The 56,420-nt window shown below is 57.2% G+C and carries 52 protein-coding genes (1 of these 52 running past the window's edge); 26 read left to right on the top strand and 26 right to left on the bottom strand.

Features of this window, described 5'->3' with window-relative positions; genetic code table 11:
• Positions 1-698, bottom strand: partial view of an OprD family porin gene (locus AC1Q8Q_RS01925; protein ID WP_034137067.1) — the 5' portion only. 646 nt of this gene lie to the left of the window's left edge; only the first 698 of its 1,344 coding nucleotides appear in the window; its start codon is at positions 696-698; the stop codon falls past the left edge of the window.
• Positions 699-1,103: 405 nt separating this feature from the next.
• Here AC1Q8Q_RS01925 and AC1Q8Q_RS01920 point away from each other — a divergent pair, with 405 nt between their 5' ends.
• From AC1Q8Q_RS01920 to AC1Q8Q_RS01900, 5 genes are all read left to right on the top strand, one after another.
• On the top strand, positions 1,104-2,375 hold the full coding sequence (locus tag AC1Q8Q_RS01920) for a TolC family protein (protein WP_139273552.1): 1,272 nt from the start codon (positions 1,104-1,106) through the stop codon (positions 2,373-2,375).
• Positions 2,376-2,441: 66 nt separating this feature from the next.
• On the top strand, positions 2,442-3,692 hold the full coding sequence (locus AC1Q8Q_RS01915) for an efflux RND transporter periplasmic adaptor subunit (protein ID WP_400631104.1): 1,251 nt from the start codon (positions 2,442-2,444) through the stop codon (positions 3,690-3,692).
• 24 nt (positions 3,693-3,716) lie between these two features.
• Positions 3,717-6,878: a CusA/CzcA family heavy metal efflux RND transporter gene (locus AC1Q8Q_RS01910; protein ID WP_034137070.1), complete on the top strand. Its 3,162-nt coding sequence runs from the start codon at positions 3,717-3,719 to the stop codon at positions 6,876-6,878.
• Between the two features lie 159 nt (positions 6,879-7,037).
• Positions 7,038-7,361 (top strand): DUF2790 domain-containing protein, encoded by a 324-nt coding sequence (locus AC1Q8Q_RS01905; protein WP_034137071.1) that lies wholly within the window; start codon positions 7,038-7,040, stop codon positions 7,359-7,361.
• Positions 7,362-7,532: 171 nt separating this feature from the next.
• A complete protein-coding gene (locus tag AC1Q8Q_RS01900; protein WP_034137072.1) occupies positions 7,533-9,530 on the top strand; it encodes a heavy metal translocating P-type ATPase in 1,998 nt (665 codons plus the stop codon).
• Positions 9,531-9,606: 76 nt separating this feature from the next.
• Here the strand turns inward: AC1Q8Q_RS01900 and AC1Q8Q_RS01895 are convergent, their stop codons facing one another.
• Positions 9,607-10,914: an OprO/OprP family phosphate-selective porin gene (locus tag AC1Q8Q_RS01895; RefSeq protein ID WP_034137073.1), complete on the bottom strand. Its 1,308-nt coding sequence runs from the start codon at positions 10,912-10,914 to the stop codon at positions 9,607-9,609.
• Positions 10,915-11,123: 209 nt separating this feature from the next.
• Complete coding sequence (locus tag AC1Q8Q_RS01890; protein WP_103438541.1) at positions 11,124-12,092, bottom strand: LysR family transcriptional regulator; 969 nt, start codon at positions 12,090-12,092, stop codon at positions 11,124-11,126.
• 259 nt (positions 12,093-12,351) lie between these two features.
• On the opposite strand from AC1Q8Q_RS01890, the gene AC1Q8Q_RS01885 reads away from it, so the two are divergent.
• From AC1Q8Q_RS01885 to AC1Q8Q_RS01875, 3 genes are read left to right on the top strand one after another with little or no spacing between them, the layout of a single operon-like run.
• Complete coding sequence (locus tag AC1Q8Q_RS01885; RefSeq protein WP_080889212.1) at positions 12,352-12,771, top strand: GtrA family protein; 420 nt, start codon at positions 12,352-12,354, stop codon at positions 12,769-12,771.
• A complete protein-coding gene (locus AC1Q8Q_RS01880; protein ID WP_059395180.1) occupies positions 12,737-13,720 on the top strand; it encodes a glycosyltransferase family 2 protein in 984 nt (327 codons plus the stop codon). The genes AC1Q8Q_RS01885 and AC1Q8Q_RS01880 overlap by 35 nt, the downstream gene beginning before the upstream one ends.
• Entirely contained in the window at positions 13,714-15,168 is a 1,455-nt protein-coding gene (locus AC1Q8Q_RS01875) for an ArnT family glycosyltransferase (RefSeq protein WP_059395179.1), read from the top strand. The genes AC1Q8Q_RS01880 and AC1Q8Q_RS01875 overlap by 7 nt, the downstream gene beginning before the upstream one ends.
• Positions 15,169-15,250: 82 nt before the next feature.
• Here the strand turns inward: AC1Q8Q_RS01875 and AC1Q8Q_RS01870 are convergent, their stop codons facing one another.
• Complete coding sequence (locus AC1Q8Q_RS01870) at positions 15,251-15,472, bottom strand: hypothetical protein (RefSeq protein WP_059395178.1); 222 nt, start codon at positions 15,470-15,472, stop codon at positions 15,251-15,253.
• Between the two features lie 263 nt (positions 15,473-15,735).
• Between AC1Q8Q_RS01870 and AC1Q8Q_RS01865 the strand changes: the two genes are divergently transcribed.
• Positions 15,736-16,323 carry a hypothetical protein gene (locus AC1Q8Q_RS01865; RefSeq protein ID WP_059395177.1) on the top strand — a complete coding sequence of 196 codons (588 nt, stop codon included), beginning with the start codon at positions 15,736-15,738 and terminating at the stop codon, positions 16,321-16,323.
• Positions 16,324-16,377: 54 nt separating this feature from the next.
• Here AC1Q8Q_RS01865 and AC1Q8Q_RS01860 read toward each other — a convergent pair whose 3' ends face one another.
• Both AC1Q8Q_RS01860 and AC1Q8Q_RS01855 read right to left on the bottom strand, forming a co-directional pair.
• Positions 16,378-17,796 (bottom strand): heavy metal sensor histidine kinase, encoded by a 1,419-nt coding sequence (locus AC1Q8Q_RS01860; protein WP_034138162.1) that lies wholly within the window; start codon positions 17,794-17,796, stop codon positions 16,378-16,380.
• A complete protein-coding gene (locus tag AC1Q8Q_RS01855; RefSeq protein ID WP_034138161.1) occupies positions 17,793-18,467 on the bottom strand; it encodes a heavy metal response regulator transcription factor in 675 nt (224 codons plus the stop codon). Before AC1Q8Q_RS01855 ends, AC1Q8Q_RS01860 begins: the two co-directional genes overlap by 4 nt.
• Before the next feature lie 689 nt (positions 18,468-19,156).
• On the opposite strand from AC1Q8Q_RS01855, the gene AC1Q8Q_RS01850 reads away from it, so the two are divergent.
• On the top strand, positions 19,157-19,483 hold the full coding sequence (locus tag AC1Q8Q_RS01850; RefSeq protein ID WP_034138160.1) for a DUF2790 domain-containing protein: 327 nt from the start codon (positions 19,157-19,159) through the stop codon (positions 19,481-19,483).
• A 33-nt stretch (positions 19,484-19,516) separates the two neighbouring features.
• Here AC1Q8Q_RS01850 and AC1Q8Q_RS01845 read toward each other — a convergent pair whose 3' ends face one another.
• The 3 genes from AC1Q8Q_RS01845 to AC1Q8Q_RS01835 form a co-directional block, all read right to left on the bottom strand.
• Entirely contained in the window at positions 19,517-19,867 is a 351-nt protein-coding gene (locus AC1Q8Q_RS01845; RefSeq protein ID WP_034138159.1) for a DUF3147 family protein, read from the bottom strand.
• A gap of 162 nt (positions 19,868-20,029) precedes the next feature.
• On the bottom strand, positions 20,030-20,935 hold the full coding sequence (locus tag AC1Q8Q_RS01840; RefSeq protein ID WP_034138158.1) for a cation diffusion facilitator family transporter: 906 nt from the start codon (positions 20,933-20,935) through the stop codon (positions 20,030-20,032).
• Positions 20,936-20,990: 55 nt separating this feature from the next.
• On the bottom strand, positions 20,991-21,329 hold the full coding sequence (locus tag AC1Q8Q_RS01835) for a zinc ribbon domain-containing protein (protein ID WP_400631106.1): 339 nt from the start codon (positions 21,327-21,329) through the stop codon (positions 20,991-20,993).
• A gap of 490 nt (positions 21,330-21,819) precedes the next feature.
• Here AC1Q8Q_RS01835 and AC1Q8Q_RS01830 point away from each other — a divergent pair, with 490 nt between their 5' ends.
• Complete coding sequence (locus AC1Q8Q_RS01830; protein WP_034138157.1) at positions 21,820-23,517, top strand: phosphoethanolamine transferase; 1,698 nt, start codon at positions 21,820-21,822, stop codon at positions 23,515-23,517.
• Between the two features lie 343 nt (positions 23,518-23,860).
• On the opposite strand, the gene AC1Q8Q_RS01825 is transcribed toward AC1Q8Q_RS01830, so the two are convergent.
• The 3 genes from AC1Q8Q_RS01825 to AC1Q8Q_RS01815 form a co-directional block, all read right to left on the bottom strand.
• A complete protein-coding gene (locus AC1Q8Q_RS01825; RefSeq protein ID WP_034138156.1) occupies positions 23,861-24,049 on the bottom strand; it encodes an AbrB/MazE/SpoVT family DNA-binding domain-containing protein in 189 nt (62 codons plus the stop codon).
• Between the two features lie 442 nt (positions 24,050-24,491).
• Positions 24,492-24,758, bottom strand: coding sequence for an antitoxin Xre/MbcA/ParS toxin-binding domain-containing protein (locus tag AC1Q8Q_RS01820; RefSeq protein ID WP_080761430.1), 267 nt, complete (start codon positions 24,756-24,758; stop codon positions 24,492-24,494).
• Positions 24,759-25,080: 322 nt separating this feature from the next.
• Positions 25,081-25,368 (bottom strand): helix-turn-helix domain-containing protein, encoded by a 288-nt coding sequence (locus tag AC1Q8Q_RS01815; RefSeq protein ID WP_059395176.1) that lies wholly within the window; start codon positions 25,366-25,368, stop codon positions 25,081-25,083.
• 85 nt (positions 25,369-25,453) lie between these two features.
• Here AC1Q8Q_RS01815 and AC1Q8Q_RS01810 point away from each other — a divergent pair, with 85 nt between their 5' ends.
• Positions 25,454-25,906, top strand: a complete 453-nt coding sequence (locus AC1Q8Q_RS01810; RefSeq protein WP_059395175.1) for a hypothetical protein — start codon at positions 25,454-25,456, stop codon at positions 25,904-25,906.
• A 334-nt stretch (positions 25,907-26,240) separates the two neighbouring features.
• Here the strand turns inward: AC1Q8Q_RS01810 and AC1Q8Q_RS01805 are convergent, their stop codons facing one another.
• On the bottom strand, positions 26,241-27,017 hold the full coding sequence (locus AC1Q8Q_RS01805; RefSeq protein WP_092233637.1) for a hypothetical protein: 777 nt from the start codon (positions 27,015-27,017) through the stop codon (positions 26,241-26,243).
• Positions 27,018-27,065: 48 nt separating this feature from the next.
• Between AC1Q8Q_RS01805 and AC1Q8Q_RS01800 the strand changes: the two genes are divergently transcribed.
• Complete coding sequence (locus AC1Q8Q_RS01800; protein WP_034137099.1) at positions 27,066-27,983, top strand: pPIWI-associating nuclease domain-containing protein; 918 nt, start codon at positions 27,066-27,068, stop codon at positions 27,981-27,983.
• Between the two features lie 133 nt (positions 27,984-28,116).
• On the opposite strand, the gene AC1Q8Q_RS01795 is transcribed toward AC1Q8Q_RS01800, so the two are convergent.
• Positions 28,117-28,383 (bottom strand): YebG family protein, encoded by a 267-nt coding sequence (locus AC1Q8Q_RS01795; protein ID WP_034137100.1) that lies wholly within the window; start codon positions 28,381-28,383, stop codon positions 28,117-28,119.
• Between the two features lie 595 nt (positions 28,384-28,978).
• Here AC1Q8Q_RS01795 and AC1Q8Q_RS01790 point away from each other — a divergent pair.
• Positions 28,979-29,479 carry a phosphate-starvation-inducible protein PsiE gene (locus tag AC1Q8Q_RS01790; protein WP_008054441.1) on the top strand — a complete coding sequence of 167 codons (501 nt, stop codon included), beginning with the start codon at positions 28,979-28,981 and terminating at the stop codon, positions 29,477-29,479.
• On the opposite strand, the gene AC1Q8Q_RS01785 is transcribed toward AC1Q8Q_RS01790, so the two are convergent.
• Both AC1Q8Q_RS01785 and AC1Q8Q_RS01780 read right to left on the bottom strand, forming a co-directional pair.
• Positions 29,476-29,793 carry a DUF3509 domain-containing protein gene (locus AC1Q8Q_RS01785; protein ID WP_020796696.1) on the bottom strand — a complete coding sequence of 106 codons (318 nt, stop codon included), beginning with the start codon at positions 29,791-29,793 and terminating at the stop codon, positions 29,476-29,478. The genes AC1Q8Q_RS01790 and AC1Q8Q_RS01785 overlap by 4 nt on opposite strands.
• A gap of 301 nt (positions 29,794-30,094) precedes the next feature.
• Complete coding sequence (locus tag AC1Q8Q_RS01780) at positions 30,095-31,471, bottom strand: L-serine ammonia-lyase (protein WP_083348239.1); 1,377 nt, start codon at positions 31,469-31,471, stop codon at positions 30,095-30,097.
• 135 nt (positions 31,472-31,606) lie between these two features.
• Between AC1Q8Q_RS01780 and AC1Q8Q_RS01775 the strand changes: the two genes are divergently transcribed.
• The 5 genes from AC1Q8Q_RS01775 to AC1Q8Q_RS01755 all read left to right on the top strand — a co-directional run bounded on the left by AC1Q8Q_RS01775 (position 31,607) and on the right by AC1Q8Q_RS01755 (position 37,613).
• Complete coding sequence (locus AC1Q8Q_RS01775) at positions 31,607-32,554, top strand: LysR substrate-binding domain-containing protein (RefSeq protein ID WP_033039325.1); 948 nt, start codon at positions 31,607-31,609, stop codon at positions 32,552-32,554.
• 214 nt (positions 32,555-32,768) lie between these two features.
• Positions 32,769-33,179 carry an HPF/RaiA family ribosome-associated protein gene (locus tag AC1Q8Q_RS01770; RefSeq protein ID WP_008054445.1) on the top strand — a complete coding sequence of 137 codons (411 nt, stop codon included), beginning with the start codon at positions 32,769-32,771 and terminating at the stop codon, positions 33,177-33,179.
• A gap of 241 nt (positions 33,180-33,420) precedes the next feature.
• A complete protein-coding gene (locus tag AC1Q8Q_RS01765; protein ID WP_033045642.1) occupies positions 33,421-33,987 on the top strand; it encodes an RNA polymerase sigma factor in 567 nt (188 codons plus the stop codon).
• Entirely contained in the window at positions 33,984-34,973 is a 990-nt protein-coding gene (locus tag AC1Q8Q_RS01760; protein ID WP_168757251.1) for a FecR family protein, read from the top strand. The genes AC1Q8Q_RS01765 and AC1Q8Q_RS01760 overlap by 4 nt, the downstream gene beginning before the upstream one ends.
• Positions 34,974-35,186: 213 nt before the next feature.
• A complete protein-coding gene (locus AC1Q8Q_RS01755; protein ID WP_492614765.1) occupies positions 35,187-37,613 on the top strand; it encodes a TonB-dependent siderophore receptor in 2,427 nt (808 codons plus the stop codon).
• A 130-nt stretch (positions 37,614-37,743) separates the two neighbouring features.
• Here AC1Q8Q_RS01755 and AC1Q8Q_RS01750 read toward each other — a convergent pair whose 3' ends face one another.
• Positions 37,744-38,619 carry a helix-turn-helix domain-containing protein gene (locus AC1Q8Q_RS01750; protein WP_492614764.1) on the bottom strand — a complete coding sequence of 292 codons (876 nt, stop codon included), beginning with the start codon at positions 38,617-38,619 and terminating at the stop codon, positions 37,744-37,746.
• 138 nt (positions 38,620-38,757) lie between these two features.
• Between AC1Q8Q_RS01750 and AC1Q8Q_RS01745 the strand changes: the two genes are divergently transcribed.
• Entirely contained in the window at positions 38,758-39,660 is a 903-nt protein-coding gene (locus tag AC1Q8Q_RS01745; protein WP_492614763.1) for a DMT family transporter, read from the top strand.
• A gap of 12 nt (positions 39,661-39,672) precedes the next feature.
• Here AC1Q8Q_RS01745 and AC1Q8Q_RS01740 read toward each other — a convergent pair whose 3' ends face one another.
• Positions 39,673-40,182 carry a DUF2165 family protein gene (locus tag AC1Q8Q_RS01740; protein ID WP_083348242.1) on the bottom strand — a complete coding sequence of 170 codons (510 nt, stop codon included), beginning with the start codon at positions 40,180-40,182 and terminating at the stop codon, positions 39,673-39,675.
• 174 nt (positions 40,183-40,356) lie between these two features.
• The gene (locus tag AC1Q8Q_RS01735; protein WP_020796705.1) at positions 40,357-41,331 is read right to left on the bottom strand and encodes a 2-hydroxyacid dehydrogenase; all 975 of its coding nucleotides are present in this window, start codon (positions 41,329-41,331) and stop codon (positions 40,357-40,359) included.
• Positions 41,332-41,529: 198 nt separating this feature from the next.
• On the opposite strand from AC1Q8Q_RS01735, the gene AC1Q8Q_RS01730 reads away from it, so the two are divergent.
• Complete coding sequence (locus tag AC1Q8Q_RS01730; protein WP_020796706.1) at positions 41,530-41,787, top strand: hypothetical protein; 258 nt, start codon at positions 41,530-41,532, stop codon at positions 41,785-41,787.
• A gap of 59 nt (positions 41,788-41,846) precedes the next feature.
• On the opposite strand, the gene AC1Q8Q_RS01725 is transcribed toward AC1Q8Q_RS01730, so the two are convergent.
• Positions 41,847-42,596, bottom strand: coding sequence for a YkgJ family cysteine cluster protein (locus AC1Q8Q_RS01725; protein WP_492614762.1), 750 nt, complete (start codon positions 42,594-42,596; stop codon positions 41,847-41,849).
• A 105-nt stretch (positions 42,597-42,701) separates the two neighbouring features.
• Positions 42,702-44,252, bottom strand: a complete 1,551-nt coding sequence (norR, locus tag AC1Q8Q_RS01720; protein ID WP_020796708.1) for a nitric oxide reductase transcriptional regulator NorR — start codon at positions 44,250-44,252, stop codon at positions 42,702-42,704.
• A 155-nt stretch (positions 44,253-44,407) separates the two neighbouring features.
• Between norR and hmpA the strand changes: the two genes are divergently transcribed.
• Positions 44,408-45,589 (top strand): NO-inducible flavohemoprotein, encoded by a 1,182-nt coding sequence (hmpA, locus tag AC1Q8Q_RS01715; RefSeq protein ID WP_020796709.1) that lies wholly within the window; start codon positions 44,408-44,410, stop codon positions 45,587-45,589.
• Positions 45,590-45,798: 209 nt separating this feature from the next.
• On the opposite strand, the gene AC1Q8Q_RS01710 is transcribed toward hmpA, so the two are convergent.
• The 5 genes from AC1Q8Q_RS01710 to AC1Q8Q_RS01690 form a co-directional block, all read right to left on the bottom strand.
• Positions 45,799-46,440 (bottom strand): helix-turn-helix transcriptional regulator, encoded by a 642-nt coding sequence (locus tag AC1Q8Q_RS01710; RefSeq protein ID WP_008054465.1) that lies wholly within the window; start codon positions 46,438-46,440, stop codon positions 45,799-45,801.
• A gap of 91 nt (positions 46,441-46,531) precedes the next feature.
• Entirely contained in the window at positions 46,532-47,659 is a 1,128-nt protein-coding gene (locus AC1Q8Q_RS01705; protein WP_168757254.1) for an NAD(P)/FAD-dependent oxidoreductase, read from the bottom strand.
• 150 nt (positions 47,660-47,809) lie between these two features.
• Entirely contained in the window at positions 47,810-48,754 is a 945-nt protein-coding gene (locus AC1Q8Q_RS01700) for an ornithine cyclodeaminase family protein (protein WP_168757255.1), read from the bottom strand.
• A gap of 125 nt (positions 48,755-48,879) precedes the next feature.
• On the bottom strand, positions 48,880-50,370 hold the full coding sequence (rhlB, locus tag AC1Q8Q_RS01695) for an ATP-dependent RNA helicase RhlB (RefSeq protein WP_033044034.1): 1,491 nt from the start codon (positions 50,368-50,370) through the stop codon (positions 48,880-48,882).
• 98 nt (positions 50,371-50,468) lie between these two features.
• Complete coding sequence (locus AC1Q8Q_RS01690; protein WP_033044035.1) at positions 50,469-51,125, bottom strand: alpha/beta hydrolase; 657 nt, start codon at positions 51,123-51,125, stop codon at positions 50,469-50,471.
• A 468-nt stretch (positions 51,126-51,593) separates the two neighbouring features.
• On the opposite strand from AC1Q8Q_RS01690, the gene AC1Q8Q_RS01685 reads away from it, so the two are divergent.
• The 4 genes from AC1Q8Q_RS01685 to AC1Q8Q_RS01670 all read left to right on the top strand — a co-directional run bounded on the left by AC1Q8Q_RS01685 (position 51,594) and on the right by AC1Q8Q_RS01670 (position 55,755).
• Positions 51,594-52,625 carry an amino acid ABC transporter substrate-binding protein gene (locus AC1Q8Q_RS01685; protein WP_020796717.1) on the top strand — a complete coding sequence of 344 codons (1,032 nt, stop codon included), beginning with the start codon at positions 51,594-51,596 and terminating at the stop codon, positions 52,623-52,625.
• 65 nt (positions 52,626-52,690) lie between these two features.
• Positions 52,691-53,872, top strand: coding sequence for an amino acid ABC transporter permease (locus AC1Q8Q_RS01680; RefSeq protein ID WP_020796718.1), 1,182 nt, complete (start codon positions 52,691-52,693; stop codon positions 53,870-53,872).
• A gap of 10 nt (positions 53,873-53,882) precedes the next feature.
• Positions 53,883-54,980: an amino acid ABC transporter permease gene (locus AC1Q8Q_RS01675; protein WP_020796719.1), complete on the top strand. Its 1,098-nt coding sequence runs from the start codon at positions 53,883-53,885 to the stop codon at positions 54,978-54,980.
• A gap of 10 nt (positions 54,981-54,990) precedes the next feature.
• Complete coding sequence (locus AC1Q8Q_RS01670) at positions 54,991-55,755, top strand: amino acid ABC transporter ATP-binding protein (RefSeq protein WP_007905492.1); 765 nt, start codon at positions 54,991-54,993, stop codon at positions 55,753-55,755.
• Positions 55,756-56,420: the final 665 nt, after the last annotated feature.

Genomic DNA, 56,420 nt, shown 5'->3' with positions numbered 1-56,420 from the left:
CAATTGTCGTTGATCGAGTAGTCACCGCCGCCGTAGCCGATCCAAGGCGAGTTGACCGGGCCGCCATAGAAGGTAACGAAATTGTCGTTCAGGTTACTGGAAACCGGTTGGCTCATTGCATGCAGTCGACCACCTTGCAGGGTGAGGCCCTGGATGCTGCTGTTCTCAACGGTCACGCCGCGGAAGCTTTCTGGCAGGAGGCGCGAGTCGCCCGCTGCGACGACCGGCGTCGATGGGAATACATCACCCACTTTCACCACGGTATCGAACAAGCGGATTTTGGCCGCTCCGCCAACCTTGGTGTATTCATCACGCGCCTCACCCTTGTTATCAACGGGCAGCACGTCGAAGGAGCTACGGCCGCCGTTGCGACCGTCGCCGGTATCAAGCTTGAGGCCGATCATTGCAAAGGCATCAACACCAAAACCGACGGTACCCTGGGTAAAACCAGAGTTGAATTTGGAAATGAGCGCGTGCGCCCAGGCTTCGGAGTAGCCGTTGGTGTTGCCCTTACCACTGTTGTAAGTGGGAGCCGAACTGTCGCGATTATCACGATTGAAGTAGAAGTTGCGGTTGAGCACTGTAAGGCTGCTGCCCTCAATGAAACCTTCTGGTTTGTCTTCAGCTTGAGCAGAAATTGCATAGCTTCCAGACAGCGCAGAAACTGCCGCCAAATACAGTGGTACTTTGATTTTCATCTGATGCTCCTTTGATTTACGGCAGTTTTTATTATGTGTACCGACGCGGGTGTCTTTATATGTTCTGACCCGGCGGCGCGCCTATGAAGAGCGCCGAGCTCATATTTGCAGGCCGAAGATAACGGGAGGGTGATAGGATAATTACAATTTCGTCATCTACAGGTTATCCGGGTGCCTAGCACCGTGTGTTAGCCATCTCTCTCGGTTGTAATCAAATCCTGGGTTCGACTGAATTTCTCAGTGTTTACGGGCATTACCCACTTTTCTTACGAAATTGTAATTTTCTAGCCACCCCTCTGATAGCTACCGCTCTTTAGAGTGCCATCACCTAATCCAGTGGGGCTTGGCAGCTGTTTCGGCGTTCTCGCCAAGCTTTATCGAAGTTTGTGCACGAGGACCATTAAAGTGCCCCGGTATATCCGCAATGTCTTTCCTAAGACCTCAATCTCACCCTGGAAGATAGCCGCACTCTGTGCGGTCATCTCCGGGCTGATGGCACCTGCTGCATTTGCCCAAAGCATCAGCTTGCCTCAAGCGCTTTCGACGGCGATGGATGCCAACCCTGACATGGCCGCCGCCCGTCAGGAGATTGGGATCGCAGATGGGGCACGCAAGCAGGCAGGGCTTATCCCCAACCCAACAATCTCGTACGACGTAGAAGACACCCGTCGCAGCACTAGCCAGACAACTGTGACGCTCAGCCAGACCCTGGAGCTGGGCGGAAAGCGGGGCGCACGTGTTGACGTCGCCACCTATGGCCAGACTGCTGCACAGCTGGAGTTGGACCGTCGAGTGAACGCTCTGCGCGCCGAGGTCGTTCAAGCCTTCTACGCAGCATTGCGAGCGCAGACTGGCCTAGATCTAGCCAAGCAATCTCTGGAGCTGACTGAGCGTGGTCTGCGCATTGTCGACGGCCGCGTTCGCGCAGGTAAATCCTCCCCAGTAGAGGCTACTCGTGCTCAAGTACAGTTGGCCGAAGCCAAGCTGCAGGTCAGACGCGCCGAAACGGAGAAAGCGACCGCTTACCAGCAGCTAGCTCAAATTACGGGGAGCTCGGTCACAGTATTCGATCGCCTGGATTCGCCGACCCTCTCCCCAGGTTTGCCTCCGGACGCTGAAGAGCTGTTGTCGAGGCTCGATCAAACTGCGGAAATGCGTCAGGCCGTGGTGCAGATCGACAAAAGCGATGCGTCCCTCGGCTCAGAGAAAGCTCAGCGAATCCCAGACCTCACTGTAAGCGTGGGTAGCCAGTACGACCGCTCCGTACGTGAACGGGTCAACACTGTAGGACTGTCCATGCCATTGCCGCTGTTTGATCGTAATCAGGGCAACATTCTTTCCGCTTCTCGACGCGCAGATCAAGCCCGAGACCAGCGCAACGCAGTTGAGCTGAGGCTGCGTAGCGAAACCCAAACCGCAGTAAACCAGTGGGCGACCGCCATGCAGGAGGTCGAGTCCTACGACAAGACCATTCTGCCGTCCGCACAGCAGGCTGTGGAGACCGCAACTCGCGGTTTCGAGATGGGCAAATTCGGCTTCATCGAAGTGCTGGATGCCCAGCGCACCTTGATCGTCGCTCGTGGCCAATACCTCGATTCGTTGGCAACAGCGACCAATGCGCGTGCGCAGGTGGAAAGGGTTTATGGCGATGTCGGTTCGACTGCCGGCGTTCGTTGAACGGGCCAGAAATTTTCTTCGGCGCTCGGCATAACACGTCGGTGCCTATGATCAGCAGGAGTAGCAATGGATAACAAACGCAAGATCGCCCTCGCGGTCGCCGCTGTGGCAGCCCTTGGATTTGGCAGCCTTGCCTGGAACAACAGTTCCGGAGAGCAGGCCGCCAGTACCGTCGAGCACGGCGCTAACGATGGCCATGGCGATGAGAAGACGACCGCATCAGCCGCCAAAGAGGAGGGTGATGAGGGTCATGGTGCAGAAGGCCATAGCGAAGAGGGTGGTGAGGAAGAGGGCAAGCTGACCCTGAGCGCTGAACAGATCAAGGCAGCTGGGGTAGTCCTGGAGTCTGCGGCCCCCCGTGACCTCGGCACCGTTGTGACTTTCCCGGGGGAGATTCGTTTCGACGAAGACCGGACTGCACATGTTGTCCCTCGGGTCCCTGGCGTTGTTGAAAGTGTCCAGGCCGACTTGGGCGAAGCCGTTAAGAAAGGCCAAGTCCTCGCAGTGATTGCCAGCCAACAGATTTCTGACCTGCGCAGCGAACAACAAGCCGCACAGCGACGCGTAGAGCTGGCCCGCGTTACCTTCGACCGTGAGAAGCAACTGTGGCAGGACAAGATCTCCGCCGAGCAGGATTACCTGCAGGCACGCCAAGCGCTGCAAGAAGCAGAGATATCTCTGGCCAATGCCAAGCAGAAGGTCGGTGCCATCGGCGCTTCGGTCAATTCCGTAGGCGGCAATCGTTACGAGCTTCGGGCACCCTTTGACGCCGTGGTGGTAGAGAAGCACCTGACCATGGGTGAAGTCGTCAGCGAGGCGACTAACGCTTTCATCTTGTCCGACCTGAATCAGGTGTGGGCCACCTTCGCTGTCCCTCCCACTGAACTGGGCAAGGTGGTGACGGGCCGTGCGGTAAAAGTTTCATCGCCCGACATGAACGTCGAGGTCGACGGCAAGGTGGGTTATGTAGGCAGCCTGCTGGGTGAGCAAAACCGTGCAGCGACCGTTCGCGTTACCTTGACCAACCCTCACGGCGCCTGGCGTCCAGGTCTGTTCGTGAACATCGCCGTCACTTCTCAGACCGATCGAGTGGCTGTGGCCGTTCCTGAAGGCGCCGTGCAGACCGTTGAAGACAAACCCTCGGTATTTGTGCGCACCAGGGAAGGCTTTGACACTCGGCCGGTAAAAACGGGCCGCCGTGACAATGGATACGTGGAAATCATCGACGGCATCCAAGCCGGCGCCCAAGTAGCAGCCAGTGGCAGCTTTACACTCAAGTCTGAGCTCGGCAAAGCGTCTGCCGAACACGGTCACTGATGCGAACTGACAGGATGATTTCTCATGTTTGAACGTATCATCAGATTCGCCATTGAGCAGCGCATCGTTGTAATGATCGCTGTTCTGATCATGGCCGGCATCGGTATCTACAGCTATCAGAAGCTGCCCATCGATGCGGTACCCGACATCACTAACGTCCAGGTGCAGATCAACGCTGCTGCGCCTGGCTATTCGCCATTGGAAACTGAACAGCGGATCACGTTTCCAGTTGAAACGGCCATGGCCGGTCTCCCGGGCCTTCAACAGACCCGTTCCTTGTCTCGCTCTGGCCTGTCTCAGGTCACCGTGATCTTCAAGGATGGCACTGACATCTTCTTTGCCCGCCAGTTGATCAACGAGCGGCTGCAAGTTGCGAAGGAGCAGTTGCCAGAGGGCGTTGAGGCTGTCATGGGTCCGGTATCCACTGGGCTTGGTGAAATTTTCTTGTGGACCGTTGAAGCTGAGGATGGTGCGGTCAAGGAAGACGGTACACCGTACACCCCAACCGACCTGCGTGTGATCCAGGACTGGATCATCAAGCCGCAGCTGCGGAACGTCCCAGGTGTGGCCGAGATCAACACCATCGGTGGTTACGCCAAGCAGTTCCTGGTCGCGCCGGATCCGAAGCGCCTAGCTACATACAAACTGACCCTCAATGATCTGGTCGCAGCGTTGGAAAGCAACAACGCCAACGTCGGCGCCGGTTACATCGAGCGTAATGGTGAGCAGCTCCTCATCCGTGCGCCAGGGCAGGTCGGTAACATCGAAGACATCGCCAACATTGTGATCACCAGTGTCGATGGCGCACCGATTCGAATCAGCAACGTCGCTGACGTTAGCATTGGCAAAGAGCTCCGGACGGGGGCTGCCACCGAGAACGGTCGCGAAGTCGTACTCGGCACCGTGTTCATGCTGATCGGTGAAAATAGCCGTACCGTGTCTCAGGCTGTTGCCGCCAAACTGGCTGACATCAACCGTACCCTTCCAGAAGGTGTGGTTGCCGTGACGGTCTACGACCGCACCAACCTGGTTGAAAAAGCTATTGCAACTGTGAAGAAGAACTTGGTGGAAGGCGCGATTCTAGTAATCGCCATTTTGTTCCTGTTCCTCGGTAACATCCGTGCTGCACTCATCACCGCGATGGTGATCCCGTTGTCCATGCTGTTCACCTTCACCGGTATGTTCAACAACAAGGTCAGCGCCAACCTAATGAGCTTAGGCGCACTCGACTTCGGAATCATCGTCGACGGTGCCGTGGTAATTGTAGAAAACGCGATCCGTCGACTGGCTCATGCGCAACACAAGCATGGCCGTATGCTCACCAAAGCTGAGCGCTTCCATGAGGTCTTCGCTGCTGCGGGTGAAGCTCGCCGGCCACTGATCTTCGGTCAGTTGATCATCATGGTGGTGTACCTGCCGATCTTCGCCCTGACCGGCGTCGAGGGCAAAATGTTCCACCCCATGGCCTTCACCGTTGTGATGGCGCTGCTGGGTGCAATGATCCTCTCCGTCACCTTCGTTCCGGCAGCCATCGCCATGTTCGTCACTGGCAAGGTCAAGGAAGAGGAAGGCGTGGTGATGCGCACTGCGCGGCTGCGTTATGAGCCGATTTTGAAGTGGGTCCTTGGGCATCGGAACATCGCGTTCTCGGCCGCTGTAGTCCTGGTCGTGCTCAGTGGTGTGCTTGCAAGTCGTATGGGTAGCGAGTTCATTCCAAGCCTCAGTGAAGGTGACTTTGCGATGCAGGCCATGCGCGTGCCAGGTACGAGCCTGACCCAATCCGTAGAAATGCAGCAACGCCTTGAAAAGGCTGTGATTGAGCAGGTCCCGGAAGTAGAGCGGATGTTTGCGCGCTCGGGTACAGCCGAAATCGCATCCGACCCGATGCCGCCTAACGCCTCCGACGCCTACATCATGCTCAAGCCTCAGGATCAGTGGCCCGACCCTAAGAAGCCTCGCGATGAGCTGATTGCTGAAGTGCAGAAAGCCGCAGCCGGTGTCCCAGGCAGCAACTATGAGCTGTCCCAGCCCATCCAGTTGCGTTTCAACGAGCTGATCTCGGGCGTACGGAGTGACGTCGCAGTGAAGGTGTTCGGCGATGACATGGACGTGCTCAACAACACGGCCAACAAGATCGCTGCAGCGCTCAAAGCGGTACCGGGCTCTTCGGAGGTCAAGGTTGAACAGACCACCGGCCTGCCGGTGCTGACCATCAACATCGACCGCGAGAAAGCCGCACGCTACGGCCTGAACATCGCGGATGTACAGAACTCGATCGCCATCGCTGTCGGCGGTCGTACGGCCGGCACGTTGTATGAAGGCGACCGTCGCTTCGACATGGTGGTGCGCCTGCCTGAGACCGTACGTACCGACGTAGCAGGTATGTCCAGCCTTCTGATCCCTGTACCGGCCAATGCATCTCAAGGTGCCAATCAGATCGGCTTCATCCCGCTGTCGCAGGTCGCTAACCTGGACCTGCAGCTGGGTCCGAACCAGATCAGCCGCGAGAACGGCAAGCGTCTGGTGATCGTCAGCGCCAACGTCCGGGGCCGCGACCTGGGGTCGTTCGTTCAAGAGGCAACCGCTTCGCTGGATGCCAAGGTGCAGATTCCTGCTGGTTACTGGACCACCTGGGGTGGCCAGTTCGAGCAGCTCCAATCGGCGGCCAAGCGTCTGCAGATCGTGGTTCCGGTTGCCTTGCTGCTGGTCATGACCCTGCTGTTCCTGATGTTCAACAACCTGAAAGACGGCATGCTGGTGTTCACCGGTATTCCATTCGCACTCACCGGTGGCGTCGTGGCGCTGTGGCTGCGGGACATCCCGCTGTCGATCTCGGCTGGGGTTGGCTTCATTGCACTGTCCGGCGTCGCGGTACTGAACGGCCTGGTGATGATTGCCTTCATCCGCGGATTGCGAGAGGAGGGACGAACGCTTAGGCAGGCCGTCGACGAAGGCGCGTTGACCCGACTGCGACCTGTGCTGATGACAGCCCTGGTGGCGTCCCTGGGCTTCATCCCGATGGCCTTGGCAACCGGTACCGGTGCAGAGGTTCAGCGGCCACTGGCGACAGTGGTGATTGGCGGGATCCTGTCCTCCACCGCGCTGACTTTGTTGGTGCTCCCTGCCCTGTATCAATGGGCACACCGCAAGGATGAAGACGGTGATGAGGCCGAAGTGGTTAGCTGATAGCCACTAAAGAGAAGCCCACAACACACGTTGTGGGCTTTTTTGTTTTATATGAGCCAGATGCACTTACCTTTCAAAATTGTAAGTTTCTCGTCATGCCAGTGATGCCTATGCGTTGCTAAAGTTACGCCCGAGAAGATTTGAATTTGAGAGGTTATTATGAAAAAGCTAATTATTGCTGCTGCACTTGTTGTTTTCTCGATGGCTTCGCAGGCCAACACTTTCTCAGAAAGCAAGCAGCTGCAATATATCAACGACCACCAGACCGCTGTGGCGAAGTATGCCGAGAAAAATGGCAAGCCGATGCCGGAAATTCAAGATTACAAATACGGCATGAAAATCGATGTGGCGAAATTCGTGCGCCAATCTCAAGACCCCCGCACCTGCCAGGTCTACCCACGGTTGATGAGCTTCGAGGACTCCCAGGGTACGCTCAAAACGGTTCGCTACTCCATGTACTCGCAATGCATCAACAATAAGTAGTGAGCGCTTTGAATAGAATAATTAATGAATTCATAAATGCCAGGCAGAGCCTGGCATTTTTTATTTCCCCTGCGTGCCTTGTTAAGAGCGTCACTCTTAATGATCAGCCCTCGGGCAAGCCGTGAAATAGATTTCAGCTAATCAATAGCGATACCCCAGAAGGTACGAGTTATGAAAAGTTTGCTTGAACGCCCCGACGACCAAGCGGGGCACGAAGGCCACAGCCATGAGCATGGGGGCATCTTCGGCATGAACACCGAGTTGGTCTTCGCACTGATCTGTGGTGCGCTGCTCGGTGCCGGAGTTCTGGCCGGAAAGCTCGGGCTGATCGACAGGCTGCCGCTAGTTCTGTACGTATCTGCCTACGTGTTCGGTGGATGGTTCACCACCAAGGAGGCGATCAGCAATATCCGCCAGAAGCGCTTCGAAATCGACACGCTGATGCTGCTCGCCGCAGCGGGGGCCGCGAGCATTGGCGCCTGGGCAGAAGGTGCACTGCTGTTGTTCCTGTTCAGCCTGGGGCATTCACTGGAAAGCTATGCGATGGGCAGAGCCAAGAAAGCCATCGAGGCACTTTCCAAGCTCGCCCCTGCCACCGCCATCGTGCGGAGCACAAACGGCACGAAGGAGTTGCCTGTAGAACTCCTCGTGCCTGGCGACATTGTCATCGTACGCCCCAATGACCGTTTGCCGGCCGATGGCTTTGTGGTCGTAGGCTCTTCAAGCATCAACCAGGCTCCCGTGACTGGTGAGAGCGTCCCGGTGGACAAGCAACCAGTCGCTGATGCCGCTCTTGCCCGCAGCAAGCCGGATGCCGTGGATGCTGTGTCGAAAGTCTTCGCCGGCACCATCAATGGCGAAACCCTGATTGAGGTCGAAGTAACGCGTCGCTCCACGGAAAGCACCCTGGCGCGGGTCATCAAAATGGTCAGTGAAGCCGAGGTCAGAAAGTCGCCGACTCAACGCTTCACAGACCGTTTCCAAAGGGTGTTCGTCCCCTTGGTCCTGCTTCTGGTGGTAGGGCTGATGTGTGCTGGCATTTTCATCGATGAGCCATTCCGTGATTCGTTCTACCGTGCCATGGCGGTCTTGGTCGCAGCCAGCCCGTGTGCGCTTGCGATTGCTACACCCAGCGCCATTCTTTCCGGCATCGCCAGGGCTGCCAGAGGCGGGGTACTGATCAAGGGCGGTGCTCCGCTCGAAGAACTCGGTTCTTTGAATGCCATGGCCTTCGACAAAACCGGCACCCTGACCGAGGGGCGTCCCCGCATCACCGATGTGATACCGCTAGCCGGTACCCAGGTTCCGGACCTGCTGGCCGTCGCTATCGCAGTGGAGTCTATGAGCGACCACCCACTCGCCGCAGCTATCGTGCGCGACGGCGAGGAGATGATTGGTAGCAGGGGCAAATACCAGGCCAGGAACCTGAAAAACCTGGTTGGCCGCGGCGTACGCGCTGAGCTGGATGATCAGTTCGTCTGGATTGGCAAAGTCGAGATGTTCGGTGCCGACGCCATTCCGGCCCTTAGCAAAGCCGCCCTAGAGGCAGCAGAGCGCCTGCGCCAGTCGGGCCGCACTACCATGGTGGTGCGCCGTGCTGACAAGGATCTGGGGGTGATCGGCTTGTTGGACACCCCCCGAGAAGGAGCGAAAGAGGCACTCCAGAAACTCAGGGAAATGGGCATCGACCGCATGATCATGATTTCCGGGGACCACAACCGCGTCGCCGAAGCAGTGGGCAGGCAAGTCGGCCTGGACGAAGCGTGGGGAGATCTGATGCCAGACGACAAGGTACAGGCGATCAAGAACCTTCGCCTCAGCTCCCAAGTCGCCATGGTGGGCGACGGCGTGAATGATGCGCCTGCCATGGCCCATTCGAGCGTAGGCATCGCAATGGGGGCGGCAGGCTCCGATGTCGCCTTGGAAACGGCCGATATCGCGCTGATGGCAGACGACATCCGGCAGCTTCCCTTTGCGGTCGGCCTCAGTCGTCACACCCGCTCGATCATTCGCCAGAACCTGTTCGTCAGCCTCGGAATCGTGGCCATCCTGGTTCCCTCCACCATCATGGGCTTGAGCATCGGCGCTGCCGTTGCCATTCATGAGGGTTCCACGCTCCTTGTCGTGTTCAATGCCCTTCGCCTGTTGGCTTATCGTAAAGACGCCTGATCATTGAACGAAGCGCACAAAAAAGCCGGGAGTGCACTGAGCGCTCCCGGCTTTTTTGTGTCACCTGATTGGGGAATCAGAACACGTATTGTAGGCGAGTGATGAAGGCGTTGCCTTTGTCGTCGCCGACAGTGTTTTCGTTGTTGTCTGTGCGCACGTTGATGTAGTTGGCACTGACTTTCACCGCCTCGTTGACGTACCAGTTCACGCCGACCGTGTGGCTCTTGGCCTTGCGTTCATCGGATTGGTCCGCGGTGGCAACCAGATTGCCATCCTCGACCTTGATATCGTCGAAGCGGTAGAAAACTTCCCAGGCGCCCAGATCTTTGTTCTGTGGCTTGATGGTGTCGAATTTCGCGCCGTCGAGCTTATAAATTCGCGGTTCGCCGGTCAGCGTGTACGCCATCTGTGCGTAGTAACCCGAAGCCTTCATGTCATTGGCGGACTGATCAGCCTTCAGCTTGCGGCGAAGGTACTCAGCTTGAACGGAGAATGGACCCGTGGCCCAGGCGCCTTCAACGCCCCAGACCGAATCGTTGTCCCAAAGGCCTTCTTGCGCAGCAGCACCACCGAACAGCATGCGATTGCCGTTGGTTCCCGCATCGCCGCCGCCGTTGGTGTCTACACCGCGAACGCCCAGGCGCGAGCGTATACGGGTGTCGACGGCGCTGTCCTTGAGGTCGCGATAGGCATACTGGGCACCGACATGCAGGACATTACCGTCAGAGTGCAGCGGTGCGAAAACACCACGCACGTTGTAGCGCTTGGTGCTGTCACCGTCGGAGTCGTTGTTGGTTTCGCTGAAAACGCTACCCGACAGGTAGGCCATGTCAGCGATGGTGCTGGTCGCCTGAACACCCATGCCGGCGTTGTCGTTGATCCAGTCGGCTACGTCGTAGGAGAGGTTTCGCTCCATGGCAGTTGTCCACTTCGAGCTGGTTGCCTTCTCAAGACCGAAATCGGTGTAGAAGCGGCCGAAACGCAGCTGGACTGGGGCGAAGCCGGTGTACGTCAGGCTGGCCTCATCAAAGTAGCCATCGGAGTCGTTACCAGTGTTGCGGGACAGGTCATAGTTGACCTGGTATTTCCAGTCTCGGTACAGAGTGCCGCCGAACTCGATGTAGGCGCGACGGAAGTAGGCCGCATCTGCGGTATCGCCGTTCTTGGTGAAGACACCGTCGAATCGGCCATAGTCGGCCTGAACGCGACCGCCCAATTTGAAGCTGAATTCCTTGTCGGTGGTAGAAAGTTCAAGACCGCCCTTGGTTTTTAGAACTAGGTCAGCTCCGTCGGTAGTGACTGTTCCGGAAAATGCTTGCGAGGAAAATGTGCCTACTATTGCAGCGACCAACAGCTTTTCCCGCATGTTCGAAGAACGGATCATTGCTTGCCTCTCGTGTGTTAAGTGCTAGCAGCCGACAGATTGTTTCGCCCTGTGCCGGCCGTTATAGATCTTGAAGATAGGAGCAGGTCACGTTCGTCACCCGCTGTAACAAGATGCCTTTGTTCTAAGCACTCTGACTAGTTTGCAAGCAAAAATGACAGTTGTGTTGCTGGAGTGTTAAGGGGAGATTTTGTAACCTAACAAAATTGTCACCGAACAAGCCAATCCTTCTTATCAAAAAAGCTCTTTTTTATCAATCTGCGGATCTCCAATACCTGTGGGTTACGAATGCATGTCGATTTGATAACAAGATAGATATCTTTCTCCACTAGGTCATCCAGGAAACCCGGTATAGGAATGATGTTCCTTTCCATTTTTCTACTGTAGTCCGGCAGCACACCGATGCAAGCGCCTCCGACGACGAGGCCGCGTGACAAGTTATAGTTTTTTACCCGTGTTGTGCCTCCCTGATGCTCGGCCATTATCGAAGCCCATTTTTGTGAGTCTGCCAAGATCTCATCATCCCAAGGGACAACGAGCATGAAGTTATGCAGATCCACGTTCTCAACTGGCAGCGTGACGCTTCGTGAGTAGCGACTGGAAATAAACAGCGAATGCCCAATTCGACCAAGCCTTTCAAACCTATAGGTAGGGTTTCGATCGAGCTCGCCGTCATCATCCGGGGTGACGAAAATTATGCCTACATCAACTTCACACTCAGAGAGCATTCTCGCTGTGCACTCAGAGTGGATTTCTAGTTGCATTTCGGCATGATCCCGCACATATGCGACCAGATCGCGGTTCACGATGTCGCTGAGCACCGGCTCCGTGATCGCGATGGTAAGCCTGGGCACTTCCTTCTCGCCGGCCTTGCCGAGGCCGTCTGGGCCGAAGAGCTGGCTCAGGTAATGACTGACCCTTTCGCCTGTGCGCGTCAGAGCAAGCTTGTTGTGCTTATAGACAAATACTGGAGCACCGATGTGCTCCTCAAGCTTTTCTAGGCGTTTCCGCAAGCCTACCACCGGTACATTGAGCCCTCGGGCAGCCTGTTTGAAACTCGCACAACGTGCTGTTGCGAAAAATTCTAGCGCTAGCTGATCATCAATTGGCAGATCATCCAATATGTCAGGACTGTAAGAAACAGAGCCGCTTGTATATGTTTCATTTTGTGTAACCATTAGGTCCCCCTTGATGCGGGGAATTTATCTCAACGCCGCCCGGCATTCCTTATATTGTCAACATTGTAATGTGTAGGTCATGCGTGCGTTATTGGAGGCCCTTCATTGCCAAAGCGTAATTTTCAAGCAATCCTGCTGATATTATAGCCTGCTAGCCTAGCATCCCGTTTTTTTGTTCCTCGAAACATGTGTGTTTAGGTAGCGGTGCTTTTACATTTGATTCACCATTTTTTCACCTTTGCCTCCATAGGCTTCGGACATGGAAAATAAAAGCCCACCTCTTTATAGGTTACTGATTCGTTATCTAGGGATCGGATTCATAGCCACTGCAATCCATTATTTTGTGTTCCTGTTGCTGGTAGCTACAGAGATGTCTACGCCATTTCTAGCCAGTATTTTCGGCGGCCTGGTAGGCGCTATTGCAAGCTTCATAGGTAATAGGGCGTACTGTTTTAAGGCGGATGGCTTTCGGAAATTTCAGCCTCTTCGGTTTGCACTGGTCGCGCTAGCAACAAACATCGGCAACGGCGTGGGTATGTGGTTGCTCATCAAGTCGAATCTGTCACCGCTCATCTCCCAGGTCCTAGTGACTGTGACGCTCACTGCACTTGGATTCATTGCACACCGTTTCTGGACATTCAATCATGCAGACATTACATCGCTTTCCCGAGCGCCCTGATCCCTTATTAACCATAGTCGTTCCATGCTTTCAGGAAGAGGAGAGCATTCCAGAGTTCCATCAGCGCATCACCCGCGTCGTAAAGCGCCTACCTGTCTCTTGTGAGATTCTCTACATTGATGATGGAAGCAACGATCGAACTGCAAATTTGCTACGCGATTATCAGGATGGATCGGCTGTTCGTAGTCTGTTCCTCAGCCGCAACTTCGGCAAAGAGGCAGCACTGAGCGCCGGGATAGATCATGCCCGTGGCAGCGCATTAATCTTCATTGACGTCGACCTGCAGGACCCACCTGAGCTCATCCCGGCCATGGTGGATTTCTGGCAGCGTGGCTACGATGTAGTAAACATGCAGCGCAACCTTAGAACCGGTGATTCATGGTTCAAGCGTGTGAGTGCCCGGGCTTACTACTGGGTCATGCAGCGCCTGGTTGAAAAGGTTGATCTGCCCGCCGATGTCAGCGATTTCCGCCTGATCGGACCTGCTCCACTGGCGGCACTTCGAGCGCTGGATGAGCGTTCCAGAATACTCAAGGGGATGATCGGCTGGGTAGGTTTTCGCACCGTCGAGCTGCCTTACGATCGTACTGTGCGCCATGCCGGTAGCACCAAGTGGAACGCCGCTGGCCTCTTCAATTTGGCCATTGAGAGCATCGTCAGTTTCTCTCGCAAACCGCTACGCATATTCAGTCTAATCAGCTTCGGTCTATTCGTCTCCAGCATCTGCTACATGCTTGCATCGCTCGTAGCAGGCAGCTTCGACGTCCATCACCTGCTCGTCGGAATGGCTTCATTTCTGTGCATCGGAGTTGCCATGGTGGGGGAGTACCTAGGCGTGGCACTCGCAGAAGTCAAACGCCGGCCTCGCTATTTCCTGAAGAGCAACAGCAAGGCAGATCCCGTGTCGCTCCATGCTTCGGTGCCTTTGATCGAGGGTAAGAAATGCTGAATCTGAGAAAAGAGCGGCCCCTGTGGTGGATCCTGGGTTCAATTCTGGTATTGCGCTTGTTGGGTTTGGGCGTCTACCCACTGATGGACACATCGGAGGCACGCTATGCCGAAATGGCACGCAAGATGGTCGAGTTAAACGATTGGATCACGCCGATGTTCGACTACGGGGTACCGTTCTGGGGTAAGCCGCCGCTATCCTTCTGGACCCAGGCTGCGAGCATGACGGTTTTCGGGGTGAATGAGTTCGCTGCTCGATTCCCGGCCTGGCTGCTGCATCTGGGCAGCTGTTTCATCATCATCAAGCTCGGTACTCAGCAGATCTCGCGTAATGCTGGAATCTGGGCCGCCATCATCTTCTCTAGTACGACACTTGGCCTAGTCTCCAGCGGAGTCGTGCTGACTGACCCTGTTCTGTCGTTCTCGATTTTGCTCTCCAGCTATGGATTCTGGCGTTGGATGAAGTGCTCCAGCAACGCGGATGCCTACCTGATGTTCGCCGGGCTGGGCCTGGGCCTACTGGCTAAAGGTCCGCTCATTTTGGTGCTTATGGGCACGCCAGCATTCGTGTGGGTGGTTCTCTATAAAGAGTGGGGGCGAGTGCTGATACTTCCCTGGATCGGCGGCCTTGTCCTAATGCTCGGTATATCCTTGCCCTGGTATATCGCGGCCGAAATGAAAACGCCGGGGTTCATGCAATACTTTTTCGTTGGTGAACACTGGAGTCGTTACGTCGTCAGCAACTGGGCTGGAGACCTCTATGGCAGCGCTCATGCCAAGCCATACGGCACCATCTGGATTCAGCTCGGTTTGTCGCTATTGCCATGGGCTTTCTTTCTTCCTCTGCTGATTCGCAAGCGCGGATCAATGCAGCGATTCGAGGCCTACCTCTGGCTCTGGGCGCTGGCAACTCCCATATTCTTTACATTCGCCGGTAACATTCTGTGGACCTACCTGCTTCCATCTCTACCAGCCTGGGCCATGTTGTTGTCTGGACGGATCTGCGATGCAGGCCCGAAGACCACTTGGGCTGCCGCTACGAGCGCTGTAGTACTCCCAATCGTAGGTGCGGGGATCATCATTGCAGGGGTAATGGAGCAGCGACCTCAGAACCAGCGAGATGTGGTTGAAGCCTGGAGTGATTTGCAGTCAGCTCAGTCGGCTCCGCTGATCTACCCTGGCCGTCGCTCGTATTCGTCGGAGTTCTACAGCAGCGGGAAGTCAGAGAACATTCAGGATCCTGCTAAGTGGCCACGTGATAGCTCGTTCTACCTATCCAGGCGCCTGCGTGACAGCAACGCTGAACTGCCTGTCAACCTGAGCTGCGTCAAGATCACCGAAGTAAACGCCAGCCAGCTAATGCTGTGTCGTTGGAAGGACGCTCAGCAAAGTAACAACGGATTGGCTGGAGAAATTGATGCGGGAGCGTCTCGTACGGACGAAGGCTAAATTCCAGACACAAAAAAGCCAGGTTGTACCCTGGCTTTTTTGTAAATTGCTTTCGTCATTTAGAGTCCTGTTTAACCGCCGATTAATTATCGGCTTGTTCCTTACCATCCTTGCTTTCTTTCTTTTGCTCTTGAGCGACTTGCTGTTTGTTCTGATCCGAAGAGTCATCGCTCCATAGGCGAGCCTGTTCAGTTCGAAAGTTTTCATTGAACTGTTTCGCTCTCTCGTAGCCGCCTTCGGCATAAGCGACACCCGTGAGACCAAGCAGCAGGCTGCCAATAGCGATCGATTTGACAAATTTCATTGTGAGCCTCGGTTTTTACTAGGTCCGCCTGATTAGCGGCCTTTGTTGGTTTGTAGTTTAGGAACGCGAAGCTAACGACAAGGTGAGTCAATAATTACAATTCCGTAATTTTGGCGGCCGGGATGATGCGTTAAATCTGCAAATCTGGAAGGATCATGTCTATCTCGGCATTGCTGAGGGCGATGTTAAATTTTCCCTAAAATTACAATTTTGATATCTACTTAAATAATCAGTGCGGCTTTCGGCCGCTCTCGGAGATAGCCATGAATGACATAGAGCCCTGGGCGGTTGCGATCGGTGATTTTCGTCGAAGCACTGAAAAGCTCACTGTCCAAATTGATGAGCTGACCGCTCAGACACGTACCTGCAGCGCCGTGCTGGAGAAGTCGAACGACCTTGTGGAGCAGGTCGATACTGTCGGCCGGCAGATACAAGATGAGGTGCGGAAGGCCGAGAAAGCTTGGTCGAATGCCGAAGAGGTCGCTTTGCGAGCTGCGGCAGAGGCATATTCCGCCGCGTGTCGGGGAGTCGACACGGCCATTAAACCGCTAATCGCGGAGCTTTCTACAGCGACTAAGGCTGCCAATATCTCCATTCTGGAGCTCAAGCGTGCCCCGGTTTTGGCCAAACGTTATGTGATGGTCGTGGCAACAGCGTTCTTCATCCTGGGGTTGATCAGTGTCTACACGACGATGCGTTTTATAGACACTGCTGCCAGCGTAAGCGCTCAGGAAAGGGTGAACGCGCAGTATTTCACCCAACTGTGGAGGAATGCCAATCCAGAGGAGCAGAGGATCATAAAGTCGGTGATTTTGCGATCGCCCATGGAGCCTGTGGTCCTCAGGCACTGATGCTTGCACACAAAAAAGCCCGTCAATTGACGGGCTTATGCATGTCTGCGCTGGTTAAGCAGCAGCCATTACAGGTTCTTTAAACTGGGCTTCGGGAAAGTGAAGGTGGAACCACGTGAAGTTCTCTTCGGTTACTTCCACGCTCGCCGAGCCCTGATGCAAGCTCATAATCGACTGAACGATGGCTAAGCCTAGACCGGTACCGCCCTCACTCCGTGCTCGGCTCTTGTCCACTCGATAGAAACGTTCAAACAAATGCGCATGGTGTTCCCTCGCGATCCCCCGGCCCGGGTTGCCGACACTCAATGTCGTACCGCTCGTACCGTGTTGCACCTTCACGTAGACCGTGCGGCCGCGTGGGCAGTAGCGAATAGCATTTGACACCAGGTTCGAGACGGCCCGTTGAATCATGAGACGATTACCGCGCACTACGTCCTCATTGCCAGAGATTTGCAGCTGGATCTCGCCTTCTTCTGCCGAAATGCTGAAGAGATCGCATACACGCTCAACCTCGTCGACCAGCGACACGGGTTCAAACTCCACCATGGATGCTGGGTGACTGACCTGAGCCAGGAACAGCATGTCGGAAACCATCCGGCTCATGCGGTCCAGCTCTTCTGTGCACGATTCCAGCACTTCCCGGTACTCTTGAAGCGATCGTTCTCTGGTCAAGGCAACCTGGGCCTTACCCATCAGGTTGGAAAGCGGTGCACGCAACTCGTGAGCAAGATCGTCAGAGAATTGAGAAAGCTGCTGCACACCGTCATCTAGGCGAGCCAGCATGATGTTAATGCCGTCAGCGAGCTCTTTAAGCTCTGAGGGCATTCCATCCGTTGGCAGGCGATGGTCCAGGCTCTCGGTGGAGATTTTCGAGGCAACTTTCAAGAACTTGGTCAGAGGTAGCAGTCCGCGGCGCACGGTCCACCAAGCGATGGCCAAGATCAATGCGAGGATGACGGGCGACATCATCAGGGCCCAGGTCAGCAATGCATCGAGCAGGGCCTCACTGGATGACTGGTCCATGGTCATGTAGACGCTGACTTCGGTTCCATCGGCTAAGCGCATGATACGAGAAGCGCTCAACAGTGGGCGGTCCTGGGTATCACGCCATTCATGCTCTTTAGGCTGCGCAGCCGGCTGGAACTTGTGCACCTCCAGATTGACCTGCTTTGAGCCTATCGAGAGCAAAGGTACCTGCTTTGTTGATGTATCGAATATGCTCACGTACAGGTTGTTATGGCCCATGACCAAATCAACTAGCTGGTGCGCATCCGCGTTGACGCCGGAGATATCGTTGATAGTGGACAGGTTGTGAGCCATGCCTGCCATCTTCACTTCTAGGTCTGCTCTGGCATTTCTTTCCAGCGCTTGACCCACCATCAAGTAGCCAAAGGTCGCGAACAGAAGCAGTAATGCTGCGCTCATCAACCCGACTTTGAACCCTAGCTTTGCAGCCAGGCTGAACGGACTCATGCGCGTTCCTCGAAAACGTACCCAACGCCACGAAGCGTATGAATGAGCTTGGTTTCAAACGGGTCATCGATCTTTGAGCGCAATCGCCGGATCGCAACATCGATGACGTTGGTGTCGCAGTCAAAATTCATGTCCCAGACCAGAGAGATGATTTGGGAACGAGTCAGCGCTTCACCCGTCCTGCTCATGAGCAGGTGCAGGAGCGCAAATTCTTTTGTGGTGAGATCGATGCGTGTGCCACCACGGAAAACTCGATGGCGCACGGAGTCGAGTTCCAGATCGGCAATCTTCAGCGAGCTCTTCTCGACGAGTTCATCGCCACGTCTCTGGAGAGAACGGATGCGAGCAAGCAGCTCGGGAAACTCGAAGGGCTTCACCAAGTAGTCATCCGCGCCGCCATCCAATCCCTTGAGCTTGTCGTTGATGCGACCACGGGCTGTGAGCATGATGATGCGGACCCGGCTGGATTTCCTGATGGTTTCCAGCAGATCCCATCCGTCGATACCTGGGAGGTTCACATCGAGGAGAACCAACGAATAGACATTGACGTTGAATAGGTGAAGGGCATCAACACCGTTGTGCACAATGTCTACGACATACCCGCTTTCGGATAGGCCCTGCTGAAGATATTCCGCAGTTTTAATTTCGTCTTCGACAACTAGAACGCGCATGACTTATCTCAAGGTGTGAAGAAGGAATTGGCCAATCCGCCAAGAGGTTTGCAGGCTGTTTAAAGGTTCGGCTGAGTGCATGGCATGCGGTAGTCGCTACCTCTGTCCATACGCCGTGGTCACCTGAGGACGCTTGAATCTTAACGCGAAGAAGCTGGCCGTGGCGAAATCCTACAAATTTGTAATGTAGCCGTAAGATTGCTGACAGTCATACCGGCATACCCTTTGAGCTTAGCGGATTCAGCGGCCTTCAGCCGGTTGAGCACTCAGTAGCTGGCATGTGAATTCGGTCGTAAAAGGCGGCATTTCTGCCAAGCCGTTCTGTTTTGCCAGGAAAATTCCTTGGGGAGCTACCAAGAGCTCGTTGCCAACCACCGATCAGTGGCATCGCAGGATGCGCTGCGCTGCGCGCGGCTATGATTTCTTGATCCGTCGAAAGTGCAGATAATTACTTTACAATCTATTACATGTCCAAATTGTAATTTCACAATCATCTTGTCGTTAGCCGCCTTTGCTAGTTTTAGTACAGCACACAGGCAGCGCTGCTTTGGAGTCGTCTCATCCGGAGCAGCATGGCGGGAGTAACGAAACCCTGCTCACGCCAATGCATTCACCTTGGAACCATACGCTCCTTTGGTAAGGTGAATTTTAGCGCCCGCCGTGGGCGCTTTTTTATTAATGGACTTCTCATGAAAACCACTAGATCTGCAATTGCCGTATTCATGCTCTTCTCTGTGCTGTCGACAGATGCTCTAAGTAGCGTGCAGATCAATGAGGATCTTGAGCAGTCTGCTCGGCAGGCTACAGAGCGCTATGCACAGAGCGTGAAGAAGCCCATGCCAGAGCTTGAAGACTACACCTATGGCATGAATCTGGACGTTGGGAAGTTGGTGTACGTGTCGCCCAACGTGCGGTACTGCGGCAACGTGAAAAGCATGATGGCCTACGAGGACTCGAAGGGCGAATTGCACATGGTTCGCTACCTGGTGAAAGGCGAGTGCGTTAATAGTCGGTGAGCGGCCACCCACTTGCTGCCCCCGGCGCTTAGCTCACAGCAACTCGATGCCAAAACGACGTAGCAGCAGAGCAAAGCCCCCAAAACTTACCATGGTGATGATGATGCTGATGATAAGCGTCGGCCAAAAGTCCAGTTTGGGCAGCAGCACCGGAAAAGTGATAAACATTGGCAGGGTTGGAAGGACGTACCAGAACGTATACCAGGCATGATTAGCTATCTTTTCCATACTCTGGTTTTCCAAGTACAGCCAGATCAGCGTCATGACCGTGACCAGAGGCAGAGCGGCAACTAGGCCACCCAGCTTGTCGCTACGTTTTGCCAGCTCTGATACTAGAATCACTATTCCGGCAGTGACTAAGTACTTCGTGATGATCCAAGCCATTGCTGAACCTCCTACGGGCACTCGAGAGAGTCTGTCGGAATCTTCCCAAGGCGCTCACGAAGTGCTCCTGCCGTTTTGACGCCTATCATTCCCGATCTTTCCTTTACGACACCACTCTCTCTGTTTGAAGAGTGGTGCGTTGACCAGGTGGTTACCAACCGATCAGTGCGACGGTAACGGCATGCTCTGGTGGAAAGCTGCGCGCTCGATCTGAATGGTGCAGTGGTGGATTTCGAACGCATCGCTGACCGCTTCCACGACGCCCGCCAGCACGGCATCTCCATCTGCTGTGTCACCCACTACTACGTGCGAAGTCATCACGTTGCTGCCGCTACTGACGGCCCAAACGTGCAAATCGTGTACATCAGTGACGCCATCAACGTTGCGGATGGTGGTCTCGATTGCCGCGACGTCAAGCCCCCTTGGGACACCCTCCATGAGGATGCCCAGGCTCTCGCGAAGCAGCTGCCATGTCCGCGGCAGTACCCAGAGGCCGATTGCAACAGCGACAATCGTGTCGACCCAGGTCCAGCCAGTGAAGCGGATAATGAGAGCCGCGATGATTACGCCCAACGATCCGAGCATGTCGCTCCAAACTTCGAGGTAAGCCCCTTTGACATTGAGGCTCTCGTTGCTGGCAGATGCCAGAAGACGCATCGAAATAAGGTTGATGATCAGGCCAGCGATCGCGATCCACATCATCGCGCCAGTGGCGATCTCCGTCGGCATGAAGAAGCGTTGGTAGGCTTCGTACAAGATGTACATTGCCACCAGGAAGAGCAGGACTGCGTTGAGCGTGGAGGCCAGGATCTCCAACCGCGCATAGCCAAAGGTTCGTTTTTGATCCGCCGGCCGCTTGGCTATCTGGAGCGCAATCAGCGATATCGCCAAGGCGGCGGTGTCAGTGAACATGTGAGATGCATCCGACAGCAGCGCCAAGCTGCCGGTTATCCATGCACCGATTACTTCAGCAATCATAAAGCTGCCAGTCAGGGCCAATGCCATGACTAGCTTCTTCTGATGTCCCTCACGTACTGCTGCACTGCCATGATCATGATTCGATCCCACGTATTTCTCCTTGCGCAGGGGGGTGGTCGCGTTGGCTTACCAGGGTGGCCAGGCGCTAAGGCGTGGCTTGGCCGCACTGGCTGCAGAATTTCGCTCCTGACGTCAGCGAGGAGCCGCAGGCCTTGCAGCCACTCGATAGTGGTGTTCCGCAGTTTAGACAAAAGCGCGCAGATGGGGCGTTAGCGGTCCGGCACTGCCTGCAAGGCTGCAGATCAGTGATTGGGGCTTGGGATGTTGCCCGCCCACTGTCAATTACCCGGTCATTGCCGTCGCAGCTCTGCTGCTGGTCATAGCGGTCATGCCGATCGCTCCCGTGCCCACCACTGTGGTGCTTACCACCGCCGTGGTTTCCCCGGCCGTGGTGGCCGCCCAAGATGTTCTTGAAAAAGCTCATGGTGTTCGTCCCTCATTGATAAGTGACATAAGCACGGGCAAAAGTTAAGGAAGTGTTCTGCTCGCGAGAAAGACTTCTAAATTGAAGTAAAAGTTCAAAATGAGCGTACGACAAAACAAGCCCATTTTGTTTATGAAATTTAATTTAATTCGCTGGGTGGCACTAACCACACAGCAGTCGAACGTGTCCGATTTTTTATCATAGCCTGGTCGATCACAATCAAAAAAGCCATTGCTGCGATTCTGACAGCATTGTAATCACGAGGTCATCGTGTCGTTATCGTGTTCCGGAAATAATGCGCCTAGCGAGAGTTTACTTCTCATTCAATTCTTTTGCCTCAAACATCCTAAGCGCCCTTAAGCCATAGGGCTCGGGGTCTCTGGCGCTCCGCACGCCCACCTTCGCACAGTATCTGTCGATGGTTTGCCTGGTAGCTACCGAGGATTCCATAGCCATGCGTCATGGATCAGCAGCCTCCTAGAGTTTGATAATGACACCTTCGAAATCCATTGTTCACACCCTGTTCAGTAGATTGATCTTTGCTATTCGCAGTACTCGACAAAAAGGCATCAGCACCAATCTGCTCATCGGGCTGGTAACTCTTTGGTTGTTGCTATTTACGAACGCTGAGCTTTGGCGTGTTCTTACGCGGCTGATTTTCAATGCCGATGAAGTTAATTGGCTGCTCGCGAGTAGCCTGCCAGTTGTTGTGTTTGCTTGGGTGTTTACCATACTCAGTCTGCTGTCATGGGCACGGCTCGCCAAACCGCTACTGTGCCTGATCCTGATCAGTGCGGCTTTCGCCAGCTACTTCATGAATGCTTACGGCATCGTCATTGATTACACCATGTTCACCAACGTCGTGGAGACCGACGTCAGTGAGGTCTCCGAGCTACTGAACTGGAAGCTCGGCCTCTGGGTGGCAATGGTAGGGGGATTGCCCGTTTACCTGATCAGTCAGGTGCCGCTCCGACGTAAGCCCTGGATCAAAGCGTTGGCCAGTAGACTCATTGTCCTTTCGCTTGCCCTAGTCACCCTTGCCGGCATTGTGCTGAGCCAATACCAGTCTTATGCGTCCTTGCTGCGCAACAACCGGGAGATTCGGCTCATTCTGGTTCCCACCAACCTGTTTGCGGCCAGTCATGGCTACCTGAAACGTCAGTTGGCCACGCCGAAAGAACTGACCACCATCGGTACCGATGCAGTAGTGAAAAGGCAGGGAGCAGCTCGCAAACCCAAGCTGCTGGTGCTGGCAGTGGGGGAGACAGCACGCTCTGCCAACTTCTCCCTCAATGGCTACTCCCGTGATACGAATCCGGAACTGAAAAAACGCAATGTCATAAGCTTCTCAAATGTGAGTTCCTGCGGCACCGCCACCGCGGTATCACTGCCGTGCATGTTCCTGGACGTCGGCAAGGATGAGTACAAGGACGGCTTGGCCAAGAGCCGAGAAGGGCTACTCGATGTGCTTCAGCGCGCAGGCATCAGCGTAATGTGGACTGACAACAATTCGGGCTGTAAAGGGGTCTGTGACCGGGTGCCTAACCACAAGGCTACCCAACATGCGGATGCTCAGCTGTGCACCAGCGACGAGTGCAAGGACGGGGTGCTGCTCTCGGAAATGGAGGACTTCATCAACCGTCAGGAAGGCGATGCTGTCCTGGTGCTCCACTACAAAGGCAGCCACGGCCCAGCCTACTACAAGCGATATCCCTCGCAGTTCAAGAAATTCGAGCCGGTCTGCGAGACCAATGAGCTCGACAAATGTAAGCAGCAGGAGGTGATCAATGCCTACGACAACTCGATCCTCTACACCGACTACGTAACGGCCGGGCTGATCGACATCCTGGCTGCGAACACCAAATTCGACACTGCGCTCATGTACGTCTCGGATCATGGGGAGTCACTGGGAGAGGGTGGCCTCTACCTACATGGGCTGCCCTATGCGATGGCCCCGGACGAGCAAACCAAGGTGCCAATGGTGCTCTGGATGTCTGACTCTATCGCGAAGAGCGAACGGCTGAATATGGGCTGCTTGAAAGCCCAGACAAACTCGCCATTGAGCCATGACAACCTGTTCCACACGGTGCTCGGGATGATGAGCGTCCAGACATCCTCGTATCGCTCAGCCCTAGACTTCACTGCCCCTTGCAAGCCCTTGGCCGGAAGCACGTACTCCGGCCTCTGAATGCTCGAAGTGCGATTGAAATACTCGCTCGTATCAGCTGCAATATTCAATTGGAGAGCAGAAAAGTCAGTTGAATCTGGTTGCCCAGGTTTTGCTCGCTGTGAATGTCGACCTTGCCACCGCAGTGTTCCACGATCCGTTTGTACCGCGAGCGATGCGCCTGCAGTGTACGTTCAAGCAATTCGGGCCAATCAAGCGCATTGACCAGTGTTGAGACCTAGGCTGGCATCTCGGTTGCTGCCGTTCTAGTCATGGGTAACCTGGGTCGCAGCAGGTGGCGACTGAGCGTAATCGACCTATGAAGCGGCCGGTCGACAACGACCGCTGTGGGTCGAAAGCTGCCTTAGGGCTGGGCGTCTGCATCACTAATTGGCTTTAGCACTATGCTCCCGCCTATCAGCTGTATGCTCAGGGAATCACCGATTTTGAGACCCATGCGTTCGAGGATATCGTCCGGGAGGTCAGTGATGACATCCCCAGTACCATCACCTGGTTCTTGGCATTTCAAGGTTGTCCGCACGGATTCATTCATAAGGGGCGGCTCCTTATGAGCTGATGGGGAAGCCTCCATCCTACGCCCACTTGCCCCCTACTGGCAGCATTCGACCCACTGCGAAGGCTGGATGTTGGAGCCAGCACCGGCAAGCTCTGCTTTCGCAAGTATGAAGGAGTTTAGTGATAATCCTGCTTCCGGCTGGCGGCGATGGCGCTGACAACTCAGCTTAGGGCCGTGTCTGCTTGAGGTCGCAAGCAGCCAGTCGCTAATGACCGCGCTATCGAACCACTGAGCACCATCCGAGACAGAGCTTTGTTTACCGCGGAGCGTGAGCCCGTTCGCTCGAATACCTTCCTAACAAAGGGGCTTCCCCTTAGGCATACGCTTGATGCGGTTCGAGTTAGATCCTGCGATAGACACAGCTAATCCTATGTCAGACGAGATGTAGACAGGTCCTCTGGCATGGAACCCAACGGCGTTAAGTGTAGACACCGTGTTCAATTCGTCCTAGGAGTGTCACAACTTGCTGGTAGCCCGATCGAGTCACCAAGGTGCTGCAAGGTGACTGATGCCTTAGCCCGATTGCTGGCTTGTACAGCCATTGCGCGGCAAGCACTCGACTGCCAAGCACCAGCGTTGCCAGATGCACGATTTCTTCGCACCTGCCCTTGAAGCTTCGGTGGTCGATGCTCCAGCACCCCTGCGGCGAGCATGGGCACAGCGCTAATATCTGAGGATCCTTCATTTGCAAACCTCAAAGGTGAAAGCCTATCTCTCAACCGGCAATTCGGCCAACAGGTTCCATTCCTTTGCCGGCATGTGCTGCTATGTCGAGAAACCTTCCTTGCGTCTGTACCCGCCTTCGCAAAAGCCTTCGGGCGTCGTCTTCATTTTCCGACTTTATACGCCACTTATCAGTCTTTACCTTCCGTCGGCCCTTCATTGCCTCTCCTCTTCCACGTAGGTAGCGCCCAAGATCAAACCAGCCGCAGGGTCAGATCGCGCAGACTTTGGTTGCATCCGATCGGACATCTCAGTCCATGCTGAAGGGGGACAGGCGCCCCTCCTCATCGGTCCGATGGCGTCACGCTTAGCTCCTCACGAACGCGCTCAATGATTGAATCCAGAGTGGCATCCTTGTCCATAAAAAGGTAGCACTGGGTCAAGATCGTCAAAGGATGAACATTCATGACAGAGGCGAGCCCATGCACCATTTCGAGGGTAGGGCCCTTTCCTCCGGCTTCCAGTTGACTAAGGTAGGTTTGGCTACTGTGGCCGCCGAACTCTTCTTGGCTGAGGCTACGAGATTTCCTCAGCAACCTCATGGCCTTACCAAATGCCTGTTTCAGCTCCATTTTTTCATTCCTACAAAAGGAATGATGAAGCCGTCTTGAACGCCATACATCCATTAACTATTGTTAATATTTTGAGGGTTTTTCGATGTTCAAGACCTATAGCCATGCCGAACTCAGCCCAGCCGGTATTTTCGGCGAGCCCGCCAGCCGTCACTGGAAATTTATTGAGCTGGAGCTGCACCACCCATGGTTTTACGTGGAGCTTGTGCGCGATTACGGTGACGACATCGTGGGCAGCATGCTGATGATCCCCACGGTACCGATCCTACAGCAGATGCTTTCGGAGCTTGATGACCGCTCATGGCTCGCGCAAGCACATCTGATGTCACCTGGTCACATGAGAGGCGGTAACGACTGGGTGATGGAACCGCTTCAGGAAGTGAGCATTGCTGAAGACGCGTCAGGAACAGAAGAGGGCTATATCTATAAGGTAGTAGGCGGGGCTTGTTACAGCATTCATCACTCAACTCAGCGAGATAACCTCAAGGTCACTGAAATTATTTTTTTGGCTGAGCGCGATCTACGCGTGAGTGGATGATTAAAGTAGCTTACGCATTTAATTTATCGTTACGGCTTTTAGAAGGCAAATAGACTATTCTAGAGTAATTATCTTGGTTTTTACTATTGAATTAGCTGCAATCAGTGCTATCTTTATGGAGGCGAGTTTCAGATGTTGTCATCCTAAACTGTTTAATCTCCTGCCAGTAAGCTTAGGACTTTCTCCACCCAGCGATCAACTGGTTGTCAGTGAGCCTAGGCTGGCCCAGGTGTATTTTGGGGAGAGGCTTGCGCTACCCAGTGCAGTATGAGCATAGGCCTTCAGGTTATGAATTTTTCAAGACTAACGAACGGCTCATCAACAGTAACTGGCTTCAATAGAAAATATTTTTAGTTACTCTGCGACGATTGATCCTATGGATTTTTTCAGGTGTACGAGGAGTCTTGTTAGGCCAAGTGACGGCTTCATGCTGTGGTGTCATCCGAATCACCGCCTCGTAGGTACCGACCCTACCACCGTTCTTCCGATAGACTGTCAATGCTTCTTTTGTCAGCAGAGCTTGCAGGGACCACCAGTGATCGGACGCCTTAATGTAATTAGTAATTTCTGGATCTATCCAGCCTGCTAGCCAAGATATTTGGTTTGCGAGCAAACGGAGGCTGTTTACCGTTTGGCGTGGCCGGCGAGGTATAAAGCCCAGATTGCCATAGGAGTCAAACTCCGGCGTTCTCCAGATCTGATCGTGATGGCCAATCCTATTTCGAACATCTCGTACTTGGCTAAGTAGGTTGGCCAGTCTATCGACAAACGCCGCATCATCGTATGGCGTCGTAGCAAGGTCAGGGGCGTTTGGAAATGCTATTGATAAAACGCTAGCCTGCATGCCAGCAGGGTGCGATTTATGCTTCAAGCCTTTGATAATCGTTTCCCAGAATCCAAAGGGGACCTTCGCGACAATGTCGTCAACAGTTGCATTCCCTTTTCCTTTCTTCTTTGCGATCTTCCCTACCGCGCCGAGTACATCCTCGTGGGTGTATCGTGTGGATCTGGGGTTGTTGCCCCTTGCTCGGTCATTATTGGCCAAGCCCTGACTGCATGGCCAGCTGATGCGCTTAACATCCGTTGTGCTTAGCCTGTAGGTGACTTCCATCCCCGCTCTGAGCAATGATGCGGAATGGTCGTAGACGAGAGGAAGAACATGGACGAAAGGATCTTGCAGCTAATCGGTGATGCTCAGTTCGAGCGTTGCCTTTATGAAGCTGCGATGTTTAATCTCGAAGACCGCAGGAACAGGCTTCGCTTTCATAACTTCGCCTTTGCTATGCGCGAGCTGGTGGGTCACACGCTGAAGCGCCTGGCTCCAGACGCCGAGGTGAAAAAGTGCATATGGTGGCAGCAGAAGGCAGAAGGCGTTGTCCCGGAGGTAACGCGAGTCGAGCGGTGTGTGTATGCAACGCAGGGCGGGCTTTCCAACCACTACGTGCGAACAAAGCTCCGGTTGGACTTCGCTCAGGAGTTTGAGGAGCTTCGAGATGCCGTAGTCCGTTTGAACGGGTACGTCCACATCACACCAGAAGTTTTCCTCATGGAGGAGGACGACATCGAGCACCTCGCAGTAGAAACAATCGAAGCCGTGGCCGGACTGATGGCCTGCATCCAAGAGTGCAGAGCCGCCGTCGGGGATCGTTTATCGCATGCGATCAATGATGCGACGGTCCAGCAGATTGTTGGGGAAAGTTTGGACGCTGTAGATGAGCTAGCCTCGCACTATTCCCTTGAAGAAATCTATGTGGAATCGCATGAGGTTACCAGTATTACCTCAGAGACTGTACACATCAGGGTAAGCGGTAGCATAGGGGTAACACTGCAGTGGGGATCTAACTCTGATCTCAGAAGAGGCGATGGAGCCGAATTGGATGAGTCGTTCGATTACACCTGCGAATTGACCTGCGAAGCGGCAAATCCAAATCCTGAGGCGCTAGAGTTCGTCGAAGACTCTTTGATGGTAGACACGGGCGACTGGCACGATCAAGAGGAGGATTGGATCGACTCTGCGGCGAGTACATCCGAAGACCATGAAACTCTCGATGCATCGGGCATTCGATCGGACTTCTAGGCTCAGTAGTTTAAGCACCGTCCCGTCCATAGCTATCCATTATCAAGGGCGATTATGGAGCCGAAAGCGGGACGTTCAAGCATGCTGATTCCGCCATGCATCAAATGGGTTGGCTATGTGTTGTGACACCATCTCAGTTGGCGCTATCGTCTTTCCCTGTCAACTGATCCAACGCATTAGCACCACTCTTAAACGCCGACGCAAAGATTGCTCTATTTTTCGCCATAAAAATGCTTGCGTCCTCCGCTTGTTTTTCGTCAAGACCTGGTACATTTTTAATGAGAACGGAAGTTAAAATTTCTGCCAATTCAAGCATTTGATCATGTGCATCGGCTAGTTTTCGATCCAAAAAAACCTTCTCCAAATCTCGAGTGCTTCGGTAAAGTACTTCTACTGCCATGATGGCCTCTCAAAAATTAAAGGGCTGCCTACCTGGGGCAATGCCCTGAAAAAAATTCTATCCGATGGATGTTATCTCTACGATCCGTGCTTGTCTTCATATGAACATTGATAACTAGGCATAGGTCCTTTCGAAAATCTATGCACCGCCTTCCTGTATCTGATTTGTCAGTTGGCGTCTAACGCGCTGATTTAAAACAATAAAACAAAGCATTTTGACACTAACTGGACAGGCATTAGGTGTAGAAAACGGCGGACAAGCGCTCCAGATCTCGGCTGCTGCGGTATACCACTTCGACGGCCATTCACCACCTCACATGCCTTCAAATTATTAGTCTGATTCGACTACTGTATCTATATACAGCAAAGGATAAGCGAATCTCTCGGATTTGGGTAGTGGCTTTTTAATGTAGGCCGGTTTCGGGATTTGTCAGGCGTCGGGTTTTGGTAGCTGGGTAAAGATAGCTGCGACCAAACGTCACGGAGCGCAATCCAAGGCGTCTCGCCATCATGGACGTGGCCTTGTTTCTGCATGCAGAACAACCGTCACGTCCAACCTGCATTATCCGGTCGAGTCGACCTAAGGAAGCATCATCGTGAAAATCAACTGGGCCGAAAAGCTGCGGCAGAACGTGCATGAACTGGCCGAGTCACTGGGCAACCTGTTCGTCGAAACTTTCCACTACCTGGCGCTGTTTGCCATTGGTGCGGTGACCGCGTGGGCTGCGGTGATGGAGTTTCTCGGGATGCTCGAGCAGGGGCATATCAAGATCGACGACATCCTGCTGCTGTTCATCTACCTGGAACTGGGGGCGATGGTCGGGATTTACTTCAAGACCAACCACATGCCGGTACGTTTCCTGATCTACGTGGCGATCACGGCGCTCACGCGGCTGCTGATTTCCAACGTGTCCCATCACAATCCACCCGACTTGGGGATCATCTACCTGTGCGGCGGGATCCTGTTGCTGGCGTTTGCGATCCTGGTAGTGCGCTACGCCTCCTCGCAATTTCCTTCGGTGAAGATCGAGCATCCGCACCGTAAGACAGGTGCGGGCTCGGGTGAACATCCGGAAGTGGAGAAGGGCGAGCTTTAAAGCCTGATGGCCGGGCGCGGGCGGTTTTTTATCGAGGGTGGCGGCAGGCTGTGCGTGCCGCCATCGGTCATGGCTTCGAGGATGGCCACTGCGCTGTGCCCCTGTTCGATGGCGATGCCGAACTGGATGCTTTGCACCAGGCGCTTGAGCCGTTGTGGATCGTTGCGTTGTTCGGCACTGATCATGCGCTTTGCGACTACTCGGCCATTGTTGGACAGGGTCAGCATGATGCTGCCATCAAGACCCTGAATGCTCAGGTTGATCTGATAGTCCGCTGCAAAAGCATCGGTAATGAGCTGGAAAGGGTTGTCCATGATGCGTCACCGCTTGATTGAACGTGCAGTTGTTGACCGGCCGTGATCGGGTTGGTTCGCAACGCCGGACCATCGGCCATTCTCTCGTCAATATCGCCATCAATGTTCCAAACGGGATGTAGCAAAGGGCATGCCGGACAAGAAGCACGAATTGTAGGAGCGAGCATGCTCGCGATGCAGGTCAACGATGACGCGGGATATCTGGCGCCACGCGGCGCTCTCAGGTTTTTCGCGAGCAGGCTCGCTCCTACAGGGGGCTGCCCGTTTCAGGGCAATTTGCGCCTGCATGCCACCAAACCGGTCAGCACTCTACCCAGTTCACCGCCAGACCGCCTCGGGATGTCTCCTTGTATTTGTCGTGCATGTCGGCGCCCGTGTCGCGCATGGTGCGGATCACCCGGTCCAGGGAGATGAAGTGCTTGCCGTCGCCACGCAGGGCCATTTGCGTGGCGTTGATCGCCTTTACGGCAGCAATTGCGTTGCGCTCGATACATGGCACTTGCACCAGCCCGCCGACCGGGTCACAGGTCAGTCCGAGGTTGTGTTCAAGGCCGATTTCGGCGGCGTTTTCCAATTGCTCCGGCGTGGCGCCGAGGACTTCTGCCAGGCCGGCGGCGGCCATGGCGCAGGCAGAGCCGACCTCGCCCTGACAACCGACTTCGGCACCAGAGATCGAGGCGTTTTTCTTGCACAGGATGCCGACGGCGGCGGCACCCAAAAAGAACGCCACGACGTCATCGTCCGACGCATCGGGGTTGAATTTCATGTAGTAGTGCAGCACCGCCGGAATAATCCCCGCTGCACCGTTGGTCGGTGCTGTCACCATGCGACCGCCGGCAGCGTTTTCTTCGTTCACGGCGAGGGCGAAAAGGTTCACCCATTCCATGGCCGACAGGGTCGAAGTGATGACGTTCGGCTTGCCGATTTCCAACAGGCTGCGGTGCAATTTCGCCGCACGTCGCGGCACGTTCAGGCCACCGGGGAGGATGCCTTCGTGCTCCAGCCCCTGCTCGACGCACTCGCGCATCACCGACCAGATATGCAGCAAGCCCTGGCGTATTTCTTCGTCACTGCGCCAGGCCCGTTCGTTGGCCATCATCAGCTCGCTGACACGCAGACCGTGCTGGTTGCAGAGCTTGAGCAGCTCGACGGCACTGGAAAAGTCGTAGGGCAAAACCACGTCTCGGGCAGGTGATAGCCCGGACTCGGCTTCTGCCGCCTCGATGATGAACCCACCACCGACCGAGTAGTACGTCTGTTCGAACAGTTCGCCGGTTTCGCCGAAGGCAGTCAGGGACATGGCGTTGGGGTGGTAGGGCAAACTCTCGTCGAGCAGCAGCAGATCGCGCGACCAGTTGAACGCAATGCTCACCTGGCCTGCCAGCAACAACTCGCCGGTCTCACGCAGGGTATGGATCCGGCTGTCGATGGTGGAGGGATCGATACGGTCTGGCCATTCGCCCATCAAGCCCATGACGCAAGCTCGGTCGGTGGCATGACCGACACCGGTCGCCGACAGGGAGCCGTACAAGCGGATTTCCACCCGCCGTACGTCAGTCACTGAACCCTGGTCCACCAGCGCCTGGGCGAAGGTCGCGGCAGCACGCATGGGGCCGACCGTGTGGGAGCTGGATGGACCGATGCCGACTTTGAAGAGATCGAAAACACTGATAGCCATGCTAAAGCCTATTCCTGCAATGGAAGATGAATCGCTGCCATTTTTGTAGGACAAGCGCACTTTCAGCGATACTGCCTCTCTCAGTCCTACGTGACCAACGAAACTTCCTAAGACAGCCTTTAGCAGGACTAAACCATGAGCCGCCAATTACACGCCCAGACTTACGTCTGGCTACAGGTGTTTTCCTGTGCCGCGCGGCACTTGTCGTTCACCCGTTGCGCCGAAGAGCTGCACATCACTCCGGGGGCGGTCAGCCAGCAGATCCGACACCTGGAAGAGCGCCTTGGTTTTCGACTGTTTCACCGGCGTGCCCGGGGCGTGGAACTGAGCGCCGAAGGCCAGCGACTGGCCATTACGGTCAACGAGGCCTACGGCAGCATCGATGCCGAATTGCGCCGGCTGGACGCGGGGATGATCAGCGGCACACTGCGGGTGCGTTCGATTCCTTCTTTCCTGAGCAAATGGCTGACGCCGCGCCTGCCACGCTTGCAGCAGCGCTTCCCGGACATCCAGCTACGCCTGGTCGCCGAAGACAGCAGCGTGCCGTTGCACGAAGGCGATTTCGACCTGGCCATCGACCTGAATGACGGCAGCTACCCCGGATTGTTATCCACAGCCTTGCTCGATGAGCAGATTTTCCCGGTGTGTGCCCCGGGCCTGTTACGCGGGCGTCCGCCGTTGCATGGCCCGGCGGACCTGCTGCATTTTCCGTTGCTGCATGACATTACTGCCTGGCGCGGCAGCTACGAATACGCGGAATGGGAGTTCTATCTCGATGCCATCGGCTTTGAAGGTGCCGATGTGCGGCGCGGGCATACCTTCAATCGCAATCACCTGACCATCGAAGCGGCCATCGCCGGGATGGGCGTGGCGATTGCACGGCGTACGCTGCTCAATGACGAGCTGGAGCGGGGCGCATTGATCGTACCATTCGGCCTGGCGGTGCCCAATCACAAGCGCTACATGGTGCTCTACGCGCCGGGGGCGCTGAGCCATCCGGGCGTGCGGGCGGTACATGACTGGCTGGTGGAGGAGGCGGCGATTTTTCGCGGCCTGCACCCGCTGGGGGAGCGGCAGATGTGAGCAATTATTTCGTAAGAGAGGGGCGACCCAACTCCCGACCTTAACAGCGCTTTTGCCGGTTGTCCGGCTTTTTTTGCGATTAGATATTTATCTTTTTTTAGGGGTTGAATTGTTCATCGTACAGACCGATTGTGTAAGTAAGAGGTCACGGTGATGACGCCCAAGGGCTTAGCTGACCGGCCTCTCGCGAGCTAGCTGAAATAAGGGATGAACTATGCAAATCCAAGTCAATAGCGATAACCATATTCAAAGCAGCATCCGACTGGAGGAGTGGGTACGAACCACCATTGAGAGCACGCTCGAACGTTATGAGGAGGACCTGACCCGCGTCGAGGTTCACCTGCGGGACGAGAATGGCGACAAGCCTGGTCCCCATGATTTGCGCTGCCAGCTGGAAGCGCGGCCAAAAGGCCACCAACCGATTTCTGTCACCCATAAAGCCGCCAGCCTGGAACTGGCGATCGACGGAGCTGCCGAGAAACTCGAACACGCCCTTGAACACCTGTTCGGCAAACTGCGCGGCAAACCACGCGCTGCCGTGGTGCCCTTCGAGCGCAGGCCTCACGCCGACAAGCTGCTGGAAGAAGAGTTTCTTGAAAACGAACAGGCTGCGCAAAACGCTTGATGCCTGATTGACCCTCCCAATGAAAACGGGCCTGCAATGCAGGCCCGTTTTGTTTTGTGGCCAAGGGATTCAGTGAACCGCCGCACTCGTCGAACTGGTCGCACTGATAGCTGCTGTCAAGATAAGTGATCTCCTTCGACAGCTTTGCTTATGAGAATATTTATCATTAGTATTGCGCCTTGCTGGGTACACACCCGGTTGTTGGCCGGCCCGATTGCCGCTATGGCGCAGTATTGAATCAATGACTACTCCCGAATCTCCCGAGATCGAGCACGGCGAACCACGCGGCGATCGTGCGCATTTTCTCCAGGTATTTCTCTCCCAGCGTTCGCAAATGGAAGCGTTGGTGAGTCGTCGCGTGGGTTGCCGGGCCACGGCGGCGGACCTGGTGCAAGACTTGTTCGTGCGGTTCTGGCGACGCCCCCTGGTACAAGTTGAAGAACTCAGCACCTATCTGTTGCGCTGCGCCGGCAACATCGCCATCGACCACTTGCGCAGCGAAGGTACGCGGGTGCGGGCCAACGAAGGTTTAATGGCCGAACCGGCGCACTGTATGGGCGGCGAGCCGCAAGCGGCGCTGGAAGCAGGCAACGATCTGCGCCACGTCGAAGCGGCGTTACGCGCGTTACCGGAACGCACGCGGCAGATTTTTTTGCTCAACCGCATCCATGGTCGCAAGTACGCCGAGATCGCCAAGGCCATGGGCCTGTCCCAGAGTGCCGTGGAAAAACATATGATGCGCGCGCTCGAGGCCTGCAAAGCCAGCCTGCGCGAATGCGAGCCGCGTATGCCAGGGAAAGCACTGTGAACAGCATCGAACGCGTCAGGCCGACGCCTGCTCAGGAACAGCAAGCGCTGGCCTGGTTAAGTCTGTTGCATGACCAGCCCTGCAGCGGTGACCAAGCCACCTTCAGTCAATGGTTGCAGGCCGACCCCGCGCATGCGCAGGCTTATGCCCGTGCGCAAGTGTTGTGGGAGTTGAGTGAAGTGCCGGCGCGCAGACTCGCCGACGAGGACGCGCTGGCCTTGCAGGGTTACCTCAACGCCATGAATCGCTCACGTCGCAGCAGCGTTCGGCGCTGGTCGGGCGCGCTGGCCATGGCGGCTTCCCTGCTGCTGATGATCAGCCTCGGTGGCGGTTGGCAGCCGTTGCGTTGGATCGACGACCTGGGCGCCGATTATGTCTCGGCACCGGGGGAAGTCCGCACCATCACTCTGGCCGATCAATCGCAGGTCACTCTTGATGCCGACAGTGCGATTGCGGTGGATTTCAGTGAGGGGGAGCGGCGTGTGCAAGTGCGCCGCGGTGCCGGATTTTTCAGCGTGACCCATACCGGCGAGCCATTTGTGGTCGACGCCGGGAAGGGCCAGGCGCGGGTGCTCGGCACACAGTTCGAAGTGCGACTGCAACCTCGTGGGGCGCAGGTGACGGTGTTGTCTGGCCGGGTTGGCGTGACGGCGCAAAAGAACGCGGACCAGCAGATCCTGACGGCCGGCCAGCAAGTGGCTTACGGCGAAGGCTCAGCGGGAAAACTTCATGCGGTGGACAGCGAAGCGCAGCTCGCGTGGCGCCAGGGATGGCTGACTTACTACAAGGCGACGCTGGCTGATGTGGTCGAGGATTTGCGCCGTTACTACCCGGGGAGGATCGTGGTGCTCAATGATGACGTGGCACAGCGGCAGATCAGCGGCAGCTTTCCGAGCAAGGACCCGCAGGCGGTATTGAGTTCATTGCAGGGGGTGTTGGGCTTTGAGCAACACCAGGTTCTGGGACATCTGATTATTTTGCGCTGAGACGATTGGCCCCTTCGCGAGCAGGCTCGCTCCCACAGGAGAACGCATTCCAAATGTGGGAGCGAGCCTGCTCGCGAAGGGGCGAATCTAACACCACACCTCTTGGAATAATTATTTTCAACTTTCTGCTGAGGTAAAACCGAACGCCATCCGTGTAGTGACTGAAACTGCGAGTCATTCGCATCCGTCGTGGTTCTACACAGGTCATGAGTCATGAAGTCCAGGGCAATACCGGGTTCGGTCAAACAATGGTTGGGTGTGTCTGCGTTGAGCTTCGCGGCGTTGGCGCTGCTGCCGCTGAACGGGGCACTGGCCGCGTCTGCCAGCACCCCGCAAAGTGCGCTATTCAGCTTTTCGATGGTCGCCAAACCCTTGCCCCAGGCGTTGAGCGACTTCAGTCACGTCACCGGTATCAGCGTGGTCTATACCGATGAGGCGCCGTATGGCCTCAATGCCCCGGCGCTCAATGGCCAGTTGAGTGCCGAACAGGCCCTGCAGCGGTTGCTCGGCGGTTCCGGCTTGACCACGCGGCGCATCGATGGCCACACCATGGTCCTGGAACCGCTACCGACCGAGGGCGCGTTGAATCTGGGCGCTACCACCATCACCTCGGTGATGGAACCTTCCACAAGCTACCAGCCTCCGCCTACCAGCTCGGTGATGCGTTCCTCGACGCCGCTTCAGGAAATTCCCCAGACGGTCAACGTCGTCCCGGCCCAGGTCATTCGCGACCAGGCTCCGCGTAACCTGGATGACGCGCTGGCGAACGTCAGCGGTATCACCCAGGGCAACACGCTGGGCAGCACCCAGGATTCGGTGATGACCCGCGGTTTCGGCGACAACCGCAACGGCTCGATCATGCGTGACGGCATGCCGGTGGTGCAGGGGCGGGGCTTGAACGCGACGGTGGACCGGGTCGAAGTGCTCAAGGGCCCGGCCTCGCTGCTCTATGGTATCCAGGATCCCGGCGGCGTGGTCAACATGGTCAGCAAGCAGCCGGAGCTTGATCCCTACAATGCCCTGACCCTGCGTGGCTCGACTTATGGCGAGGGCAAGAACGGCAGCGGCGGCACCTTTGACAGCACGGGTGCCCTGGGTGAGTCCGGGTTGGCCTACCGTCTGGTGCTGGACCACGAAGACGAGGATTACTGGCGCAACTACGGTGTGCATCGCGAGACGCTGGTGGCGCCGTCGCTGGCCTGGTTTGGTGAAAGCACCCAGCTGACGTTCGCCTATGAACACCGGGAGTTCCTGACCCCGTTCGACCGTGGCACGGTGATCGATCCGCGGGATAATCATCCGCTGGACATCCCCCGTGATCGCCGGCTCGACGAACCGTTCAACAACATGGAAGGGCGCTCCGACCTGTATCACTTCCAGGCCGATCACGACCTCAACGACAACTGGAAAGCCCATTTCGGCTACAGCTGGAATCGTGAGACCTATGACGCCAGCCAGGTGCGTGTGACCGCCGTCGACACCAGCAATGGCACGCTCACACGCAGCATGGACGGCACGCAGAATGCTATCAGTACGGACCGTTTCACGACTGCGAGCCTCGAAGGCAAGATCGATGTCGCCGGCATGCAACATGACCTGGTGCTCGGGGTCGATGACGAGTACCGCAAGATCTACCGCGCCGACCTGATCCGTCAGAAAAGCCTGACAACCTTCAGCTACCTCGACCCGGTATACGGCCGCGAAGTCCCGGGCACCATGGTCAGCCCGGCCGACAGTGCGCAGACCGATATCCTGCGTAGCGATTCGGTGTTCTTGCAGGACTCGATCCACCTCACCGACCAATGGATCCTGGTCGCTGGCGGACGTTTCCAGGAGTACGACCAGTACGCCGGCAAAGGCGTGCCGTTCAAGGCCAACACCGACAGCAACGGGCAAAAATGGGTGCCGCGCGCCGGCCTGGTCTACCGCTATACCAATGAACTGTCGTTCTATGGCAGCTACACCGAATCGTTCAAACCCAACTCGACCATCGCGCCGTTGAGCGGCAGCAGCGCCGTGCTCGACGGCAGCATTGCGCCGGAAGAAGCCAAGTCGTGGGAAGTGGGGGCCAGGCTGGAAATGCCGGGCCGCGTAACGGGCAACCTTGCGCTGTTCGACATCAAGAAACGCAACGTCCTGGTGGCTAACGCCGAAGGCCCGGTGACACTCTACAGTGCGGCCGGTGAAGTGCGTTCCCGTGGCCTGGAAGTGGACTTGAGCGGCCAGCTCAGCGACCGCTGGAGCATGATCGGCAGTTATGCCTACACCGATGCCGAAGTGACGCAGGACCCGGTCTACAAAGGTAAACAGCTGCAGAACGTCGCGAAGAATAGTGGCTCACTGTCGGCGGTCTATGACTTCGGCACGATCGTCGGTGGCGATCAGCTGCGGATTGGCGCTGGAGCACGCTATGTCGGGGAACGAGCGGGCAATGCCGTGAATGATTTTGACCTGCCGAGCTACACCGTCGCCGACGCGTTCGCCACCTATGACACCCAACTCGATGGGCAGCGGGTCAAGTTTCAACTCAACGTGAAAAACCTGTTTGACCGTACGTATTACACCTCGGCGGCGAGCCGGTTCTTTGTGTCGATGGGGGATTCGCGGCAGGTGACGTTGTCGAGCACCCTGGAGTTCTGATTAGAAATCGCGTCATCGTTCAACGCTGGCAAGCCAGCTCCCACAGGGTTTGTGTATGCAATCGACACCGAAAGCTGTGGGAGCTGGCTTGCCAGCGATGGCGGCCTGACAGGCAATGAATATCCCGGCATTAACGCAAAAACGCCTGCCGATATTCTCCCGGCGTTCCACCTAGCGCCTGCCTGAATCGATTGGTGAAGTGACTGGCACTGGCAAACCCGCACCCCAATGCAATCTCTCCCAACGGCTGCGAGGTGCTGCGCAGCAACTCCCGCGCCCGGCTCAAGCGCCGCGCCAGTACATACTGATGGGGCGGCAAACCGAAGCTCTCACGAAACATCCGCGCAAAGTGGTACTCGGATAATGCGCACAGAGCAGCCAACTGCCCCAGGCTGATGGCTTCAGCCAATTGACTGTCGATGAACTCCACTAGATGCCGTCGCTGATGCGCGGCCAGGCCACCCTTGAGTCGCAAGCCGGGACGTACGCTGACCTGGCTGAGCAGGGCGTGGGCGAGCATTTCATGGGCCAGGCTGCTGGTGAGCAGACGTTCTCCCGGTTCGTCCCAGTTGAGGCGGATCAAGTGCCGAAAGCGCAACGCCTGTTGTGGGTCATCCAGAAAAGTTTGCTCACGCAACTGCAGTTGCCGTGGCTCGCGATCGAGCAGGGTGACGCAGCCGAGGGCAAATTGTTCCGGGCTGAAATACAGGTGGGCCAGGCGAATGTCGCCATTGATCACCCAGCCTGACTGATGGTCGGCCGGCAGGATGCACAGCTTGTCCGGACCGCCCTTGGTGCCGGGCTGGTCGCGCCGGAAGGTCCCGGTGCCGCCAGCGATGTAGCAGGACAGCGTGTGGTGGCTCGGCGCTTCGTAGTCCTGGGCATCGTGGTGGTTGTTCCACAAGGCTGCTGCCAATCCGTCACCGAGCTCGGCGCTGTGCTCCAGGCGAGCATTGGGCGAGCGGTTGAGGGCTTGAAAGACTTGCAGGGATTCCAGTGCGGGCATGATCGTTTCTCTCCAACGCCTTGCATCCTACTCCGTAGGCCTTCGCCTGCCAGCCCGTCGACTGACAAAAGCGCAAGATTATGCAAGTGCGGCGCAACGCGGCGCAGGACACTGGTCGCCTATCAAGGAGCCTTTGCCATGAACCTTTCGTTGTACCTGCTGACCGTGCTGATCTGGGGCACCACCTGGATCGCCCTGAAATGGCAACTGGGCGTGGTGGCGATTCCCGTGTCCATTGTCTATCGCTTTGGCTTGGCGGCGCTGGTGCTGTTCGTGATCCTGCTGCTTAGCCGCCGCCTGCAATTGATGAACCGCCGCGGGCACTTGATTTGCCTGGCGCAAGGGTTATGCCTGTTCTGCGTCAACTTCATGTGTTTCCTGACCGCCAGTCAGTGGATCCCCAGCGGACTGGTCGCCGTGGTGTTTTCCACGGCCACGCTGTGGAATGCGCTGAATGCACGGGTGTTCTTCGCTCAGAAAATCGCCCGCAATGTGCTGATGGGCGGCGCGCTGGGCTTGCTCGGTCTGGGCCTGCTGTTCTGGCCCGAGCTGGCGGGTCACACCGCCAGCCCGCAAACCTTGCTTGGCCTTGGCCTGGCCTTGTGCGGCACGCTGTGTTTCTCGGCCGGGAACATGCTGTCGAGCCTGCAACAAAAGGCCGGGCTCAAACCGCTGACGACCAATGCCTGGGGCATGGCCTATGGCGCGGCGATGTTGTCGGCGTGGTGCCTGGTCAAGGGGATCCCGTTCGACATGGAATGGAACGCTCGCTACATCGGCTCGCTGTTGTACCTGGTGATTCCCGGTTCGGTCATCGGTTTCACTGCCTACCTGACCCTGGTCGGGCGCATGGGCCCCGAGCGCGCAGCCTATTGCACCGTTCTGTTTCCGGTGGTGGCGCTGAATGTATCGGCGTTCGCCGAAGGCTACCAATGGACTCCCCCGGCACTCGTGGGCCTGGTACTGGTCATGCTGGGTAACGTGTTGGTGTTTCGCAAGCCCGGCACGAGCGCCAAAACCGTGGCGGGGAAGCTGGCCTGAGCCGCAGGCTGTTCAGCTGTCTTTTACTGCCGTGAGAAAGATCAGGCCGAGAAACATATATTCAATATTGTTTTGTGCCCAAACATAGGTGTTGCGATGAACGGAGTAATCCATGTCGAACCATTCATTGAGAATGATGACGTATAAACCCTGATATACAAAAATACCTGTCACGAAGCCAGCGATTGCGAATTTTTTTGCTTCGTGAAACTCGTTGCGTGGTGCATCAAGTTTTCGATAGAGCTGCCAGGTCCCCACCAGGCAACTAAAGGTAAAAATAATTTCGAGTGAAATGATTGCCCAGTAAAAACGATGGTGAAACATGTTGGACGTGATGGACCTGTAGCGCCGTGAGTCGTTGCCCGTGGTGTCGCTCATGCTGATGATGCGCCCGATGTATTCGGCATATGCCGCATAATCGGTAACATTGTTGGCGAGCGTCATTAGCCCGAATAATGTTGCGGTTAAAACAACAAGTACTTTGCTCCGCCTTATCACAGAGGCGGTGGTGAGTTTGTTCATTGGTTATTCTCCGAGTGCGCCCTTGGTGCGTTCTTTGATCGCTCGAAGTTTATAGTTCTTCAGGGAAGTTCAGTCGGAGACTGCATTGCAAGTTATGTCGTCTGTTCTACTTAAATTGCAGCTCGCTTGATGTTATGGCAAATGGCACGTCCAGCCAGACGTGCCTTCGTTCATTCAACCTTTCCAGACCTGCGGGTTGACCAGGTCTTGTGGACGCTCACCTAGCAATGCGCTGCGCAGGTTCGCCAAGGCGCGGTTGGCCATGGCATCGCGGGTCTCATGGGTGGCCGAACCGATATGCGGCAAGGTCACTGCGTTTTTCAGCTGAAACAGCGGCGACTCGGCCAGCGGCTCCTTTTCATACACATCCAGCCCGGCACCGCGAATGCGGTTGTTTTGCAGCGCATCGATCAGTGCCGGCTCGTCCACCACCGGACCCCGGGCGATGTTCACCAGGATCGCGCTCGGCTTCATCAGGGCCAGTTCGCGATGGCTGATCAAGTGTCTGGTCTTCTCGCTGAGCGGAACCACCAGGCAGACGAAGTCGGCTTCAGCCAACAGCTCGTCCAGGCTACGCATCTGCGCACCGAGTTCCTGTTCCAGCGCAGTCTTGCGGCTGTTGCCGCTGTAGATGATTGGCATGTTGAAGCCCAGCCGACCTCGGCGCGCGATGGCCGCGCCGATGTTGCCCATGCCGACGATGCCCAGGGTCTTGCCGTGGACATCGCAGCCGAACAGCGGTGCACCGACGGTGGCTTGCCACTGGCCTGCCTTGGTCCAGGCGTCGAGCTCGGCGACGCGGCGTGCACTACTCATCAACAAAGCGAAGGCCAGGTCGGCGGTGCTTTCGGTGAGCACGTCCGGCGTGTTGGTGAGCATGATCCCGCGCTCGTTGAAATAGTCCACGTCGTAGTTGTCATAGCCCACCGAAACGCTGGACACGACTTCCAGACTGGCGGCGTTTTCCAGTTGTGCACGACCGAGCTTGCGGCCGACCCCGATCAATCCGTGGGCATGGGGCAGGGCTTCGTTGAACTGGGCGTTGATATCACCCTTTTTCGGGTTCGGCACGATGACGTCGAAGTCTTGTTGCAGGCGTTCAACCATTTCTGGCGTGACGCGGCTGAAGGCGAGAACAGTCTTTTTCATGGGCGCAGGGCTCGTCGGGCGGAGAGAATGGAAGGAAAGCTACAAGTTTCAAGCTGCAAGCCGCAAGTTAAAAGCTACCCGCAGCGCGTTTAACTTGAAGCTTGCAGCTTGAAGCCTGTACCTGCCCTTCCGCTATACTGGCGTCTTTCGTGGCTCGCTGAACGGGCCCGACACAGTGTGCATCACCCGGAGCTTTTCATGACTTCCCCGAAACAACCGCCGGTAGCCGACGCCTTGAGCGACGAACAGGCAGAGCTGCCAGACAGCGTCGACTCCAGCGCTGACAGCGAGACCAAAACCGCAATCCCGGCGTTCAAGTTCCCGTTCAAGCCCGGTGAGCTGCAGGCCACTAAGGACGCCAGCCAGCCGTGGTACAAGAACGGCGCCAAGAATGGCCACACCAAGACGCCGGGGATGGCGCCTCCGGGGACACGCCGTTCGATGGGCAAGCGTTAGGTCTCAGGTTTATCCAGTGTGCTTCGCGAAGGGGCGAATACAGGTGTCGCCTGGTGGGCTCAAGCCGTTCGCAACGAAATGAAAGCATAGTGAGCGGGCGACTCGGTCGCCACCTGCGCACCCGCTGCCAATAGGGGGCCGGCGACATCGTCCCCCGACACATGAAACTGCCATTCGCTTTCCCACGCCGGTAACGTCTGTCCGGCCAATTCGTCGATGATCGTGGCGAACGCGGTCATGTCCGGCAGGTAAGCGGTAAACCCGTCGCCCTTGAGTGCAGTGGTTCGAATCTCCAATAGCGCGCATATCGCGTCCTTGACGTGGATGTCATCGCGATCCGCCTGGCGAGAGCGCTGGATCAGGTCCGCCAGTTGCGGATCCGCCAACTCGCCACCGACAATCAGCGGCGGTCCCTGTTCCCATGATTGCGGCGGACATTCCTTGGCCGCGATGTTCAGGGGAATGTGCGGATTGATCTCCATCGGATAGATGCGGCACACCAGCGGCCGGCGTTCATAGATGCGGCACAGGTTGTCCTGGTCAAGATGGCGGCAGGCGCCGGTGCTGTAGGCGGCAAAAGTGATGGCAACGAAAGCCTCGCAGGTACCGCTGCGCACCACTGCCGAGCGCCGTGCGGCGTGCTCGCGTTGCTGCGCCGACAGGCCCAGGCCATTGTTCAGGAAGGCTTCCACCAAAACGATGACCTGGCCACCGTCGGCCGCCCACATCCGGGCTTCTTGCAGGGTCAGGGGCACGTGGTGGTCATTGCAGCATTTGCCACAGCCTACACAGGAAAACGTCGTATTCATTGGGCGGTCAGTCGCATCCGGGGGCAGGCAGCGGCGACAGAATGTCGCCGCGAAGGTGGCTCTCGAAGCAAGTTATGCGCCACTCGCAACGATTGCCCCCGGTGCCTATTTCATCCCCAGGCGCTTGGCCATCCGCCCGAGATTGGCCCGATCCAGGCCCAGCTCGCGGGCAGCGCTCGCCCAGTTGTGGTGGTGTCGTTCAAGGCAAGCGCCGATCAATTGGCGCTGATAACGCTCGGTGGCTTCGCGCAAATCCCCGGTCACCGTTTCCACGGCCGCAGCGGTGGGTTGCTCGGCGCTGACTTCGACGTTGCCATGGGGCAGATCGAGGTCGGCGGCACTCAAGCTGAGAATTTTCGGTCGCTCCTTGCAGTTGCCCAGCGCCTTCAACGCGCTGCGGCCGATCAGGTGTTCCAGCTCGCGCACATTGCCGGGCCAGCCGTAGGCCAACAACGCCGCTTGGGCATCGGTGCTCAGGCGCAGGCTGTTGAGGCCCATGCGCGAGCGGTTCTGCTCGAGGAAGTAACCGCTGAGCAGCAACACATCTCGCCCACGGTCACGCAGTGCCGGTACCAGCAACGGGTAAACGCTGAGCCGGTGATAAAAATCGGCGCGGTAGCGACCACTGCGCACTTCTTCGGCCAAGTCGCGATTGGTCGCTGCGATCAGTCGCACATCGACCTGATGCTCCTTGTCCGAACCCAGCCGCTGTAGCTGACCGCTTTGCAGCACGCGCAGCAATTTGGCCTGCACGGTCAGCGACAGCTCGCCCACCTCATCCAGGAACAGCGTGCCGCCATTGGCTAGTTCAAACTTGCCGCGTCGGTCGTTCAGCGCCCCGGTGAAGGCCCCGCGGACGTGCCCGAACAGCTCGCTCTCCACCAGCGTATCCGGCAAGGCAGCACAGTTGAGGCTGATGATGGGTTTGTCGGCACGCGGCGAGGCGGCGTGGATAGCCTGGGCCACCAGCTCCTTGCCCACCCCGGTTTCCCCGGTGATCAGCACCGTCAGATCGCTGCCGCCCACCAGGTTGATCTCTTCCACCAGGCGTTTGTGCGCTTTGCTTTGACCAATCATTTCGCGGCTTTGCTGGCCGCTGGCCTGACGGTACACCTCGGCGCGCTGGTGTTCGTCTTCGACCCTGTTGTTCAAACGCTCGATACGTTCAGCGGCGTTGACGGTAGCCGCCGCGAGGCTGGCGAAGGCCTCCAGGGCATCCAGCTCGATCGGTTCGAACTGTTCCGGGTTGAGGGCGTCGAGTGTCAGCAGGCCCCACGGTCGCTCATCGATAAACAGCGGGCAACCCATGCAATCGTGGACTTCCAGATGATCGTCCAGGCCATCGACCAGGCCGTCATACGGGTCGGGCATATTGCTGTCAGCGGCAAACCGCGTGGGGCCGGTGCTGCTGAGCAGTGCCTCAAAACGTGGGTGTTCGCTGACCTTGAAGCGCCGGCCTAGGGTGTCGGTGCTCAAGCCATCGACAGCCAGCGGCACCAGCCATTCACCATCGAGGCGCAGCAGGGCGGCGGCATCACAGGGGAGCAGGGCGCGCATGGCTTCCAGCAAGCGTCGATAGCGTTCGCCCTCGGGGAGTTCGCGGGACAGGTCCGCCACCAGTGGCAACAGCGCAGTGAGCAAGGATTTTGCAGTCATAGTGACTCCGTGTAGTCGATAAGACTATAACCTGCTGTGTGTCGTAATGACTACTGTGCAATTAAGTAATTGATTTTTAAGGTTTTAATAGTTGGCACGGAAACTGATAAGTCTAAGGCAACTGTTAAAAAAAACCGTTGCCCAGGAGTCACCTTATGCTGAGCGTTCAAGACCGTGCCATCGTCAAGTCCACTGTGCCATTGCTTGAAAGCGGTGGCGAAGCGCTGATCACTCACTTCTACCGGATGATGTTGTCCGAATATCCGCAAGTCCGTCCTCTGTTCAACCAGGCTCACCAGGCCAGCGGTGACCAACCGCGCGCCCTGGCGAACGGTGTATTGATGTACGCCCGCCACATCGACCAGCTCGATCAGTTGGGCGACCTGGTGGCCAAGATCATCAACAAGCACGTGGCCCTGCAGATTCTGCCGGAACACTACCCGATTGTAGGTAGCTGCCTGCTGCGGGCCATTGCCGAGGTGCTGGGCGAAGAAATCGCCACGCCTGAAGTGATTGCGGCATGGGGAGCGGCTTACGGTCAACTGGCGGACATCCTGATCGGTGCCGAAACCAGCATCTACGACCAGAAAGAGCAGGCACCGGGCGGCTGGCGCGGGGCGCGGGAATTCATCGTGGCGGCCAAGGTCGAGGAAAGTGCGGAAATCACCTCTTTCTATTTCGAACCGGCTGACAAGGGGCCTATCCTCGCCGCCGAGCCAGGCCAGTACATCGGCATGAAACTGATCCTCGATGGCGAAGAGATTCGCCGCAACTATTCGCTGTCGGCGTTGGCGAACAAGGGCCAATACCGCATTAGCGTCAAGCGTGAAGATGGCGGGCGAGCCTCCAATCACTTGCACGATCAATTGCATGTAGGGGCGAGCATCCAGCTGTTCCCGCCATCGGGCGAGTTCACCCTGAGCGCCAGTGACAAACCGCTGGTGCTGATCAGCGGTGGCGTCGGCATCACCCCGACCCTGGCCATGCTGGAAGCGGCGCTGGAAACCGAGCGGCCGGTGCACTTCATCCACTGCGCGCGCAATGGCAGCGTCCACGCCTTCCGCGACTGGATCGACGGGCTGGCCGAGCGTCACCCGCAACTCAAGCGTTTCTACTGCTATGCCGAAGATGACGGTGTCAGCCCGGCAGCGCACAAGGTCGGGCTGTTGAGCCAGGAACAACTGGCCGCCTGGTTGCCCGAAGAGCGCGACCTGGATGCTTACTTCCTTGGGCCTAAAGGCTTCATGGCGGCGGTCAAGCGCCACCTCAAGGCGTTGGGCGTACCGGAAAAGCAGAGCCGCTACGAGTTCTTCGGCCCGGCTGCGGCGCTGGAATAACGAGGGGGCTGGGGACGCCCCATCTGTAGGAGCGAGCATGCTCGCGATGAACCTGAGGTCGCGGCGGGGTGTCAGGTTTCCCGCGTTATCGTTGACGACCATCGCGAGCATGCTCGCTCCTACAGATGAGCCTGAGGTCGCGGCGGGGTGTCGGGTTTCCCGCGTTATCGTTGGCGGCCGTGGCCCTTCGGTGTCTTGGTGTCAGTTGCTCAGCCTTTGAGTTCCTTCAAATGCTTGTACACCGTCGCCCGCCCCATGTTCAGTACATTGGCCACATAGTTCGATGCGCTCTTGCCCTTGAAGGCGCCTTCGGCGTGCAGGGCCAGTACCAGTTCTCGTTTGTGGTCGCGGGTGAGCAGGTTCAGGCTCAGTTGGCGTTCGCGCAGCCAGGCGTGGAGGAAGGTGTTGATCCGCTCCTGCCAGTCATCGCGAAACAGTGAATCGGGCTGCGGAATCAGCTTGGTCGGCGACAGGAACAAGTCCAGCGCGGCCTTGGCATTCTCGAACAGCGAAATATTCAGATTGATGCACAGCACCGCCAGCGGGTGTCCCTCGCGGTCGCGCAGCACGGTGCTGAGACTGCGAATCTTCTGACCATCCCAATTAAGCTTTTCGTAGGGCCCGATGTTGCGTTCGCTGACATCGTCGCTGAGCATGTCCTCCAGGGCCGAGTCGTCACCGATTTCCCGTTTCGACAGGTTGTTGGCGATGTAGTCGACTTTTTGCGTGCGCAAATCGTGCAGCACCACTTCGGCGTGGGGGAAAAACAGCGTGGCGATGGCATCGGCGATGGCCCGGAAGTTGTCCAGGGACGTCTCGTTCAGGACCGGATCTTGTTCAGGTGCGTTCATACAGTGGGGCTCCGGGCAGCTTCAGCGCCCCGTCAACCAGGACGCTGAAAGTGTGCCGCAATCGAATCGGCGCGTCACCTGAGGACTACATTCAACCCAGGCGGGCAGGGGACAGCATTCCGGCATTCAGGCCGAAGCGGGTAAGGGGTTCGGGCAGGGGTTCACCGCGTACGAGCGCGGCACTGGCCTGGCCCATGGCGGGCGAGGTCTGGATGCCGTAGCCGCCTTGTGCCGCCACCCAGAACAATCCCTGCACCTGCGGATCGAAACCGGACAGCAAGTCACCATCGCTGACAAAACTGCGCAGGCCGGCCCAGGTTCGGGTCGGGCGGCGGATGGTCAGGGTGGTGGCTTCCTCGATCTGGTAGATGCCCATGGCGATGTCCAGTTCTTCGGGCTGTACGTCGTGGGGTTCGACCGGGTCTGCGTTGGCCGGCGAGCCGAGGAACATTCCGGCATCGGGTTTCATATAGAAGGATTCGTCGAGGCTCACCAGCATCGGCCAATGGTGGATGTCCACGCCCTCGGGGCCGGCGAAGATGAAGGCCGCGCGGCGCTTGGGTTGCAGGCCCAGGGGCCGGGCGCCGGCCATTTCACCGATCTTGTCGGCCCAGGCGCCGGCGGCGTTGATGATGACCGGCGCGCTGAAGGTCTGACCCTGGGTTTGTACTTGCCACAAGCCTGCGGCATCGCGGCTCAGGCTCAGGACTTCGCTGTCGGTATGGACTTCGCCCTGGTTGCGGCGGATGCCACGCAGGTAGCCCTGATGCAGGGCATCGGTGTCGATGTCGCTGGCGGTCGGATCGTAGATCGCGCCGTGGACTTTTTCCCGGCGCAGGATCGGCACGCGCACGCAGGCCTCATCGGCGCTCAGCAATTGCATTTCAGGGACCGTGGCTTTGGCGCTCAGGTATTGATTGTTCAGTTCGGCCGGGTCGCCGGTAAAGTCCACGGTCATCTCGCCGCGCGGGGTCAGCAGCGGGTGTTCGCAGAAACCGCTTGGCGGATTGTCGAAGAAGTCGCGGCTGGCCTGGGTTAACGCACGCACCTGAGGTGTTCCGTAGGCGGCGGTGTACAGCGCCGCGGAACGACCGGTGGAGTGATAGGCCGGGTGGGACTCGCGTTCGAGCACGATCACGCGACTGTGCTGCGACAGCCAGAAACCGGTGGAAGCGCCGGCAATCCCGCCGCCGATGATGATGAAGTCTGCCTGGCTCATGAACGTCTCCTGATGGGGCGCAAATGCCAATGTTGTCGAGATTCTCTGTGGGAGCGAGCCTGCTCGCGAAAGCGTCGTATCAGTCAACATCAACGTTGAATGAAAGATCGTATTCGCGAGCAGGCTCGCTCCCACAAGTGGACTGGGGTGTCAGGGGTGCAAGCGGTAGATGGCATGGGCCAGCGCAATGTCCTCCAGACCGAGGCCGATCGAGCGGAAGAACACATGACGCTCATATTCGGGGCGCTGCACTTTCTCGCTCAGCAGGTCGGCCAAGTCGCCAACAATCGCACTTTTATCCCAGCCATGCTGCTCGCCTGCAATCAGCATCTCACCGGCCGAACCCGGGGTGGTCAGGCGGTAGTCGCAAAATACCTGCATGTCATTGAGGCTCTGCGGCGGCACCTCGTGGGCGCGTGGCGCGTTGGTGCTGATGGAGGTGATCAACGCCGGTTTACTCAGGCTCGACGGATCGATCACCGGACCTGCGGACGAGGTGCAGAGCATGACAACATCCGCGTCACTGATGGCGGCCTCGAGACTTTGCGCGATGGTCAGGCGCGGCTCGATGGTTTTCAGCAGGCTCACCGTTTCAAGGTCTTCACTCAGGCTCGGCGAGTACAGGCTGATGCTTTGCCAGTCGCGCAGGCCTTTCACGTAATGCAGGTGCGCCTGGGCCACTTTGCCGCTGCCGATGATTGCCAGGCGATTGGCGGTGAGCGGCGCGAGGGCATCGACCGCCACGGCGGTGGTTGCAGCGGTGCGGGCCGTGGTCAGTTCGCCCGCATCGCAAAGCATCAGCGGCTGCCCGGTTTGCATCGACATCAACAACGTCCACGCCGTTACCAATGGCCCCTGTTCACGGACGATGTATGGCGAAGTCTTGATTCCGTACACGCCGTCTTCGGCCAGCACGCCCAGGTAATTGATGAAGTCGCCGGCACCCTGTGGAAACTCCACCAGTTGCTGTGCCGGCTGCACCGCTTGCCCGGCGGCCAGGTCGCGGAATAGCTTGCGCAGGATTTGCGGCACGTCCACCTGTGCCAGCAACTCGCGGGCCTGGGTCTGATTGATCACGTAAGGGGTGCTGGGCATGGTCGGCTCCGGGCGCTGGAATGTAAACTAATTTGTCTATTATGGACTTTTAGATATCTCTGGCAATCTCCGGGCGAAAAAAAAGCGCAGTCCGTTTCCGGCTGCGCTTGTTACTGCAAGGGGGCTCAGTGCGGCCGCTTGCGCTCAACCGCCCGCAATAGATGCGTCGGCGGTGTTTCACAGCTGATCTTGCGCCCCAGTTTTTCCTCGATAGCCGGTAGCTGGTAGGAGTCGTCTTCACCGGCAAAACTGATGGAAACGCCGTCGGCGCCGGCACGGCCGGTACGGCCGATGCGATGCACGTAGTCGTCCGGGACTTCCGGCAGGGTGAAGTTGATCACGTGGCTGATGCCGTCGATGTGGATACCGCGACCTGCCACGTCGGTGGCGACCAGCACGCGGATCTTGCCTTCGCGGAAACCTTCCAGGGTCTTGATGCGCTTGTGTTGCGGCACATCACCCGATAGCTGCGCGGCGTTGACCCCGTCGCGTACCAGGCGTTCTTCGATGCGGCGTACTTCATCCTTGCGGTTGGCGAAGACGATGACCCGCTCCCAGCCGTTGTCGGTGACCAGGTTGTAGAGCAGTTTGTATTTGTCGGCACCGGCCACCGCGTAGATGTGCTGCTCGACGTTTTCGCTGGCCACATTCTGCGACTCGATCTCGACGATGGCCGGGTCGGTGGTCCACTGCTTGGCCAGGTTCATCACGTCATCGGTGAAGGTCGCCGAGAACAGCAGCGTTTGACGCTCATTCTTCGGCGGGGTCTGGCGAATGATCTGGCGCACCTGCGGGATGAAGCCCATGTCGAGCATGCGGTCGGCTTCGTCCAGCACCATCACTTCGACCATGTCCAGGTGCACGTCGCCGCGCTGGTTGAAGTCCAGCAGGCGACCCGGGGTGGCCACGAGAATGTCGCAATGGCGAGCCTCGAGGTGCTTGAGCTGCTTGTCGAAGTCCATGCCGCCCACAAACGTCATGACGTTCAGGCCGGTGTACTTGGTCAGGTCCGCCGCGTCCTTGGCGATCTGCACCACCAGTTCGCGAGTCGGTGCGATGATCAGCGCGCGCGGCTCACCCATGTAGCGCTCTTTCGGCGGCGGGGTCTGCAGCAGCTGGGTGATGATCGATATCAGGAATGCCGCAGTCTTGCCGGTACCGGTCTGCGCGCGGCCGATGGCGTCTTTGCCGGCGAGGGTGAAGCCCAGCACCTGGGCCTGGATCGGCGTGCAGTACGGAAAGCCCAGGTCCTGGATGGCGTGCATCAGTTCGGGGGCGAGTTTGAAATCGTGGAAACGGGTCTTGCCTTCCTGGGGTTCGACGACAAAGTCTTCGAGTTTCCACGGGATGACCGGCGCTTTCGGCTTCGGTTCGCGGCGGGGTTTGGCGGGTTTCGGCGTTTCGCTGTGTGGCTGCTCGGGGGCAGTGACCACCGCAGGTTGGACGGCCGCCGTGCTCGCGGGCTCATGTTTCGGTGCCGCGACGGCAGCGGTACGGCCAGGCTGACTACCGTCGGTGCGGTGGCTGGGGGCGTGAGAAGGAGCGCTGGGGACTGGCGCGAGTTGCTCAGTCTCGCTTTTACCGAACATTTTCTTGAGTGCTTTGAGCACGGTCATCTCATCAATTGGTTAAGGAATGTACGCCGGCCAGTGTAATGCAAGAATCGGGCGCGGCGTAGAGGGATGGATCAAAGGGCGTTTTTAAACGTCATTGTTTACCGCAGGCGCTCGTCGAGCCACACGCCGATGTCGCGAATTTCCTCAGGTAACACTTCATGGCCCATTGGGTATTCCTGCCATGTCACGGTGACACCACGCTGTTTCAAATGCTCGTAGGCGCTACGTCCCATCGAGTTCTGCACCACGTCATCGTACTGCCCGTGCAGCGAAAGCACCGGAATGCGCTGCTGGCTGGCAGACAGTTCCAGCGCGTCGCTGAAGGTCGGTGCATAAGTCGAGAGGGCAAGTACGCCACCCAGCGGGCCCTGCCATTTCAGAAACGCGGTGTGTAGAACCACGGCGCCGCCCTGGGAAAAGCCGGCGAGAAAAATTCGCGAAGCGTCTATTCCGGTGGCGCGCTGCTGTTCGAGCAATTCGATTATCCAGTTGGCCGACTCTTCCAGCTGCTCGCGATTGATCGCCCGTGCCGGGCTCATGGCCAATATGTCGTACCAGCTCGGCATCTCGTAACCGCCATTGATGGTGACGGCGCGGGTCGGTGCCTGGGGCAAGACGAAACGTGTACTCAGCAAAGTCTCCTGCAGGGCTTCGGCCACCGGCAGGAAGTCGTATCGATCGGCGCCCAGGCCGTGGAGCCAGATAACGCAGGCATCTGCGGTCTTGATGGGTTCAAGAATCAAAGGGTTGGTCATGGCTGCTCCAAACATGTGCGGGCGCTCTCATTGAGTGCGAGGTCTGAGGGCGTCTCTGGTTGATCAGTTACGAAGATGTCGCAAGGTTACAAGTTTTGCTATTGACCTGTCGCTTAACCGCTTAAGCGGTCGGTGTGGTACGGGCTTTGCTATACGCAAGCTGGTACGAAAATCCCACATCTGTCGGTAACACTATCAGGCCATTGTTGGCAGTGGGATAGCAAAAAAATCCGGTAATGGATGTTCGCCAATGGCCGCTACGGGCTTCGCGAACGAGAAAGGGCTACAGCCCGTTCGGCCGATTGGTGAGAAGTGAGTTGTCCTTTATATGGATTTTCTCCTACTAGACTCATGGCTACGGTCCTACGTCGGTTGACCCTATAAAAAGCCAACAAGGGTCACCAACGCCTCAAAAGGGTGCGACTGGACTCACGCTCCGACACAACAAGAGCAAAACTGGAGGTTTGAATGAAGATGTTGAAATCCACCCTGGCAGTCGTGACTGCAGCCGCGGTACTCGGCGTCAGTGGGTTCGCTCAGGCGGGCGCGACCCTGGATGCAGTACAGAAGAAAGGTTTCGTACAGTGCGGCGTCAGCGATGGCCTGCCTGGCTTCTCGGTTCCAGATTCCACCGGCAAGATCGTCGGTATCGATGCAGACTACTGCCGTGCCGTGGCCGCTGCCGTATTCGGCGACGCGACCAAGGTCAAGTTCAGCCAGTTGAACGCCAAGGAGCGTTTCACCGCGCTGCAGTCCGGCGAGATCGACATCCTGTCGCGCAACACCACCATGACCAGCTCCCGTGACGCGGGCATGGGTCTGAAATTCCCTGGCTTCATCACTTACTACGATGGCATCGGCTTCCTGGTCAACAACAAGCTGGGCGTCAAGAGCGCCAAAGAGCTGGATGGCGCGACCATCTGCATCCAGGCCGGTACCACCACCGAACTGAACGTTTCCGACTACTTCCGTGGCAACGGTCTGAAATACACCCCGATCACTTTCGACACCTCCGACGAGAGCGCCAAGTCGCTTGAATCCGGTCGTTGCGACGTACTGACCTCCGATAAGTCCCAACTGTTTGCCCAGCGCAGCAAGCTGGCCTCGCCGAAGGACTACGTGGTGCTGCCGGAAACCATTTCCAAGGAACCACTGGGCCCGGTCGTGCGTAACGGCGACGACGAGTGGCTGGCCATCGTGCGCTGGGTTGGCTACGCCATGCTCAACGCTGAAGAAGCCGGCATCACCTCGAAAAACGTCGAAGCCGAAGCCAAGGCCACCAAGAACCCGGACGTCGCTCGACTGCTGGGCACTGACGGTGAATACGGCAAAGACCTGAAAGTGAAGAAAGACTGGGTCGTGCAGATCGTCAAGCAAGTCGGCAACTACGGTGAAGTGTTCGAGAAAAACCTCGGCAAGAGCACTCCGCTGGAGATCGACCGCGGGCTGAACGCCTTGTGGAACGCTGGCGGCATTCAATACGCACCACCAGTGCGCTGATGGTTCTATCACCCGGTGGGCCAACCACCGGGTGATGTTCTGTTCCATTCTTTGCGGGGCACTTCATGCAAAATTCAATCGGCGCACCAAAGCAGAGGCTCAGCCTCAGCGATCCACGAGTGCGTGCGTGGGTATTCCAGATCATCACCATTATCGGGGTGGTCTCGCTAGGCTGGTATCTGTTCGACAACACACAGACCAACCTGCAACACCGGGGCATTACCTCCGGTTTTGACTTTCTGGAGCGCAGTGCCGGGTTCGGCATCGCCCAACACCTGATCGACTACACCGAAGCGGACAGCTATGCCCGGGTGTTTGTCATCGGCTTGCTAAACACCTTGCTGGTGACCTTCATCGGCGTGATCCTGGCGACGATCCTCGGTTTCATCGTCGGCGTGGCCCGACTGTCGAAGAACTGGATCATCGCCAAGCTGGCGACCGTGTACGTGGAGGTTTTCCGCAACATTCCGCCTCTGCTGCAGATCCTGTTCTGGTACTTCGCGGTGTTCCTGACCATGCCGGGGCCGCGCAACAGCCACAACTTCGGCGACACCTTCTTCGTCAGCAGCCGCGGCCTGAACATGCCGGCGGCGCTGATGGCCGATGGTTTCTGGGCGTTCGTGATCAGCATCGTCGTGGCCATTGTCGCCATCGTGCTGATGACCCGCTGGGCCAACAAGCGCTTTGAAGCCACGGGCGAGCCGTTCCACAAGTTCTGGGTTGGCCTGGCGTTGTTCCTGGCGATCCCGGCGCTGTGCGTGTTGATCTTCGGTGCGCCAGTGCACTGGGAAATGCCCAAGCTGCAAGGCTTCAACTTCGTCGGCGGCTGGGTACTGATCCCGGAACTGCTGGCCTTGACCCTGGCGCTCACGGTGTACACCGCAGCGTTCATCGCCGAGATCGTGCGTTCGGGCATCAAGTCGGTCAGCCACGGCCAGACCGAAGCTGCGCATTCGCTCGGCCTGCGCAACGGTCCGACCCTGCGCAAGGTGATCATCCCGCAAGCCCTGCGCGTGATCATTCCGCCGCTGACCAGCCAATACCTGAACCTGGCGAAGAACTCCTCGCTGGCGGCCGGTATCGGGTATCCGGAGATGGTCTCGCTGTTCGCAGGCACGGTGCTCAACCAGACCGGCCAGGCGATCGAGGTGATTGCCATCACCATGAGCGTTTACCTGGCGATCAGTATCAGCATTTCCCTGCTGATGAACTGGTACAACAAGCGCATTGCGCTGATCGAGCGGTAAGGAATAGCGCATGAGTACTCATACTTTCAAACCCGACATGCCACCGCCGGCCAAGGTCTTCGGCCCGATGGCGTGGATACGCGCGAACATGTTCTCCAGCTGGCTCAACACCCTGCTGACCTTGTTCGCGTTCTACCTGATCTACCTGGTGATACCGCCGATCCTGAGCTGGGCAATCATCGATGCCAACTGGGTGGGCACCACCCGCGCCGACTGCACGAAGGAGGGCGCCTGCTGGGTGTTCATCCAGCAGCGCTTCGGCCAGTTCATGTACGGCTATTACCCGCCGGAACTGCGCTGGCGCGTCGACCTGACGGTGTGGCTGGCGGTCATTGGCGTGGCACCGTTGTTCATCTCGCGCTTTCATCATAAAGCCGTGTATGGCCTGAGCTTCCTGGTGCTGTACCCGATCATTGCCTGGTGCCTGCTGCACGGCGGCGTCTTTGGCCTGACCCAAGTGGCGACCAGCCAATGGGGCGGCCTGATGCTGACCCTGGTGATCGCCACCGTCGGTATTGCCGGTGCGTTGCCCCTGGGGATTGTCCTGGCATTGGGCCGACGTTCGAACATGCCGGCAATTCGCGTGGTCTGCGTGACCTTCATCGAATTCTGGCGCGGCGTGCCGTTGATCACGGTGCTGTTCATGTCCTCGGTGATGCTGCCGTTGTTCCTGCCTGAAGGCATGAACTTCGACAAATTGCTGCGGGCGCTGATCGGCGTGATCCTGTTCCAGTCGGCCTACGTGGCCGAAGTGGTGCGTGGCGGCCTGCAAGCGATCCCTAAAGGACAGTACGAAGCGGCCGCGGCAATGGGCCTGGGCTACTGGCGCAGCATGGGCCTGGTGATTCTGCCGCAAGCCCTGAAGCTGGTGATCCCCGGCATCGTCAACACCTTCATCGCGCTGTTCAAGGACACGAGCCTGGTGATCATCATCGGCCTCTTCGACCTGCTCAACAGCGTCAAGCAAGCCGCCGCCGACCCGAAATGGCTGGGCATGGCCACTGAAGGCTATGTGTTCGCGGCCCTGGTGTTCTGGATTTTCTGTTTTGGTATGTCGCGCTATTCCATGCATCTGGAACGCAAGCTCGACACTGGCCACAAGCGTTAGGAGTTCTGTAATGAGCGAAGCAATCAAGAAGCCTGTGAGCCCTGAAGGCATTATCCAGATGCAGGGCGTGAACAAGTGGTACGGTCAGTTCCACGTACTCAAGGACATCAACCTCAACGTCAAGCAGGGCGAGCGGATCGTCCTGTGCGGGCCGTCGGGTTCGGGCAAATCCACCACTATCCGCTGCCTCAATCGCCTGGAAGAACACCAGCAGGGCCGCATCGTGGTCGATGGTGTGGAACTGACCAACGACCTCAAGCAGATCGAAGCGATCCGCCGCGAAGTCGGCATGGTGTTCCAGCACTTCAATCTGTTCCCGCACCTGACCATCCTGCAGAACTGCACCCTGGCGCCGATGTGGGTGCGCAAGATGCCCAAGCGCAAGGCCGAGGAAATCGCCATGCACTACCTGGAACGCGTACGCATTCCGGAGCAGGCGCACAAGTACCCGGGGCAACTGTCCGGCGGCCAGCAGCAGCGCGTGGCGATTGCCCGGGCGCTGTGCATGAAACCGAAAATCATGCTGTTCGACGAGCCGACTTCGGCGCTCGATCCGGAGATGGTGAAGGAGGTGCTCGACACCATGATCGGCCTGGCCGAAGACGGCATGACCATGCTCTGCGTAACCCACGAAATGGGCTTCGCCCGCACCGTGGCCAATCGCGTGATCTTCATGGACAAGGGCGAAATCGTCGAGCAGGCGGCGCCGAACGACTTCTTCGACAACCCGCAGAATGAACGCACCAAGCTGTTCCTGAGCCAGATCTTGCATTGATCTAGCCCAGGCCATAAAAAACCGGCCTCGGCAGTAATGCTGTTCTTTAGGTTGGTGGCATTTGGATTGGGTGTATATCCATTGCTGCGGTAACGGCGGCCTATGGTTTCGCTCTTACAGCGAGTCACTTGGAAGCACGGAACGCCGCCCGGCCCCAAGTAACCAAGGGCTCTTGCCCCTGGCGTTCGGTGCCTCGCTAATGCTCGGCATACCCTCGCTCCGGTCCTGCTCCGTGGGCCCGCCGCGATGGGCCATCCCTGGCCCAGCGCGGCTAAACCGGCATCCCTGCCGGTTTACCCACTGCGCAGAACCTCCACTCGGCCTCACGATGGGGCAAGAAAATCAAAAGCGAAATCAAACGCAAAAGCGAGGCGGCCTTACAGCCGACCTGATCGGGAGCCGTACGTGTTCCTCCTGTAGGAGCCAGGCCTGCCGGCAAAGAACGATAACGCGGTACAACAGATACACCGCGGCGCCTGGTTCGCCGGCAAGTCGGATCGCCGCACCGCTGGCTCCTACAGGGGGCTGGGGGTATCCGCAAAGATCAGGTCGGCTGTAAGGCCGCCTCGCTTTGCTTTGGATTTGGGTGCCCCGTTAACCACGATGGCCGAACGCAGGCATTGCGCAGTGGGTAAACCGGCAGGACGCCGGTTTAGCCGCGCTGG

Source organism: Pseudomonas sp. GW823-FHT06B06 (assembly GCF_058795195.1).
This window is presented reverse-complemented; position numbering and strand designations above follow the sequence as displayed.

Coding starts and splice junctions, on each gene's coding strand:
- AC1Q8Q_RS01915 (WP_400631104.1), top strand. CDS start 2,442: ATGGATAACAAACGCAAGATCGCCCTCGCGGTCGCCGCTGTGGCAGCC.
- AC1Q8Q_RS01910 (WP_034137070.1), top strand. CDS start 3,717: ATGTTTGAACGTATCATCAGATTCGCCATTGAGCAGCGCATCGTTGTA.
- AC1Q8Q_RS01905 (WP_034137071.1), top strand. CDS start 7,038: ATGAAAAAGCTAATTATTGCTGCTGCACTTGTTGTTTTCTCGATGGCT.
- AC1Q8Q_RS01900 (WP_034137072.1), top strand. CDS start 7,533: ATGAAAAGTTTGCTTGAACGCCCCGACGACCAAGCGGGGCACGAAGGC.
- AC1Q8Q_RS01895 (WP_034137073.1), bottom strand. CDS start 10,914: ATGATCCGTTCTTCGAACATGCGGGAAAAGCTGTTGGTCGCTGCAATA.
- AC1Q8Q_RS01890 (WP_103438541.1), bottom strand. CDS start 12,092: ATGGTTACACAAAATGAAACATATACAAGCGGCTCTGTTTCTTACAGT.
- AC1Q8Q_RS01885 (WP_080889212.1), top strand. CDS start 12,352: ATGGAAAATAAAAGCCCACCTCTTTATAGGTTACTGATTCGTTATCTA.
- AC1Q8Q_RS01880 (WP_059395180.1), top strand. CDS start 12,737: ATGCAGACATTACATCGCTTTCCCGAGCGCCCTGATCCCTTATTAACC.
- AC1Q8Q_RS01875 (WP_059395179.1), top strand. CDS start 13,714: ATGCTGAATCTGAGAAAAGAGCGGCCCCTGTGGTGGATCCTGGGTTCA.
- AC1Q8Q_RS01870 (WP_059395178.1), bottom strand. CDS start 15,472: ATGAAATTTGTCAAATCGATCGCTATTGGCAGCCTGCTGCTTGGTCTC.
- AC1Q8Q_RS01865 (WP_059395177.1), top strand. CDS start 15,736: ATGAATGACATAGAGCCCTGGGCGGTTGCGATCGGTGATTTTCGTCGA.
- AC1Q8Q_RS01860 (WP_034138162.1), bottom strand. CDS start 17,796: ATGAGTCCGTTCAGCCTGGCTGCAAAGCTAGGGTTCAAAGTCGGGTTG.
- AC1Q8Q_RS01855 (WP_034138161.1), bottom strand. CDS start 18,467: ATGCGCGTTCTAGTTGTCGAAGACGAAATTAAAACTGCGGAATATCTT.
- AC1Q8Q_RS01850 (WP_034138160.1), top strand. CDS start 19,157: ATGAAAACCACTAGATCTGCAATTGCCGTATTCATGCTCTTCTCTGTG.
- AC1Q8Q_RS01845 (WP_034138159.1), bottom strand. CDS start 19,867: ATGGCTTGGATCATCACGAAGTACTTAGTCACTGCCGGAATAGTGATT.
- AC1Q8Q_RS01835 (WP_400631106.1), bottom strand. CDS start 21,329: ATGAGCTTTTTCAAGAACATCTTGGGCGGCCACCACGGCCGGGGAAAC.
- AC1Q8Q_RS01830 (WP_034138157.1), top strand. CDS start 21,820: ATGACACCTTCGAAATCCATTGTTCACACCCTGTTCAGTAGATTGATC.
- AC1Q8Q_RS01825 (WP_034138156.1), bottom strand. CDS start 24,049: ATGAATGAATCCGTGCGGACAACCTTGAAATGCCAAGAACCAGGTGAT.
- AC1Q8Q_RS01820 (WP_080761430.1), bottom strand. CDS start 24,758: ATGAAGGATCCTCAGATATTAGCGCTGTGCCCATGCTCGCCGCAGGGG.
- AC1Q8Q_RS01815 (WP_059395176.1), bottom strand. CDS start 25,368: ATGGAGCTGAAACAGGCATTTGGTAAGGCCATGAGGTTGCTGAGGAAA.
- AC1Q8Q_RS01810 (WP_059395175.1), top strand. CDS start 25,454: ATGTTCAAGACCTATAGCCATGCCGAACTCAGCCCAGCCGGTATTTTC.
- AC1Q8Q_RS01805 (WP_092233637.1), bottom strand. CDS start 27,017: ATGGAAGTCACCTACAGGCTAAGCACAACGGATGTTAAGCGCATCAGC.
- AC1Q8Q_RS01800 (WP_034137099.1), top strand. CDS start 27,066: ATGGACGAAAGGATCTTGCAGCTAATCGGTGATGCTCAGTTCGAGCGT.
- AC1Q8Q_RS01795 (WP_034137100.1), bottom strand. CDS start 28,383: ATGGCAGTAGAAGTACTTTACCGAAGCACTCGAGATTTGGAGAAGGTT.
- AC1Q8Q_RS01785 (WP_020796696.1), bottom strand. CDS start 29,793: ATGGACAACCCTTTCCAGCTCATTACCGATGCTTTTGCAGCGGACTAT.
- AC1Q8Q_RS01780 (WP_083348239.1), bottom strand. CDS start 31,471: ATGGCTATCAGTGTTTTCGATCTCTTCAAAGTCGGCATCGGTCCATCC.
- AC1Q8Q_RS01775 (WP_033039325.1), top strand. CDS start 31,607: ATGAGCCGCCAATTACACGCCCAGACTTACGTCTGGCTACAGGTGTTT.
- AC1Q8Q_RS01770 (WP_008054445.1), top strand. CDS start 32,769: ATGCAAATCCAAGTCAATAGCGATAACCATATTCAAAGCAGCATCCGA.
- AC1Q8Q_RS01765 (WP_033045642.1), top strand. CDS start 33,421: ATGACTACTCCCGAATCTCCCGAGATCGAGCACGGCGAACCACGCGGC.
- AC1Q8Q_RS01755 (WP_492614765.1), top strand. CDS start 35,187: ATGAAGTCCAGGGCAATACCGGGTTCGGTCAAACAATGGTTGGGTGTG.
- AC1Q8Q_RS01750 (WP_492614764.1), bottom strand. CDS start 38,619: ATGCCCGCACTGGAATCCCTGCAAGTCTTTCAAGCCCTCAACCGCTCG.
- AC1Q8Q_RS01745 (WP_492614763.1), top strand. CDS start 38,758: ATGAACCTTTCGTTGTACCTGCTGACCGTGCTGATCTGGGGCACCACC.
- AC1Q8Q_RS01740 (WP_083348242.1), bottom strand. CDS start 40,182: ATGAACAAACTCACCACCGCCTCTGTGATAAGGCGGAGCAAAGTACTT.
- AC1Q8Q_RS01735 (WP_020796705.1), bottom strand. CDS start 41,331: ATGAAAAAGACTGTTCTCGCCTTCAGCCGCGTCACGCCAGAAATGGTT.
- AC1Q8Q_RS01730 (WP_020796706.1), top strand. CDS start 41,530: ATGACTTCCCCGAAACAACCGCCGGTAGCCGACGCCTTGAGCGACGAA.
- AC1Q8Q_RS01725 (WP_492614762.1), bottom strand. CDS start 42,596: ATGAATACGACGTTTTCCTGTGTAGGCTGTGGCAAATGCTGCAATGAC.
- norR (WP_020796708.1), bottom strand. CDS start 44,252: ATGACTGCAAAATCCTTGCTCACTGCGCTGTTGCCACTGGTGGCGGAC.
- hmpA (WP_020796709.1), top strand. CDS start 44,408: ATGCTGAGCGTTCAAGACCGTGCCATCGTCAAGTCCACTGTGCCATTG.
- AC1Q8Q_RS01710 (WP_008054465.1), bottom strand. CDS start 46,440: ATGAACGCACCTGAACAAGATCCGGTCCTGAACGAGACGTCCCTGGAC.
- AC1Q8Q_RS01705 (WP_168757254.1), bottom strand. CDS start 47,659: ATGAGCCAGGCAGACTTCATCATCATCGGCGGCGGGATTGCCGGCGCT.
- AC1Q8Q_RS01700 (WP_168757255.1), bottom strand. CDS start 48,754: ATGCCCAGCACCCCTTACGTGATCAATCAGACCCAGGCCCGCGAGTTG.
- rhlB (WP_033044034.1), bottom strand. CDS start 50,370: ATGACCGTGCTCAAAGCACTCAAGAAAATGTTCGGTAAAAGCGAGACT.
- AC1Q8Q_RS01690 (WP_033044035.1), bottom strand. CDS start 51,125: ATGACCAACCCTTTGATTCTTGAACCCATCAAGACCGCAGATGCCTGC.
- AC1Q8Q_RS01685 (WP_020796717.1), top strand. CDS start 51,594: ATGAAGATGTTGAAATCCACCCTGGCAGTCGTGACTGCAGCCGCGGTA.
- AC1Q8Q_RS01680 (WP_020796718.1), top strand. CDS start 52,691: ATGCAAAATTCAATCGGCGCACCAAAGCAGAGGCTCAGCCTCAGCGAT.
- AC1Q8Q_RS01675 (WP_020796719.1), top strand. CDS start 53,883: ATGAGTACTCATACTTTCAAACCCGACATGCCACCGCCGGCCAAGGTC.
- AC1Q8Q_RS01670 (WP_007905492.1), top strand. CDS start 54,991: ATGAGCGAAGCAATCAAGAAGCCTGTGAGCCCTGAAGGCATTATCCAG.